General features: G+C 60.7%; 51 protein-coding genes and 6 pseudogenes (1 of these 57 only partly in view). 36 read left to right on the plus strand and 21 right to left on the minus strand.

From position 1 onward, the window contains the following. Positions 1 to 392: 392 nt before the first annotated feature. Positions 393 to 1370, plus strand: a pseudogene (locus tag ACFZPT_RS20305) (cache domain-containing protein); the annotation flags it as partial. A gap of 117 nt (positions 1371 to 1487) precedes the next feature. After that, positions 1488 to 2273, plus strand: a complete 786-nt coding sequence (locus tag ACFZPT_RS20310; RefSeq protein ID WP_371264011.1) for a methyl-accepting chemotaxis protein — start codon at positions 1488 to 1490, stop codon at positions 2271 to 2273. Between the two features lie 38 nt (positions 2274 to 2311). Here ACFZPT_RS20310 and ACFZPT_RS20315 read toward each other — a convergent pair whose 3' ends face one another. The 5 genes from ACFZPT_RS20315 to ACFZPT_RS20335 all read right to left on the minus strand — a co-directional run bounded on the left by ACFZPT_RS20315 (position 2312) and on the right by ACFZPT_RS20335 (position 8970). After that, positions 2312 to 2776 carry an SRPBCC family protein gene (locus ACFZPT_RS20315; RefSeq protein WP_034095234.1) on the minus strand — a complete coding sequence of 155 codons (465 nt, stop codon included), beginning with the start codon at positions 2774 to 2776 and terminating at the stop codon, positions 2312 to 2314. Between the two features lie 19 nt (positions 2777 to 2795). Continuing rightward, complete coding sequence (locus tag ACFZPT_RS20320) at positions 2796 to 6173, minus strand: amino acid adenylation domain-containing protein (RefSeq protein WP_099312381.1); 3378 nt, start codon at positions 6171 to 6173, stop codon at positions 2796 to 2798. Continuing rightward, the gene (locus tag ACFZPT_RS20325) at positions 6170 to 7117 is read right to left on the minus strand and encodes a diiron oxygenase (RefSeq protein ID WP_099312383.1); all 948 of its coding nucleotides are present in this window, start codon (positions 7115 to 7117) and stop codon (positions 6170 to 6172) included. Before ACFZPT_RS20325 ends, ACFZPT_RS20320 begins: the two co-directional genes overlap by 4 nt. After that, positions 7114 to 7872: a DUF3050 domain-containing protein gene (locus ACFZPT_RS20330; protein ID WP_034111189.1), complete on the minus strand. Its 759-nt coding sequence runs from the start codon at positions 7870 to 7872 to the stop codon at positions 7114 to 7116. The genes ACFZPT_RS20325 and ACFZPT_RS20330 overlap by 4 nt, the downstream gene beginning before the upstream one ends. Before the next feature lie 387 nt (positions 7873 to 8259). After that, positions 8260 to 8970 carry a GntR family transcriptional regulator gene (locus ACFZPT_RS20335; protein ID WP_034095238.1) on the minus strand — a complete coding sequence of 237 codons (711 nt, stop codon included), beginning with the start codon at positions 8968 to 8970 and terminating at the stop codon, positions 8260 to 8262. A 311-nt stretch (positions 8971 to 9281) separates the two neighbouring features. Here ACFZPT_RS20335 and ACFZPT_RS20340 point away from each other — a divergent pair, with 311 nt between their 5' ends. From ACFZPT_RS20340 to ACFZPT_RS20400, 13 genes and pseudogenes are all read left to right on the plus strand, one after another. Beyond that, positions 9282 to 10175, plus strand: a complete 894-nt coding sequence (locus ACFZPT_RS20340; RefSeq protein ID WP_034111192.1) for a TauD/TfdA family dioxygenase — start codon at positions 9282 to 9284, stop codon at positions 10173 to 10175. Between the two features lie 14 nt (positions 10176 to 10189). Next, the gene (locus tag ACFZPT_RS20345; protein ID WP_099312385.1) at positions 10190 to 11215 is read left to right on the plus strand and encodes an ABC transporter substrate-binding protein; all 1026 of its coding nucleotides are present in this window, start codon (positions 10190 to 10192) and stop codon (positions 11213 to 11215) included. Position 11216: 1 nt separating this feature from the next. Then, entirely contained in the window at positions 11217 to 12068 is an 852-nt protein-coding gene (locus tag ACFZPT_RS20350) for an ABC transporter ATP-binding protein (RefSeq protein ID WP_099312387.1), read from the plus strand. A gap of 10 nt (positions 12069 to 12078) precedes the next feature. Next, the gene (locus ACFZPT_RS20355; protein ID WP_099312389.1) at positions 12079 to 12927 is read left to right on the plus strand and encodes an ABC transporter permease; all 849 of its coding nucleotides are present in this window, start codon (positions 12079 to 12081) and stop codon (positions 12925 to 12927) included. A gap of 59 nt (positions 12928 to 12986) precedes the next feature. Then, complete coding sequence (locus ACFZPT_RS20360) at positions 12987 to 13907, plus strand: LysR family transcriptional regulator (protein WP_047882982.1); 921 nt, start codon at positions 12987 to 12989, stop codon at positions 13905 to 13907. A 235-nt stretch (positions 13908 to 14142) separates the two neighbouring features. After that, a pseudogene (locus ACFZPT_RS20365) lies at positions 14143 to 14925 on the plus strand (MFS transporter); the annotation flags it as partial. A 164-nt stretch (positions 14926 to 15089) separates the two neighbouring features. Then, positions 15090 to 15770 (plus strand): cupin domain-containing protein, encoded by a 681-nt coding sequence (locus tag ACFZPT_RS20370; protein WP_004574802.1) that lies wholly within the window; start codon positions 15090 to 15092, stop codon positions 15768 to 15770. Next, on the plus strand, positions 15767 to 16351 hold the full coding sequence (locus tag ACFZPT_RS20375; protein WP_004574803.1) for a TetR/AcrR family transcriptional regulator: 585 nt from the start codon (positions 15767 to 15769) through the stop codon (positions 16349 to 16351). Before ACFZPT_RS20370 ends, ACFZPT_RS20375 begins: the two co-directional genes overlap by 4 nt. Before the next feature lie 59 nt (positions 16352 to 16410). Then, the gene (locus tag ACFZPT_RS20380) at positions 16411 to 17187 is read left to right on the plus strand and encodes an SDR family NAD(P)-dependent oxidoreductase (RefSeq protein WP_004574804.1); all 777 of its coding nucleotides are present in this window, start codon (positions 16411 to 16413) and stop codon (positions 17185 to 17187) included. A gap of 14 nt (positions 17188 to 17201) precedes the next feature. Then, positions 17202 to 17768 (plus strand): OsmC family protein, encoded by a 567-nt coding sequence (locus tag ACFZPT_RS20385; protein ID WP_004574805.1) that lies wholly within the window; start codon positions 17202 to 17204, stop codon positions 17766 to 17768. A gap of 241 nt (positions 17769 to 18009) precedes the next feature. Next, entirely contained in the window at positions 18010 to 18570 is a 561-nt protein-coding gene (locus ACFZPT_RS20390; protein WP_003124096.1) for a recombinase family protein, read from the plus strand. A 2-nt stretch (positions 18571 to 18572) separates the two neighbouring features. After that, positions 18573 to 21539, plus strand: coding sequence for a Tn3 family transposase (locus tag ACFZPT_RS20395; RefSeq protein WP_001138070.1), 2967 nt, complete (start codon positions 18573 to 18575; stop codon positions 21537 to 21539). Positions 21540 to 21726: 187 nt separating this feature from the next. Then, complete coding sequence (locus ACFZPT_RS20400; RefSeq protein WP_003464991.1) at positions 21727 to 22245, plus strand: YkgB family protein; 519 nt, start codon at positions 21727 to 21729, stop codon at positions 22243 to 22245. Between the two features lie 29 nt (positions 22246 to 22274). On the opposite strand, the gene ACFZPT_RS20405 is transcribed toward ACFZPT_RS20400, so the two are convergent. Then, positions 22275 to 23120, minus strand: a complete 846-nt coding sequence (locus ACFZPT_RS20405; RefSeq protein ID WP_003464995.1) for an AraC family transcriptional regulator — start codon at positions 23118 to 23120, stop codon at positions 22275 to 22277. Between the two features lie 567 nt (positions 23121 to 23687). On the opposite strand from ACFZPT_RS20405, the gene istA reads away from it, so the two are divergent. The 3 genes and pseudogenes from istA to ACFZPT_RS20420 form a co-directional block, all read left to right on the plus strand. Then, on the plus strand, positions 23688 to 25187 hold the full coding sequence (istA, locus tag ACFZPT_RS20410) for an IS21 family transposase (RefSeq protein WP_101509640.1): 1500 nt from the start codon (positions 23688 to 23690) through the stop codon (positions 25185 to 25187). After that, positions 25180 to 25983 (plus strand): IS21-like element ISPst3 family helper ATPase IstB, encoded by an 804-nt coding sequence (gene istB / locus ACFZPT_RS20415; RefSeq protein ID WP_054882055.1) that lies wholly within the window; start codon positions 25180 to 25182, stop codon positions 25981 to 25983. Before istA ends, istB begins: the two co-directional genes overlap by 8 nt. Before the next feature lie 189 nt (positions 25984 to 26172). Next, positions 26173 to 26421, plus strand: a pseudogene (locus ACFZPT_RS20420) (Tn3 family transposase); the annotation flags it as partial. On the opposite strand, the gene ACFZPT_RS20425 reads toward ACFZPT_RS20420, so the two are convergent. The 7 genes and pseudogenes from ACFZPT_RS20425 to merR form a co-directional block, all read right to left on the minus strand. Next, a complete protein-coding gene (locus tag ACFZPT_RS20425) occupies positions 26418 to 27167 on the minus strand; it encodes an ABC transporter substrate-binding protein (protein WP_134612791.1) in 750 nt (249 codons plus the stop codon). The pseudogene ACFZPT_RS20420 and the gene ACFZPT_RS20425 sit on opposite strands and share 4 nt — an antisense overlap. Positions 27168 to 27447: 280 nt before the next feature. Then, complete coding sequence (locus tag ACFZPT_RS20430) at positions 27448 to 27672, minus strand: DUF2798 domain-containing protein (RefSeq protein ID WP_003465037.1); 225 nt, start codon at positions 27670 to 27672, stop codon at positions 27448 to 27450. A 54-nt stretch (positions 27673 to 27726) separates the two neighbouring features. Then, entirely contained in the window at positions 27727 to 28428 is a 702-nt protein-coding gene (locus ACFZPT_RS20435) for a cysteine hydrolase family protein (RefSeq protein ID WP_003465039.1), read from the minus strand. Positions 28429 to 28518: 90 nt separating this feature from the next. Beyond that, entirely contained in the window at positions 28519 to 29109 is a 591-nt protein-coding gene (locus tag ACFZPT_RS20440; RefSeq protein ID WP_003465041.1) for a TetR/AcrR family transcriptional regulator, read from the minus strand. Positions 29110 to 29190: 81 nt separating this feature from the next. Beyond that, the gene (locus tag ACFZPT_RS20445; RefSeq protein ID WP_016487046.1) at positions 29191 to 29868 is read right to left on the minus strand and encodes a GntR family transcriptional regulator; all 678 of its coding nucleotides are present in this window, start codon (positions 29866 to 29868) and stop codon (positions 29191 to 29193) included. Between the two features lie 69 nt (positions 29869 to 29937). Next, positions 29938 to 30135 (minus strand): annotated as a pseudogene (locus ACFZPT_RS20450) (SDR family oxidoreductase); the annotation flags it as partial. Between the two features lie 91 nt (positions 30136 to 30226). Further along, a complete protein-coding gene (gene merR / locus ACFZPT_RS20455) occupies positions 30227 to 30625 on the minus strand; it encodes an Hg(II)-responsive transcriptional regulator (RefSeq protein WP_003089120.1) in 399 nt (132 codons plus the stop codon). A 74-nt stretch (positions 30626 to 30699) separates the two neighbouring features. On the opposite strand from merR, the gene ACFZPT_RS20460 reads away from it, so the two are divergent. Genes ACFZPT_RS20460 through ACFZPT_RS20470 form a run of 3 tightly spaced genes read left to right on the plus strand, consistent with a single transcriptional unit; the run spans position 30700 to position 31558 of the window. After that, positions 30700 to 31050 carry a mercuric transporter MerT family protein gene (locus tag ACFZPT_RS20460; protein ID WP_003089115.1) on the plus strand — a complete coding sequence of 117 codons (351 nt, stop codon included), beginning with the start codon at positions 30700 to 30702 and terminating at the stop codon, positions 31048 to 31050. Between the two features lie 12 nt (positions 31051 to 31062). Next, entirely contained in the window at positions 31063 to 31338 is a 276-nt protein-coding gene (gene merP, locus ACFZPT_RS20465; protein ID WP_379555610.1) for a mercury resistance system periplasmic binding protein MerP, read from the plus strand. 7 nt (positions 31339 to 31345) lie between these two features. Further along, positions 31346 to 31558, plus strand: coding sequence for a GDCCVxC domain-containing (seleno)protein (locus ACFZPT_RS20470; RefSeq protein ID WP_003089113.1), 213 nt, complete (start codon positions 31346 to 31348; stop codon positions 31556 to 31558). A 12-nt stretch (positions 31559 to 31570) separates the two neighbouring features. Here the strand turns inward: ACFZPT_RS20470 and ACFZPT_RS20475 are convergent, their stop codons facing one another. Genes ACFZPT_RS20475 through ACFZPT_RS20485 form a run of 3 tightly spaced genes read right to left on the minus strand, consistent with a single transcriptional unit; the run spans position 31571 to position 35217 of the window. After that, the gene (locus tag ACFZPT_RS20475; RefSeq protein ID WP_003299771.1) at positions 31571 to 34564 is read right to left on the minus strand and encodes a Tn3 family transposase; all 2994 of its coding nucleotides are present in this window, start codon (positions 34562 to 34564) and stop codon (positions 31571 to 31573) included. A gap of 3 nt (positions 34565 to 34567) precedes the next feature. Then, on the minus strand, positions 34568 to 34978 hold the full coding sequence (locus tag ACFZPT_RS20480) for a putative toxin-antitoxin system toxin component, PIN family (protein ID WP_003150546.1): 411 nt from the start codon (positions 34976 to 34978) through the stop codon (positions 34568 to 34570). Beyond that, positions 34978 to 35217 (minus strand): ribbon-helix-helix domain-containing protein, encoded by a 240-nt coding sequence (locus tag ACFZPT_RS20485; protein WP_003089107.1) that lies wholly within the window; start codon positions 35215 to 35217, stop codon positions 34978 to 34980. Before ACFZPT_RS20485 ends, ACFZPT_RS20480 begins: the two co-directional genes overlap by 1 nt. A 198-nt stretch (positions 35218 to 35415) precedes the next feature. Between ACFZPT_RS20485 and ACFZPT_RS20490 the strand changes: the two genes are divergently transcribed. After that, a complete protein-coding gene (locus ACFZPT_RS20490) occupies positions 35416 to 36333 on the plus strand; it encodes a recombinase family protein (RefSeq protein ID WP_047306926.1) in 918 nt (305 codons plus the stop codon). A 153-nt stretch (positions 36334 to 36486) separates the two neighbouring features. After that, complete coding sequence (locus ACFZPT_RS20495) at positions 36487 to 37770, plus strand: HD-GYP domain-containing protein (RefSeq protein WP_198818518.1); 1284 nt, start codon at positions 36487 to 36489, stop codon at positions 37768 to 37770. 314 nt (positions 37771 to 38084) lie between these two features. Here ACFZPT_RS20495 and ACFZPT_RS20500 read toward each other — a convergent pair whose 3' ends face one another. Together ACFZPT_RS20500 and ACFZPT_RS20505 are read right to left on the minus strand one after the other, a co-directional pair. Further along, positions 38085 to 39587, minus strand: a complete 1503-nt coding sequence (locus ACFZPT_RS20500; protein ID WP_125855395.1) for a methyl-accepting chemotaxis protein — start codon at positions 39585 to 39587, stop codon at positions 38085 to 38087. A gap of 179 nt (positions 39588 to 39766) precedes the next feature. Beyond that, on the minus strand, positions 39767 to 40339 hold the full coding sequence (locus tag ACFZPT_RS20505) for a DUF6436 domain-containing protein (RefSeq protein WP_125855394.1): 573 nt from the start codon (positions 40337 to 40339) through the stop codon (positions 39767 to 39769). A gap of 243 nt (positions 40340 to 40582) precedes the next feature. Here ACFZPT_RS20505 and ACFZPT_RS20510 point away from each other — a divergent pair, with 243 nt between their 5' ends. The 4 genes from ACFZPT_RS20510 (at position 40583) to ACFZPT_RS20525 (ending at position 45066) form a co-directional block, all read left to right on the plus strand. After that, entirely contained in the window at positions 40583 to 42265 is a 1683-nt protein-coding gene (locus ACFZPT_RS20510) for a Mu transposase C-terminal domain-containing protein (RefSeq protein ID WP_011494284.1), read from the plus strand. Between the two features lie 2 nt (positions 42266 to 42267). After that, positions 42268 to 43176 carry a TniB family NTP-binding protein gene (locus ACFZPT_RS20515; RefSeq protein ID WP_013741668.1) on the plus strand — a complete coding sequence of 303 codons (909 nt, stop codon included), beginning with the start codon at positions 42268 to 42270 and terminating at the stop codon, positions 43174 to 43176. Further along, complete coding sequence (locus ACFZPT_RS20520; RefSeq protein ID WP_009288528.1) at positions 43173 to 44390, plus strand: TniQ family protein; 1218 nt, start codon at positions 43173 to 43175, stop codon at positions 44388 to 44390. Before ACFZPT_RS20515 ends, ACFZPT_RS20520 begins: the two co-directional genes overlap by 4 nt. 61 nt (positions 44391 to 44451) lie before the next feature. Continuing rightward, entirely contained in the window at positions 44452 to 45066 is a 615-nt protein-coding gene (locus ACFZPT_RS20525; RefSeq protein WP_047306878.1) for a recombinase family protein, read from the plus strand. A 37-nt stretch (positions 45067 to 45103) separates the two neighbouring features. On the opposite strand, the gene ACFZPT_RS20530 is transcribed toward ACFZPT_RS20525, so the two are convergent. From ACFZPT_RS20530 to ACFZPT_RS20540, 3 genes are all read right to left on the minus strand, one after another. Continuing rightward, positions 45104 to 45912 (minus strand): IS5 family transposase gene (locus ACFZPT_RS20530; protein ID WP_099421609.1). Its coding sequence is split into 2 segments (ribosomal slippage): positions 45104 to 45582 and positions 45582 to 45912, totalling 810 coding nucleotides; the frame shifts between segments, so codons are not numbered across the junction. Between the two features lie 58 nt (positions 45913 to 45970). Next, positions 45971 to 46093 (minus strand): hypothetical protein, encoded by a 123-nt coding sequence (locus tag ACFZPT_RS20535; protein ID WP_256213827.1) that lies wholly within the window; start codon positions 46091 to 46093, stop codon positions 45971 to 45973. 27 nt (positions 46094 to 46120) lie between these two features. Further along, a complete protein-coding gene (locus tag ACFZPT_RS20540) occupies positions 46121 to 46654 on the minus strand; it encodes a carboxymuconolactone decarboxylase family protein (protein WP_020309197.1) in 534 nt (177 codons plus the stop codon). A 117-nt stretch (positions 46655 to 46771) separates the two neighbouring features. Here ACFZPT_RS20540 and ACFZPT_RS20545 point away from each other — a divergent pair, with 117 nt between their 5' ends. From ACFZPT_RS20545 to ACFZPT_RS20585, 9 genes and pseudogenes are all read left to right on the plus strand, one after another. Further along, on the plus strand, positions 46772 to 47614 hold the full coding sequence (locus ACFZPT_RS20545) for an AraC family transcriptional regulator (protein ID WP_047306875.1): 843 nt from the start codon (positions 46772 to 46774) through the stop codon (positions 47612 to 47614). Positions 47615 to 48063: 449 nt separating this feature from the next. Next, complete coding sequence (locus tag ACFZPT_RS20550; protein ID WP_003150544.1) at positions 48064 to 48993, plus strand: recombinase family protein; 930 nt, start codon at positions 48064 to 48066, stop codon at positions 48991 to 48993. A gap of 39 nt (positions 48994 to 49032) precedes the next feature. Continuing rightward, positions 49033 to 49332 (plus strand): annotated as a pseudogene (locus tag ACFZPT_RS20555) (helix-turn-helix domain-containing protein); the annotation flags it as partial. Between the two features lie 3 nt (positions 49333 to 49335). Continuing rightward, positions 49336 to 52302 (plus strand): Tn3 family transposase, encoded by a 2967-nt coding sequence (locus ACFZPT_RS20560; protein WP_011005944.1) that lies wholly within the window; start codon positions 49336 to 49338, stop codon positions 52300 to 52302. Between the two features lie 24 nt (positions 52303 to 52326). Further along, positions 52327 to 53094, plus strand: a pseudogene (locus tag ACFZPT_RS20565) (EmrB/QacA family drug resistance transporter); the annotation flags it as partial. A gap of 15 nt (positions 53095 to 53109) precedes the next feature. Then, positions 53110 to 54168 (plus strand): HlyD family secretion protein, encoded by a 1059-nt coding sequence (locus tag ACFZPT_RS20570; protein WP_099312393.1) that lies wholly within the window; start codon positions 53110 to 53112, stop codon positions 54166 to 54168. After that, the gene (locus ACFZPT_RS20575; RefSeq protein WP_379555608.1) at positions 54165 to 55610 is read left to right on the plus strand and encodes an efflux transporter outer membrane subunit; all 1446 of its coding nucleotides are present in this window, start codon (positions 54165 to 54167) and stop codon (positions 55608 to 55610) included. Before ACFZPT_RS20570 ends, ACFZPT_RS20575 begins: the two co-directional genes overlap by 4 nt. A 73-nt stretch (positions 55611 to 55683) precedes the next feature. Next, positions 55684 to 56193 carry a sigma-70 family RNA polymerase sigma factor gene (locus ACFZPT_RS20580; protein ID WP_034095247.1) on the plus strand — a complete coding sequence of 170 codons (510 nt, stop codon included), beginning with the start codon at positions 55684 to 55686 and terminating at the stop codon, positions 56191 to 56193. Next, positions 56190 to 56454, plus strand: partial view of a FecR domain-containing protein gene (locus tag ACFZPT_RS20585; RefSeq protein WP_034095248.1) — the start only. 686 nt of this gene lie beyond the right edge of the window; the window shows 265 of its 951 coding nt (coding positions 1–265); it begins with the start codon at positions 56190 to 56192; its stop codon lies beyond the right edge, outside the window. The genes ACFZPT_RS20580 and ACFZPT_RS20585 overlap by 4 nt, the downstream gene beginning before the upstream one ends.

Here is a 56454-nt window from a genome sequence, read left to right on the forward strand (position 1 = left end):
GCAGTGAAACGATGCATCGCCGATGGTAGTGTGGGGTTTCCCCATGTGAGAGTAGGTCATCGTCAAGATTAAATTCCAAAACCCCTGTCTGCTAACGCAGGCAGGGGTTTTGTCGTTTATAGGGAATTAATAGGCGTCAAATCAAAGATTCGCCATTGAAGGGTGTCGTAGGCTGCTTTAATGATTTTAGGTAGTTCGGATTTACCGCCTGTCGGTTTAACACTCAAAAAGAGGATGTTTCCCACAAAACCTTAAGATTTCACTCCGTTTGGCCGAAAGCCTGATGAGCCATGCGTGCACCGAAATAGAGCGGCCCGAGAAGCCGGCTATACCGTTACATGGAATGTTCCGTTCGGCACGCTCATCCCCCTTTGGCAAAAGAAGTCGACGAAATGAATCTCAAGTTCAGCCACAAAATTCTGCTAGCTGCGTCAGGCGTCGTAGTCCTAGCCTTCGCATTATTCACGCTTTACAACGATTATTTGCAACGGAGCACGATCAAGCAGAACCTGGACTCGTCTATCCAGCAATCCGGTGAGCTGACCGCCAGCAGCGTGCAGAACTGGCTCAGTGGCCGAATACTGGTGCTTGAAAGTCTCACGCAGAACATTGCCCATCAAGGCGATGCCGCGGATCTGCCAGGTTTGGTGGATCAACCCGCATTGACCTCAAATTTCCAGTTCACCTATGTCGGTCAAACCAACGGCGTTTTCACCCAGCGTCCTGACGCCAAAATGCCTGACGGCTACGATCCGCGTCAGCGCCCTTGGTACAAGCAAGCCGTGGCCGCCGATAAACCCATGCTTACGCCGCCCTATATGGCCGCAGTGGGCGGGCAGATTGTCACTATTGCCATGCCGGTTAAAAAGAACGGTGAATTGCTCGGCGTGGTCGGTGGTGACCTGAGCCTGCAAACCTTGGTAAAAATCATCAACTCGGTGGACTTCGGCGGTATTGGCCATGCGTTCCTGGTCAGCGGTGACGGCCAGGTTATCGTTAGCCCTGACGAAGACCAAGTGATGAAGAACCTAAAGGACATCTACCCAGGCACCAGCGTCCGTATCGAGAAGATTAATCAGGACGTTGTACTCAATGGCCAGGATCGCATTCTTTCATTCACCCCCATCACTGGGCTGCCAGGCGCGGATTGGTACATCGGTCTGTCGATCGATAAAGACAAGGCCTACGCCCCGCTAGGTAAATTCCGCACATCTGCGTTAATCGCCATGCTAATCGCGGTAGTTGCGATTGCCGTGCTGTTGAGTCTGTTGATTCAAGTATTGCTGCGCCCCCTGACCACCATGGGCGTTGCCATGCAGGATATCGCTCAAGGTGAAGGCGATCTAACACGTCGCTTGGCTGTCACCAGCAAGGATGAGTTCGGTGAAGTTGGCAGCGCGTTCAACCGGTTCGTGGAACGTATTCATGCGTCGATTTCCGAAGTGTCTTCGGCCACACGTCAGGTGCATGACCTTTCCCAGCGCGTGATGGCGTCTTCCAATGCCTCGATCATCGGCTCCGACGAGCAGAGTGCACGCACCAACAGCGTCGCTGCGGCGATTAATGAATTGGGGGCAGCGACTCAGGAAATCGCACGGAACGCTGCTGATGCGTCCCAGCATGCCAGTGGTGCCAGCGAGCAGGCCGACGATGGGCGCAAAGTGGTCGAACAGACCATCCTGGCCATGTCGGAGTTGTCTCAGAAGATCAGCCTATCGTGCACGCAGATCGAAACCCTGAATGCCAGCACCGACAACATTGGTCACATTCTTGATGTGATCAAAGGCATTTCCCAGCAAACCAACTTGCTTGCCCTTAACGCTGCGATCGAAGCTGCGCGGGCCGGTGAGGCTGGCCGTGGGTTTGCTGTGGTGGCCGATGAGGTTCGCAACCTGGCTCACCGAACCCAGGAGTCCGCCGAAGAGATCCATAAAATGATCACTTCGCTTCAAGTGGGCTCGCGTGAAGCGGTGACGACTATGAATGCCAGTCAGGTTTCCAGTGAGGAAAGTGTTGAGGTCGCTAACCAGGCCGGCGAGCGCCTGGTCAGTGTGACGCAGCGTATTGTTGAAATCGACGGCATGAACCAGTCCGTCGCGGCGGCCACCGAAGAGCAGACCGCCGTGGTGGAGACGCTCAACGTGGACATCAACCAGATCAATCTGCTGAACCAGCAAGGTGTGGAAAACCTCAACGAAACCCTGAGGGATTGCGATGCACTGTCACAGCAGGCCAATCGTCTGAAGCAATTGGTAGACAGCTTCAAGATCTGACTCGCCGGGGCACGCCGTAGGAGCGTGCCAACTCGCTCCTACGGCTTGTCGAGTAATTTGCGTACGTTGTTCAGGGCGCTGTCGGCAAAGTCCTGCACGAACGCTTCGAACCCCTTGCGCGTTGTGTCTTCGGGTTCCGCGATGATCGTCCAGGTGACCTTGGCGCTCTGGGCGCCAAGTGCCTGCACATTAATCGCTGCCCACAGTCTGGCCACGCCCAAGGTGTTGTAGATCGTGGTCCATGTCATGTGCATGGCGTCGTCATCTCGACTGTTGAGTTGTTCGACCGCACAGTTGCCGTCCTGGAAAATTTTTGTACGCAAAGCGCCCACGCCCGCGCCAATCATTTCAATGCGCGACAGTGCAGGGATAAAGGCATCAAAGTTGGAAAATCGCCCCACCAGATCCCATACACGAGCGGCTTCGCAGTTGACTATGACACCGGCCACGATCGGCACGCCGTTTGGGTTGCGAATTAACGTATCGGGTTGCAGCGCTTTCATGAAGTTGTCCTGAAACGGTTCAAAGGAAGCCTATGGTTTTGAGGTAGTAACAGCCCTTGTCCAAGAGTGCCTGGTCTTTTTCGGGATACTGCTCGCCCATGTCTTGAACACCTCTGCGTGCGTTGCCATGCAGGATCCTCGTGGTATCGCCGATGTCTTTGTCCAGACGATCGAGATAGAACCCCAATACCCCAAACAATGCGTTGTCCGGGCTCACTGCCCGCAGCGCCTGCTGCCATTGCGTCACGCTGACTCGCTCAAAGCAGTAACCCGCGCGACTGAACGCGTCCAGGTATTGCTCCCAACTCAACGGCTGTGGGTTATGCAGATTGAACACGCAGCTATCGGCATTAAAACCGGCACTGTGAAAGGCGATAAACCGCGCCAGGAAGTCCACAGGCATCAGATCGAAATTCAAATGCAACTGCGGTAGCAGGCCTAATTGCAGCGACCCTTTGAGCATCAACATCAGGCGATTCTTGTGCGGTTGGCAAACACCATTGCGGCTGTTGAAACTGATGTTGCCGGGGCGATGAATATTCACCCAGGCGCCTTGCTCCACCGCTCGTCCCAACATTCGCTCAGCCACCCACTTGGACAGGTTGTAGCCGTTTCTGATGAACAGCGGCAGCGACGCGCAGGCCGGGGCCTCTAGCACATGCCCTTGGGTGTCGACGCTGCTGGAAGCCGACAGCGTCGAGACAAAGTTGAGAATTTTCTTACTGTGGGTCTCACAGAGACGCAGGCATTCGAAGACGGGGTCGACGTTGTCCCTGGCCAGTGACGCATAGTCCATCACATGGTTGACCTGTGCGGCGTTGTGCACCAGCACACCGAAGCCATGGGCGAGTGCGTCATACGCGTTCTCGGCCAACCCCAGGCGTGGTTGGCTGATATCCGCAGCGAATACCTGCACACGACTCAGGTCCAGATGCTCCAACTGGTAGTCGCGTAACGCATGGGTAAACCGTGCCGTCGCGCATTGCCCGGGCCGTTCGCGCACCAGGCATGCCACTTGAGTCGCACCGCCGGCCAACAGCGCCTGAACAATATGGACGCCGACGAAACTGTTGGCCCCGGTCACAATCACTTTGTGCGGATCGCCTGCGCACGCGGCGGGTAGCGTCTTGATGCTCCATTCGCGTTGCGCATCTCGTACGGCTTGGCTAGAGGACGCGTCGGGCAGCTCACCGTCCTCCATCAGCGTGGCGAGGGTACGAAGGGTGGGTGCTTCGATGAAATGGCTCAAGGCGAAACTGCGGCCAAACTGTTCGCGTACACGCAGTAACAGGGTCGACAGTAAGATCGAGTGGCCACCCAAATCGAAGAAGCTGTCATCAACGGATAACTCGGCGCCATCCAGCCCTAGAAGCACTCCCCACAGGCTGGCCAGGCGCGCTTGAAGCGGTGTGTGTGCCACACGGCGTCGATCTGCAATAGTGAGCCGCAACGGCTGTGCAAGCAGGGCTTGCCGATCGACTTTGCCATTGTCGGAGCAAGGTAGAGCAGGCAGCTCGGCCCATGCGTTCGGTTGCATGTAATCCGGAAGCCACTGGCGTGCATGCTGTTTCAGCGCTTCGAGGGTCGAGCCGTGATCGGGCTGGGCAACAAAGGCGCAGATCCGGTCATCGCGGTCGATCGCCACGGCCACCTGACGATAGAGCCGGCTGTTGCGCAAACACTCCTCAACCTCCCGAGGCTCGACCCGAAAGCCACGGATTTTTACCTGATCGTCCCGGCGTCCGCCCAGCAGGATGCCATCGGCGCTCCACTGTGCCAGGTCGCCGCTGCGGTAGGCCCGCAACGACTGGCCGCCCGGCAGCGGTAAGTCGACAAACGCGCTCGCCGTTTGCACCTGTGCATTCAGGTAACCCAGGCTGACGCCAGGGCCGACGAGGTACAACTCGCCCATCACCTGTTCATCCACAGGTTGCAGATGCTCGTCGAGAATCAGTACCTGGCTGTTAGCAATGGGGCGGCCGATATTGCGGTTGCTGTCACCCGGGGTGAATGTGCGGTGGGTTACCAGCACAGTCGCTTCGGAAGGACCATACAGGTTGTGGAACTGACACTGTCCAGCCAGGCGCTCGATGACATGGGGCTCGCACACATCGCCACCGGTGAGCAGTTGCGTTAGGCCCAGCGGTTGATCCAGCGGCAAGATGCTGAGCAGCGCAGGTGGCAGGAACGCGTGAGTGACGCATTGCCGTCGCAGCAGCGTCAGCAGTTGCTCCGGATCGCGCCGTTGCGCTTCATTCGGAATGATCAGCTCGGCGCCGGCAATCAAGGCGGGGACGATATCGATCAGCGACGAGTCGAAACTCAGTGGCGAAAATTGCAGGACCCGGGCTTGTTCATTCAATTTCATGCACGCCCCACACCAGGCGGTGAAATGTGCCAGGTTGCCTTGGCTCAGCAACACCCCCTTGGGCTGACCCGTGGTGCCCGAGGTGTAGAGCACCATGCACGGTGCATCCAGGCACGGACGCTGTCGCATCGGCAGGGGCGGGTTGCCGGCGTTGCAGGGCTCGATACTGCTGACATCCAGTGCGGTAAAGCGCTCCCGCAGAGGGTGTTCGCCCGCATCCAGCAAGAGCCGGGCTCCGGCAGTCTCCAGCATGAGCTGATGACGTTGTGCAGGCTGGTCCAGACCCAACGGCAGGTAGACCGCGCCGCTGCCCAGGACAGCCAGCATGCTCGCATACAGCTCAATGGATTTATCCAGACAAACACCGACCACCGCGGGGGCTTCTAGCGCCTCCAGCAAACGGATCAAACGTTGTTGAATCGCTGCGGCCCGGCGGTGCAAGTCGCGGTAGCTCACGGCATAGCCATCGATGTTCAGCGCCGGGCGCTCGGCGAAGGCGTGCAGGCTGGCTTGCACCCGTTCCATCACCGGCACTTGCGCCTCCTGCATCAATGCGGGGTTTGCCGTGCAATTGAATCGATGCATGAACGCCAACGCGTCGAGCCCCAGCAGGCTCTGTTCGGGCCAGTCATTGGCCGTGGTGCTGATCGGCACGTACGCAGGGTCCCGTGAGAATTCACTGACCTGCAACGCGACCCAGTCCACCAGTGCGTTCGTCACCTGCTTACGCTGTCGCTCGCCATTGCCCGTAGGCTCGTCGGCGATCTCCAGCACCCCGTGCAAATGCCTCTGGCGGTCATAGGCGCGCAGTTGCAATGCGGGCAGCCCGTACTCGGTGGCGGCGCCCACCCCCAGGCGCAGGCGGATACAGGGCGCTTCGTCGATATCGCTTGGCAGCGGCAGGCTACCGTCTTCAATCCACAGATCGACGGCTTCGTCCCCCGTCGCGTGGCCGTATTGCTCCAGCATCTGCCTGATAGCCTGCAAGGCAGCACTGGTGCCGTTCCAGCCGATGGTCAGGCGCTTCATGCCAATCTCCTATTAACCGGCATGTAGTCGTTCAGCGCACGCGCCACGCTTGGCGTTTGCAGCAGGCCGCTGTTATGCACAAAGCTCAGGATGTTGCCCATCAAGGGGTGCTGGCGATGGATGGGGAATGCCAGTGCGTTGATGTCATCGCGCAATGCACGGCGCACGTCCGCGCTGACGTCTAGATGCTCGATCAGGTGCAGGTCGAAATTCTTTTGCAGTTGGTTGGTCAGGTAATGCGAGAGGAACGTCGGCAGTGCCTGAGCGATGGCATCGCGGTCGTTCGGGCTTGCGCTTTGCCAGTAGCTGCGCACCAGGCAGGTCCAGAACTGCGCGTGGCGCCCTTCATCGAACAGGTGGTCGGCCATCAGGCCCCGGATCGAGTCTTTGACCCTGCTGTCTTTGGAGAACGCGGCCACTTCGTGGGTGACGGTGTTTTCGGCAATAGCCACGCCAATCAGCTCCATGGCGTCGTGCAAGTGAGCCGGCACCTGCGCTTGCGCCGCTGGCAGGGCCAGGCTCAGTTCAATGTGTGTCGGCAGCTCAAGCGGCTCGATGCCTGTCATGGTTACGGTCTGTTGCAGGAAATCCAGAGCAACCAGCGCGTGGTAGTCCTCGTCCACCACGACGGTCATCGCGTCGACGCGACAGGCGAGGGGAAAGGGCAGCGAGAAGCGATTCTTGGCGATGGCGCGCGCAGTCTTGTCGACGATTTCCGTTTCGAAAATCACAACGTCATTGATGAACTTGTAAAAACTTTGCACCAGCACAAAGTCGCGCCACTGCGGGCAGTGCTCGGTAAAGGTGGCACTGAGTACCAAAGGCTGGCGGCACAAGGGGAAGATCAATTTATCGTCGTTTTCCAGCAAGCGGCGTGGACGTGTGCGAATGGTTGCGCGGCGCTCCCAATCGTCGGCAAAGGCTGGGTAACCGGCCATATTCATGGCTGCACCTCCAGCAGCGAGGCTCGAACCTCATCCCAAAGCATGATCCGGCTTTGCATGGCCGCGAGAGCGGCGTCGTGGGCTTGTTGCGGGTAAGTCGGATGGGCATCGGTCAAACGCTCAAGTAAACGCTGCGCTGCCGGCCCGTGATCCTGAGCGTCCAGCTCGATATGACGGTTGAGGTAGGCACATAAGGTTGGCGCGTGCTCTCGAATCAACGTGCCGGCCTGCAGCAACTGCTCGAACATGCCTGGGATCACGCGTTCTCGACTATGAAGAAACACCGCTGCTACGCAGTGGGTGGGGGCGTTCAATGCGATCTGCAACGTATCGCTGACGAAGCGGGCCGCGCCGCGCGGTGCTTGAGCCCTAAGCAACGCCGTATTGGCAGCCAGGCCTTGGCGTTGCAGCGCAATGAAGTGTTCGATTGAAGCGGTGCTGGCACCGACTTCATCCATGGCTTCCAGATACAGCTGGAAATGGCTGCACTGGCCCTCTTGGGGGTGTTGGTCGGATTCTTCCTCCAGCACGATCTCGTTGATCAGGCGAGCAGCCGTCGGGTCGGCAGGCGGTAGCCAGGGCAAGCGTGTACAGGTCAGGTCTTGTTGGAGGCGTTTGAGGAGCGTCATGAAGTCCCAAACCGCGAATACATGACTTTCCATGAATTTTTTTAATGTGTGAATAGAAGTTATTTCTTTGAATAACGGGTGGGCGCAAAGGCGCTCTGCTCTTTGTGCAAGTAAGGATTGATACATGCTTGATGCCTATAAGTTATTGCGTCAACTGTGACTACAGCGATGGGCTTTTTTGAACGGCAAGTAGATAAGGGGATATAAGCCAGGCGTGGCGCAATCCCTTTGTCTAAGGGCTGCGCGCCCTGAATAAGGAGCCGGGTTAATGCCGAAGATAATAGTCAGGCTAACTAATTTGGCGAGCATATAAATGTGTTAGATGTTTTTCTAAATAATATCTTTTGTCAGTAAGTCGCTTTATATAGGTGGGAAAGTTCTTTGCCGCGCGCCCTCGCCTTGAACCCGGCACTGATGCTGGCGTTTTTAGGAGGGCAGTGGCTATTGAATAACGCAAGTTACGCGCTGAAGCAGCAACCCTGCCGCGCTCAGGTGCAGGGCGAATGTTAAAGGTTATTGCGGGCCTTTCTGACTGGCGACGTCCGGGCCATTGAGGTAAGTCCTGATCACTTCCATCCCGCGCATCAAGTGATTGCGCAGGGTCAGGACGCTTTCCTGGACTTTCTTGCGTGCGACCAGATTCAGTAGTTCCCGGTGGTCTTCCTGGGACGTCTCGCCCAGCCCCATGGCTTCCAGATTGAAGCGCAGGAAACGCTCCTCTTCGTTCAACCCGTGCTCCACCAGTTTGAGCAGCCGCTGGTTAGGGGCTTTGCTGTAAAGGGTCATATGGAACAAGCGATTCAGGCGGCCTATCTCGGTGTAGTCTTTTTCTTGCTCCAGCGCACAAATCAACGCGTCAGCCTCGGCGATATCGGTGTCGGTGAGCAAAGGAATCGACAAGCGCAGCGCTTCGGATTCCAGCAACATCCGCAGTTCATAGGTTTCGGCCGAGTTGTCTTCGATCAACGGAGCGACCACGGCGCCCTTGTGAGTCACCACATGCAGCAGTGACTGGGCTTCGAGTTGGCGCAAGGCTTCGCGCACCGGCATGCGGCTTACCCCGAACAGGCTGGCCAACTCCTGCTGACGCATGGCGGTCCCGCAGGGCAGGCGCCCATCGAGGATGGCGTTGCGCAAGGTTTCTTCTATGACGGAGCGAGCAAGGTGGGCGGGAATCGGACCGCTGATCTTGATGCTGTTCAAAGGTGTAGGCTTCTGCGTCACGGTTACGCTGCCCTCCTTATTGGAATGGCTGATGGCTAATTGGATCCAAAGCACACTAGTGACTGCCCATAAGCTTGTCAAACACGCACGGTTTCGGCTTGTAAGTAGTTCAACACCACGCTCCGCGCACTCACAGCATGCCTTTATGGCGTCTTACAAACGGGATGGAAGCGCCCTCAGTCCAAGCAGCTTCGCTGCGAGCGCTACATCGTTTTGCCGCGCCGTTCACGCATATCGTTATGCGTAAACGGTATTTAAATTGAATTTCTTATACCTATAAAGTTTGTCTCCTGACTGCCAGGAGTGAACCCATGTCTGCCGCCTCTACCGCTTCACCCGCGTCGCTCGATGCACAAGTATTTGAGGTTCTTCCACTGCCCGGCAGCGTCGGTGCCGAGGTGGTTGGCCTGGACTTGTCCCGCCCGATCAACGACACGGATTTCGCGCGAATTCACCGCGCGCACCTCGATCACCATGTGCTGGTCTTTCGCGACCAGCGCATCACACCCGAGCAGCACATCGCGTTCAGCCGTCGCTTTGGCGTGCTGCAGATCCATGTGCTCAAGCAGTTCCTGCTGCTCAATCATCCGGAAATCCTGATCGTCTCCAACATCATCGAAAACGGCCAGGCTATTGGCTTGGGCGACGCCGGCAAGTTCTGGCATTCGGACCTGTCCTATAAAGCACTGCCCAGCCTGGGGTCGATGTTGCACGCACAGGAACTCCCCTGCGAGGGCGGCGACACGTTGTTTGCGGATATGCACAAAGCCTGGGACCAGTTGCCCGCGCATCTGCGCAACGCTGTTGAAGGCCGAAGCGCTGCGCACTCCTACACCGCGCGTTACAGCGAGACCAAATTCGAAGGCAACTGGCGCCCTACGCTCACGCCCGAGCAATTGGCCCAAGTCGCCGAAGTGGTGCACCCCATCGTGCGTACCCACCCTGAAAACGGCCGAAAAGCGCTGTTCGTCAGTGAGGGTTTCACCACTCGCATTATCGGTTTGCCTGAAGACGAAAGCCGCGACCTGCTGGCTCAGCTCTACGCCCACAGCGTGCTGCCGCACAACCTTTACCGCCATCAATGGCAGCCTCACGATCTGGTGTTCTGGGACAACCGTTCGCTGATCCACCTGGCCGCCGGTTGCCCAAGCCATCTGCGCCGCAAGCTGTTCCGCACCACCATCCAGGGCGACGCGCCTTTCTGATTCGGAGCATGACCATGTCCAGACACCTTCCATTTGCACGACTGGCCGCCACTGTCGGCCTGGGTATCAGCCTGCTGGCCGGCAGCCTGGCAGCGCCGGCGGTGGCCCACGCTGAGGGCGAGATTCGCATTGCCGAACAGTTCGGCATCGTCTACTTGCTGCTCAATGTGGTGCGCGACCAGCACCTGATTGAAAAATACGGCAAGCAGGAAGGCATCGACATCAAGGTCGACTGGACTCAACTGTCCGGCGGCGCGGCGGTCAACGACGCATTGCTCTCTGGCTCCATCGACATTGCCGGAGCCGGCGTCGGGCCGTTGTTGACCATCTGGGATCGCACCTACGGCAAGCAGAACGTTAAGGCCGTGGCGTCCTTGGGTAACTTCCCCTACTACTTGGTCAGCAATAACCCCAAGATCAAGACCATTGCCGACTTCACTGACAAGGACCGTATCGCGGTGCCGGCAGTGGGGGTGTCAGTGCAGTCGCGCTTTCTGCAATACGCCGCCGCCAAACAATGGGGCGACCAGGATTTCAACCGCCTCGACAAGTACACCATCGCCGTTCCGCACCCCGACGCCACCGCGGCGTTGATCGCCGGCGGCACGGAGTTGACCGGGCATTTTTCCAACCCGCCGTTCCAGGACCAGGCCCTGGCCAATCCCAATGTCCATGTGGTGCTCAATACCTACGACCTGTTTGGCCCGAACTCGCCGACGGTGCTGTTCGCCACCGAAAAATTCCGCAACGACAACCCCAAGACCTACAAAGCATTTGTCGACGCTTTGACCGAAGCCGCACAGTTCGCTCAGAACGACAAAGGAGCGGCGGCCGATACCTACCTGCGCGTGACCAAGGCCAAGATCGACCGTGCCGAGCTGCTCAAAATCATCGACAACCCGCAATTCGAATTCAGCGTCACGCCGAAAAACACCTACCCGCTGGCGGAATTCCTTTATCGCGTCGGCGCCATTAAGCACAAGCCGCAATCGTGGCAGGACTACTTTTTCCAAGACGCCAAACCCCTGCAAGGAAGCTGAGATGAACGCATCGTTATCAGCCCACGCGACCAGCAATCTGCACCCTGTCGCGCCGTTACTGGCGGTGGATAACGTCAGCCTGGAATATCGCACGGCCGAGCGCGTGGTGCGCGCGACGCATCAGGTCAGTTTCGAGATCGACCCGGCCGACCGCTACGTGCTGCTCGGCCCTTCGGGCTGCGGCAAATCCACGTTGCTCAAGTCCGTTGCCGGGTTTATCAAACCCAGTGAAGGCGAGATTCGCCTGCTAGGGCAAAAGGTCGAACAACCGGGCCCGGACCGTATCGTGGTGTTTCAGGAATTCGATCAGTTGCCGCCCTGGAAAACCGTCAAGCAAAACGTGATGTTCCCGCTGCTGGCGTCGAAAACCTTGAAGCGCGCCGACGCCGAAGACCGCGCACGGCATTACCTCGATAAGGTCGGCCTTAGTGCGTTTGCCGATGCCTACCCACACACCCTGTCCGGTGGCATGAAGGCGCGCGTGGCAATTGCCCGTGCGCTGGCGATGCAACCGAAAATCCTGCTGATGGACGAACCCTTCGCCGCCCTCGATGCCCTGACTCGGCGCAAGATGCAGGAAGAGCTGCTGCTGCTCTGGGAGGAAGTGCGCTTCACCTTGTTGTTCGTCACCCACTCCATTGAGGAGGCGCTGGTGGTGGGCAATCGCATTCTGTTGCTGTCACCGCACCCAGGGCGCGTGCGTGCGGAAATCCACAGTCATCAATACGACCTGCATAGCCTTGGCGGTGTCGACTTCCAGGCATCGGCGCGGCGGATCCACCGGCTGTTGTTCGATGAAGCCACTGAGGCCGAACCCGAGTTGGATTTTGCCGATATCCGCATCGCGTACTAAGGGGACATTTATGCGCCAGGAATACGAAATCACCCTCGGACCGCTGCGCAGCGTGCCGGTGGAACGCGAACTGCCGCTGCGCCAGCGCCTATGGCAACAGGGCTGGTTGCGTAAGGGCCTGATCCTGATCGTGCTCGCTGTCCTCTGGGAAGCCGTTGCGCGCTATCAAGACAACGACCTGCTGCTGCCGAGTTTTCTGCAGACCTTTCACGCGTTCTACGACGGTTTGCTCAGCGGCGAACTGCTCGGCAAAGTCAGCATCTCGCTGGTGGTGCTGATCAAGGGCTACCTGATCGGTATCGTACTGGCGTTCGCCCTGACCACACTCGCGGTGTCGACGCAGGTGGGTCGCGACCTGCTCAGCACACTGACCTCCATGTTCAACCCGTTGCCGGCCATTGCGCTGTTGCCGCTGGCGCTGCTGTGGTTTGGCCTGGGTCAGAACAGCCTGATCTTTGTGCTGGTGCATTCGGTGCTGTGGGCGCTGGCGCTCAATACCTATTCAGGGTTCCTGGGCGTGTCCGAAACCCTGCGCATGGCCGGACGCAACTATGGCCTCAAAGGTATCCGCTTTGTGCTGTTTATTCTGATCCCGGCGGCGCTGCCATCGATTCTGGCGGGCCTGAAAATCGGCTGGGCTTTTGCCTGGCGCACGCTGATCGCTGCCGAATTGGTGTTCGGCGCCACCAGCGGCAAGGGCGGGCTAGGCTGGTACATCTTTCAGAATCGCAACGAGCTGTACACCGACAAAGTATTCGCCGGGTTGGCGGTGGTGATCCTCATCGGCCTGCTGGTGGAGAACCTGGTGTTCGATACCGTCGAACGGCTGACGGTCAAGCGCTGGGGCATGCAGCGCTGATAGATCCACCCTGATACGATTGCGCCCAGTTCACTCCTTACCGCATACGAGTGCTTGGCATGCAACTACCGGATATGAACCTACTGGTCGCCCTCGACGCTTTGCTCGACGAGGGCAGTGTGGTCGGCGCCGCGCGCCGCATGAACCTCAGCCCGGCGGCCATGAGCCGTACTCTCACGCGCATACGTGAAGCGGTGGGCGACCCGATCCTGGTGCGCGCCGGGCGTGGCCTGGTGCCGACCCCCAAGGCCCTGCAGTTGCAAGAGCAGGTGCGCAATGTGGTCGAGCAGGCAGCGCTGTTGTTTCGCTCGGCCGACCAAGTGGACCTGAGTACCTTGCGCCGGCGCTTCAGCGTACGAGCCAATGACTTCTTTATCGGTGTGTACGGCGGGCGGCTGTTCGACACCATGGAGCGCGTCGCACCGCTGTGCGAGCTGTGTTTCGTGCCCGAAGGCGACACCGACGACGAAGCGCTGCGCGAAGGTCGACTGGACCTGCGTGTGAGCAACACCATGCCCGCCAGCCCTGAAGTGAAAGTACAAAATCTGTTCTCCACCACCTTTGTCGGCCTGGCGCGGCAAGATCATCCCTTGTTCGATAAAGAAATCACCGCCGCCCGCTTCGCCAGCTATTCCCACATCAGCATCTCGCGGCGCGGCATCGCCCGTGGGCCGATCGATACGGCCCTCAATGCCCAGGGCTTGGAGCGCCGCGTGGCGATGATCGCACCGGGGTTTCACGGCGCAATGTTTATGCTGCCCGACTCCGACCTGCTTCTGCCGGTGCCCAAGGAAGCGCTCTACAGCGCCAACCGGCTGAAGCTGCCCCTGCGCGCGTTCCCGCTGCCCATCTCCTTGCCGACACTGGTGTTGGCCCAGTCCTGGCACCCGCGCTTCGACAACGACCCGGCGCACAAATGGCTGCGCGAGACCCTGCGTGAAAGTTGCCACGCCACCTGGCTGGAAGCTCAACCCTCCTGACCTCTAAATCATGCAGGGTCAAAATGTGGGAGGGGGCTTGCCCCCGATAGCGGTGTGAAGATGGAAAAAACTGTGGCTGTCAGAAAGCATCAGGGGCAAGCCCCCTCCCACCTGGGGTTTTTGGCCGGGTTCGAGATTGCGTTTGGCGCACTTATAAGCTGCCGATAAGTAACTTTTTGTCATGTGTTAGCCTGATTAAACTGCTCGGGTATTCCCTACGCCGAGTTACCTGTTCATGACGTCCCTCGCTGCTCCCACCCTTGCGGCCGCAGCCCAACCCACCGCCATCGCCCCGCCCGTATTCGGTCCGCGCATCATCATCGGCCTGGTCGGCGTGTTGCTGGCGGTGCTGGTGTCCGGTCTCAACGAGATGGTCACCAAGATTGCCCTCGCCGACATCCGTGGCGCGCTCGCCATCGGGTTTGATGAAGGCACCTGGCTGGTCGCCGCGTATACCGCCACCTCCGTGTCGGCCATGGCCTTTGCACCCTGGTGCTCGGTGACCTTTTCCCTGCGGCGCTTCACCTTGTGGGCCATCGGGTTGTTCACTTTGCTTGGAGTGCTGTGCCCGCTCGCGCCGAACTACCAAAGCCTGCTGGCGCTGCGCACCCTGCAAGGCCTGGCCGGTGGAGCGCTGCCGCCGATGCTGATGACCGTGGCGCTGCGTTTTCTGCCGGCCAACGTCAAGCTGTACGGCCTGGCCGGTTACGCACTTACCGCCACCTTCGGCCCGAGCCTGGGCACGCCGCTGGCGGCGCTGTGGACTGAATACGTCGGCTGGCAGTGGGCGTTCTGGCAAATCGTCGCGCCGTGCCTGTTGGCGATGGCCGCCGTGGCCTACGGGTTACCGCAGGACCCGCTGCGCCTGGAGCGCTTCAAGCAATTCAACTGGCGCGGCCTGCTGCTGGGCTTCCCGGCGATCTGCATGCTGGTCATCGGTGTGCTGCAAGGCAATCGTCTGGACTGGTTCGAGTCCGGCCTGATCACCTTCCTGCTCAGTGGCGGTAGCCTGTTGCTGGGGACGATAGAGAATTCGGAAAAAATCGTACGCTAAGCTTCGCGAGTTCTTGTAACCAATTCATTGTTTTTTCAATGGATGAAAGAAAATGGCGAAAGCTATTTGACAAACAAATCGGGATCTTATAACTTACCTACCAATTAGTCGGTAGATGAAATAAAGCCATGAAACTCAATTCAGATCTTTCGCAGCGTGTTGTCGTCGAGCCTTCAAGCTTACAGTGGGTCGATTCGCCAGCGACCGGGATTCAACGCCAGTTACTGGAGCGTGATGGCGACGAAGTGGCGCGTGCCACCTCGATCGTGCGATACGCGCCGGGCTCCGCTTTTGAAAATCATAAGCACGACTTGGGCGAGGAGATTCTGGTCCTGGACGGCGAATTCAGCGACGAATCCGGGACCTTCGGGCCTGGGACTTACATCAAGAATCCACCAGGTTCTTCGCATGCACCGAGCTCCGCGACGGGTTGCACGTTGTTCGTCAAGCTGCGCCATCTTGATCTAGCCGACAGCCAACGCACCGTGGTCGACACCCGTAACGGCCCCTGGTTTCCAGGCCTCGTGCCGGGTCTGTCGGTGATGCCACTTTCTGAGTTCGACACACAACATACGGCTTTGGTGCGCTGGGCCCCGGGGACACGATTCAATTCGCATCGTCACTACGGCGGTGAAGAAATCTATGTGTTGGAAGGCGTCTTTGAGGATGAGTTCGGAAGCTACCCTACCGGCACATGGATGCGCAGTCCGCATTTGAGTGCTCACCGTCCCTTCAGCAATACAGGCTGCACCATCCTGGTCAAGACAGGCCACCTGCCAGTCGCCGAATCAAATGAGGCGCTTGCATGAAGCATTTCTCCGAAATCTCGCCGACCGCCGAGCGGGTGGTCGATGCCGCTGAAGGGTTGGTACAGCAGCACGGCTACAACGGCTTCTCATACGACGACGTGGCCCAGTTGGTAGGCATCAAAAAACCAAGTATCCACCACCACTTTCCCAAGAAGGGTGAACTCGTGGCCGTGGTCGCACAGCGCTACACGCACCGGTTTCGTGAGGAGTTGCTGAGCATCGAAGGGCAGCATGCGAAAGCGCCTGACAGGCTAACTGCGTATGCGGCACTTTTCGAACGCACCTTCGCCAAGGACCGGCGCCTTTGTGTCTGCGGCATGTTGGGTGCCGAGTCGGACTCGCTGCCGGACGCCGTTGTGAGCGAGGTCGAGCGATTCTTTAAAGTCAATCTCGACTGGTTGACTCTTGTCGTTGCCGATGGTCAGCGTGCCGCGCTGATCACCTCGAATTCCACCCCAGAGGCTCTCGCAGAGGCATTCTTGTGCGCGTTGGAAGGCTCGATGATGGTGGGCCGTGGCATGCGGTCGTCACGCGGACCGGCCGAAGTTGGAAACACTTTTCTTTCCACCGTGTTGACCTGAGGTCGGCACTTTTTTTGCAACACAACCCTACCATTTAGTTGGTAGTTAAGGAGATTATTATGAGTACTGAATTTAATGGCAAGAAGTTGTTGGTCATCGGCGGCACTAGCGGGATGGGACTGCAAACTGCCCGCATGGTTCTTGAGCAAGGCGGAAGCGTCGTCATCGTCGGTCACCGTGAAGACAAGGCCGAAGAGGCCCGCAAGGCGCTGTCGTCGTTGGGCACCGTGACCGCCCTGACTGCCGATCTCTCGCGAGCCGAAGATGTGAAGCGACTCCTGCATACCATCGATGAACACCACAAGGACATCAATCTTCTGGTCAACGCGGCTGGGGTGTTCTTCCCGAAGGCGTTTCTTGAGCACACGGAAAGTGATTACGAACAATATTTGACGTTGAATAAAGCGTTCTTCTTCATCACACAAAAAGTCGTGGCCAATCTCGTGGCCAGCGAGCGTCCCGGCGCCATTGTGAACATCGGCTCGATGTGGGGCAAGCAGGCGATTGCGGCTACGCCGTCGTCCGCGTATTCGATGGCAAAAGCAGGTTTGCATTCGCTGACCCAGCACCTTGCGATGGAGCTGGCATCCAAACAAATCAGGGTCAATGCCGTTTCTCCGGCGGTTGTCGAAACGCCGATTTACGAGGGATTCATACCCAAGGCCGAGGTTCATGGCGCCTTACAGGGATTCAACAGCTTCCACCCAATCGGCAGGGTTGGGACGCCACAAGACGTCGCCGAGGTCATCCTCTTCCTGTTGTCGGACAAGGCAGCATGGGTGACGGGCGCAATCTGGGACGTTGACGGCGGCGTGATGGCCGGGCGTAACACATAATGGGGGAACGAGAAATGAACACAAACATTAAAGGAACTCCCGGCAACGGGATCAACGTCGGCGCATTGCGTGAGTTTGCAGATCAGGTCGCAGCAAAGCCCGCCGCAGGCATCGCGACGTTCGGCGTCGTGACAACCTGGGAGGGTGGCACCCGGACGCGTGCGCGAACCATGCCGCTCGTACTAGGTGACACGGCCTTGGCGCGCGGCTTTGTCATCGACGCGGACGAACCGGCAGAATTGCTCGGTACCGACACGGCCGCTAATCCACAAGAATTGATCCTGGCTGCGTTGAACGCATGCATGACTGCAACCTACGCGGCAAATGCGGCGGCAATGAACATCGAGTTGCAATCGCTGACTATCCGCACGAAGGGAAGCCTCGATCTGAGAGGTTTTCTTGGAATCGATCCTGGGATCAATCCAGGGTACGACCAGGTCGAGTATGAGGTCGAAATGGAGTCGTCGGCGGATTCGGCGGCGCTGAAAGCATTGCACGCGCAGGTGCAGCGAACATCGCCGAATTACCACAACTTCGCGAGAGCCATTGATCTCAAGGCCAAGCTGACCATTCTCCAATGATCGAGTCAGTGTTTCCCGTGGTTGGCTGACGGGAGGCCAAACCAGATGCGCTATGACGGAAGGTTCAACCTTCCGTCATCACGTTCTCTGGAATACGCAGTGTCAATTTGAGGTATACCCTAACTTGGCGTCAGACCATCCGGCGCTAAATCGTCAGAATAGAGTTGCCTTCCGAATTGATTGACATACGCCGTCAAGGGTCATAGATTTCTTCCTGACACATTTCCCTCAGGAGGATACCTTGCACGGTCAGCGCATCGGTTACGTCCGCGTCAGCAGCTTCGACCAGAACCCAGAACGGCAGCTCGAACAGATCCAGGTGGATAAAGTGTTCACCGACAAGGCGTCGGGCAAGGACACACGGCGGCCCGAACTGGAACGGCTGCTCGCCTTCGTGCGCGAAGGCGACACGGTCGTGGTGCACAGCATGGATCGTCTGGCGCGCAACCTCGACGACCTGCGCCGCCTGGTGCAGGGCCTCACCCAGCGCGGCGTACGCATCGAGTTCCTTAAGGAGCATTTGACCTTCACCGGCGAGGACTCGCCGATGGCGAACCTGATGCTGTCGGTAATGGGCGCGTTCGCCGAGTTCGAACGCGCCTTGATCCGCGAGCGGCAGCGCGAGGGCATCGCGCTCGCCAAGCAGCGCGGGGCCTACCGTGGCAGGAAGAAATCCCTGTCGTCTGAGCGTATTGCCGAACTGCGCCAACGTGTCGAGGCTGGCGAGCAAAAGACCAAGCTGGCTCGTGAATTCGGAATCAGTCGCGAAACCCTGTATCAATACTTGAGAACGGATCAGTAAATATGCCACGTCGTTCAATCCTGTCCGCCGCCGAGCGCGAAAGCCTGCTGGCGTTGCCGGACACCAAGGATGAGTTGATCCGTCACTACACGTTCAGCGAAACCGACCTCTCCATCATCCGGCAGCGGCGCGGCCCGGCCAACCGGCTGGGCTTCGCCGTGCAGCTCTGTTACCTGCGCTTTCCTGGTGTCATCCTGGGCGTCGATGAGCCGCCGTTTCCGCCCTTGTTGAAACTGGTCGCCGACCAGCTCAAGGTCAGCGTCGAAAGCTGGGACGAATACGGGCAGCGGGAGCAGACCCGGCGCGAGCACCTGGTCGAACTGCAAACGGTGTTCGGCTTCCAGCCCTTTACCATGGGCCACTACCGGCAGGCCGTCCAGTTGCTGACCGAGATGGCCTTGCAGACCGACAAGGGCATCGTGCTGGCCAGCACCTTGATCGAGCACCTGCGGCAGCAGTCGGTCATTCTGCCTGCCCTCAACGCCGTCGAGCGGGCGAGCGCCGAAGCAATCACCCGCGCCAACCGGCGCATCTACGATGCCTTGGCCGAACCGCTGTCGGACGCGCATCGCCGCCGCCTCGACGATCTGCTCAAGCGTCGGGACAACGGCAAAACGACCTGGCTGGCCTGGCTGCGCCAATCGCCCGTCAAACCGAATTCGCGGCACATGCTGGAACACATCGAACGCCTCAAAGCGTGGCAGGCGCTCGACCTGCCTTCTGGCATCGAGCGGTCGGTGCACCAGAACCGCCTGCTCAAGATCGCCCGTGAGGGTGGCCAGATGACGCCCGCCGACCTGGCCAAGTTCGAGGCGCAGCGACGCTATGCCACCCTGGTGGCGCTTGCCATCGAGGGCATGGCCACCGTCACCGACGAAATCATCGACCTGCACGACCGCATCCTGGGCAAGCTGTTCAACGCCGCCAAGAACAAGCATCAGCAGCAATTCCAGGCGTCCGGCAAGGCGATCAACGCCAAGGTGCGGTTGTTCGGCCGCATCGGCCAGGCGCTGATCGAGGCCAAGCAGGCGGGCCGCGATCCGTTCGCCGCCATCGAGGCCGTCATGTCCTGGGATGCCTTCGCCGAGAGCGTCACCGAAGCGCAGAAGCTTGCGCAGCCCGAGGACTTCGATTTCCTGCACCGCATCGGCGAAAGCTACGCCACGCTGCGCCGCTACGCGCCGGAATTCCTTGCCGTGCTCAAGCTGCGGGCCGCTCCCGCCGCGAAGGACGTGCTCGACGCCATCGAGGTGCTGCGCGGCATGAACAGCGACAACGCCCGCAAGGTGCCCGCCGACGCGCCGACCGAGTTCATCAAGCCGCGCTGGCAGAAGCTGGTCATGACCGACACCGGCATCGACCGGCGCTACTACGAACTATGCGCGCTGTCGGAGATGAAGAACGCGTTGCGTTCCGGCGACATCTGGGTGCAGGGGTCGCGCCAGTTCAAGGACTTCGAGGACTACCTGGTGCCGCCCGCGAAATTCGCCAGCCTCAAGCAGGCCAGCGAATTGCCGCTGGCCGTGGCCACCGACTGCAACCGGTACCTGAACGACCGGCTGACGCTGCTGGAAACACAGCTTGCCACCGTCAACCGTATGGCGACGGCCAACGAGCTGCCGGACGCCATCATCACCGAGTCAGGCTTGAAGATCACGCCGCTCGACGCGGCGGTACCCGACACCGCCCAAGCGCTGATCGACCAGACGGCAATGATCCTGCCGCACGTCAAGATCACCGAACTGCTGCTGGAGGTGGACGAATGGACGGGCTTCACTCGGCATTTCGCGCATCTGAAATCGGGCGACCCGGCCAAAGACAAGAACCTGTTGCTGACCACGATCCTCGCCGACGCGATCAACCTGGGCCTGACCAAGATGGCGGAGTCTTGCCCCGGCACGACCTACGCCAAGCTGGCTTGGCTGCAAGCCTGGCACATCCGCGACGAAACCTACGGGGCGGCGCTGGCCGATCTGGTCAACGCACAGTTCCGCCATCCCTTCGCCGAGCACTGGGGCGACGGCACCACCTCATCGTCGGACGGCCAGAACTTCCGCACCGGCAGCAAGGCCGAGAGCACCGGCCACATCAACCCGAAATACGGGAGCAGCCCAGGGCGGACGTTCTACACCCACATTTCTGACCAGTACGCGCCATTTCACACCAAGGTCGTGAACGTCGGCGTGCGCGATTCGACCTACGTGCTCGACGGCCTGCTGTACCACGAGTCCGACTTGCGGATCGAGGAGCATTACACCGACACGGCGGGCTTCACCGATCACGTCTTCGCCCTGATGCACCTCCTGGGCTTCCGCTTCGCGCCGCGCATCCGCGACCTGGGCGACACCAAGCTCTACATCCCGAAGGGCGACGCCGCCTATGACGCGCTGAAACCCATGATCGGCGGCACGCTCAACATCAAGCACGTCCGCGCCCATTGGGACGAAATCCTGCGGCTGGCCACCTCGATCAAGCAGGGCACGGTGACGGCCTCCCTGATGCTCCGAAAGCTCGGCAGCTACCCACGCCAGAACGGCCTGGCCGTGGCGCTCCGCGAGCTGGGCCGCATCGAGCGCACGCTGTTCATCCTGGACTGGCTGCAAAGCGTGGAACTGCGCCGCCGCGTGCATGCCGGCCTGAACAAGGGCGAGGCGCGCAATGCGCTGGCCAGGGCAGTGTTTTTCAACCGCCTGGGTGAAATCCGCGACCGCAGTTTCGAGCAGCAGCGCTACCGGGCTAGCGGCCTCAATCTGGTAACGGCTGCCGTCGTGTTGTGGAACACGGTCTATCTGGAACGGGCTGCGCACGCGCTGCGTGGCAACGGCCATGCCGTTGATGACGCGCTGTTGCAGTACCTGTCGCCGCTCGGTTGGGAGCACATCAACCTCACCGGCGATTACCTCTGGCGCAGCAGCGCCAAGATCGGCGCGGGCAAGTTCAGGCCGCTACGACCGCTGCAACCGGCTTAGCGTGCTTTATTTTCCGTTTTCTGAGGCGACCCCCTTCATCGCGAATTGCACCGCCCAAGACGATCTGCACTGAAATCAATACTTTCTGATGCCTCTTGATTAGAGATGCCAGCCATAATCATCTCATCGCCAACGCATACGGCGTTCGGCAGCCAACACACTCTCACTCACTACTGGAAGCTCAGACATGAAAACCATAGGCATTGAAAACTCGAAGTCCAGCGTACAGGCCCACTTAACGCTTGGAACCAAAACTATGGGGCTAGGTATCTATGGCGCGTACTTGGCTCTCGCTATTATTTACTTCTGGTTCGGCGGCATGAAATTTACCCACTACGAGGCCGAGGGCCTGGTTCCACTGGTGAGCAACAGCCCGCTTTTGGGATGGGTGTATAGCATTTTTTCGGTCGACATGTTCTCCAGCCTGCTCGGCATACTAGAGATTTCGATCGGCACTCTGATCGCAGGCCGCATGCTGTCGCCCAAACTATCCGTGGTAGGAGGCGCTCTGTCTGCAGGCCTGTTCTTCACAACCCTTAGCTTTATGTTTTCCACTCCGGGCGTCATTGAGCCTAGTTTAGGGTTTCCGGCGATTTCCGTTGCGCCAGGTCAGTTTCTGCTTAAAGACTTAGGGTTGCTTGCTGTTTCGATATTTGTGGCAGGCCATTCGCTGGTTGAACTGGAAAAACGTAAAATTAATGCATAATTTTTTCAATGGCTTAAGGCAGTAATGCCTTAGGCCTTTTTGCCATCATTTTCCCCCGCCAGATCTTTCAACCAGTCACGAGGGCTCAACCCCGTCTTGCGTCTAAATGCGCGAGACAGCGCCGAAGGACTTTCGTAGCCGACTTGAGCTGCAATCAGCGTAATCGAGCGCCCTTCTCGCATCAGCTTCTGAGCCAGGCTAACTCGCCAACTCAACAAATAATCAGCAGGCGTCTGTCCGATGACACTCTTGAAATGCACGGCATACGCAGCGCGTGACATATTTGACTCACTGGCCAGCTCTGCTATTGACCAGGCATGTTCCGGGGAGTTGTGCATCTGTAAAAGCGATCGGGCAAGCCGCATGTCGGCCAGTCCAGCCATCATTCCGGTGCGCAACTGGTGATGATCGAGCAGGTAACGGAGCAACAGAATGATTAGGAGCTCAAATAAGCGCTCAAGCGCGGCTTCCCTTCCACAATGCACATTTGCCGCCTCGGCAAACATCCACTCCAACGTGTCTGCCAGCATGGGCAGATCATCGAGTGCGAGCACCAAACAGTCCGGTAATGAAGCCGACAAAGGATTATCAATTCCGCCCTCAAACTCCATGGAAGCACACAACAACTTTGCGCCATCGGACTCACCCGCAAACAATTGATGCTTGGCGGGGCGTGGCATAAAAATCAAGCTAGGGCGAGTGAGCTGCAAATCCTTGCGATCGGGACCAAGCAACGTCACGCTGCCGGCCTGAAGCAGATGGATATAACCTCGCCGCTCGGCGCCATCGTAAGATGCAGAGCCGCATAGGTCGCCGTCATAGAACAGATTGGCCCGCACGCCGAACCGCGAGAGCAAATTAGACAAACGATCCATTGGCCGATCCTTGACGAGTCAGAACGCACAGACCATACCATCTGCGTTGTCGTTCAGTGCCTGTAGCGAACACAATGTCATCAACCTAAGCTGCAGCCCTGCCCAAGGCAAGCCCCCCGAAGCAGCCAGCCGCCATGGCCGTCGGGCGATGACCAGGCCTCTGCCGCTCAATCAGGCGGTCTAACTGGGCTGGCGGTGATGTGATCATCGTCTGTTCCGGCTGTCTAGGCGAGATTTCTCGTTCTCCGGACGAGCCTATGCCGACCGCTTGTGGCCAGCTTTTTTTTGCACGGAGGTTGGGCGGTGGTGTTTCTTCAGCGCGTCGGTTTGTAGCCCTCACAACCTCGGCTGGCTGCGCGTTTGCGTTGGCGCGCAAAGCTACGGCCTGAGCGTACGGCACTGAGGCTTTTAGCCATCAAGGCCAGCACATTGCTCAGCCCCTGAGCACAGTGTGTTGCCGCTGACCGAAAACTGACCCAGTAGAGGCTGTTCTGCCGACTGAAAACTGACCCAGGTGTTCAACTGCTTCTGCTCAATTTTTGAGCAGGAGAACACAGGGTGATCAGTATGGAAATGATGGGCAAAATTCGCCGGATGTATTTCCGCGACAAGCTGTCGCTGCATGAGATAGCCAAGCGCACCGGGTTGGCGCGCAACACGATTCGCAAGTGGGTCAGAGCACCTGAGGCCAAGCCGCCGGTCTACCAACGCCGCGCGATCTTCAACAAACTCAGCCCTTTTCACGCCACGCTGGAGCAGGCGCTAAAAGCCGATTCGCTGCGGCCCAAGCAACAGCGGCGCAGTGCCAAGGCGCTGTTGGCGCAAATCAAAGCCGAAGGTTATGACGGTGGCTACAGCCAGCTCACCGCGTTTATCCGTGCCTGGCGAGGGGGACAGGGCAAGGCGTCGCAGGCCTTTGTGCCGCTGACCTTTGCTTTTGGCGAGGCGTTTCAGTTTGACTGGAGCGAGGAAGGCTTGCTGGTCGGCGGCATTTACCGGCGTATGCAGGTGGCACATCTGAAGCTGTGTGCCAGCCGTGCGTTCTGGCTGGTGGCGTATCCGAGCCAGGGCCATGAGATGTTATTCGACGCCCATACACGCTCGTTCGGCGCCTTTGGCGGCGTGCCGCGCCGAGGCATCTACGACAACATGAAGACCGCCGTCGACAGGGTCAATAAGGGCAAAGGCCGCACGGTGAATGCGCGTTTTGCGGTGATGTGCGCGCACTACCTGTTCGATCCAGACTTCTGCAACGTCGCCGCTGGTTGGGAAAAGGGCATCGTTGAAAAGAACGTGCAAGACAGCCGCAGGCGCATCTGGCTAGACGCCCAGGACTGCCATTTTCACTCCTTCGAGGAACTCAATGCCTGGCTGGGCCAGCGCTGCCGCGCGCTTTGGAACGAGCTGACGCACCCGCAATACAGCGGGCTCAGTGTGGCCGAGGTGCTGGAGTTGGAGCGCGCCGAACTGATGCCTATGCCCGCGGCCTTCGACGGTTACGTCGAACGGCCTGCGCGGGTTTCCAGTACCTGCCTGGTCAGCGTCGGGCGTAACCGCTACTCGGTGCCTTGTGAGTACGCCGGTAAGTGGGTCAGCAGCCGTTTGTATCCGACCCGCATCGAGGTGGTGGCCGATGATGCGCTGATTGCCAGCCATGCGCGTTTGCTGGATCGCGACCAGGTCAGCTACGACTGGCAGCACTACATCCCGCTGATTGAGCGCAAGCCCGGCGCGCTGCGCAACGGAGCGCCCTTTGCTGATCTGCCAGCGCCGCTGCGTCAGCTCAAGCACGGACTGAAACGTCATGCCGGCGGTGATCGGATCATGGTGCAAGTCTTGGCTGCCGCACCAGTGGCTGGGCTCGATGCCGTGCTGGTAGCCGTTGAGCTGGTACTGGAGAGCGGCAGCCTGAGCGCCGAACACATCCTCAATGTCGTGGCACGGCTGACAGCATCCGAACCGCCGCCCAGCGTCGAAACCCACTTGTCGCTCAAGGAAGCCCCCGTCGCCAACACGGCGCGCTACGACCGCCTGCGTGGCCAGACCGAGGAGATCGGTCATGCGTGATTTGATGGCGGAACTCAAGGAACTGCGCCTGCACGGCATGGCCACTGCCTGGGCGGAGTTAACTGTGCAGGGTGAGTCGAACACAGCCTCGTCCAAGTGGTTGCTTGAACACCTGCTGGAACAGGAGCACACGGATCGTGCCATGCGCTCGGTGAGCCACCAGATGAACATGGCCAAGCTGCCGATGCACCGCGATCTGGCCGGCTTCGACTTCAGCGCCTCCAGCGCCGACGCTCGCTTGATCAGCGAGCTGGCCAATCTGAGCTTTACCGACACCGCGCAGAACGTGGTGCTGATCGGCGGCCCAGGCACCGGCAAAACCCACCTGGCCACCGCACTGGCCGTGTCCGGCATCACCCGGCATGGCAAGCGCGTGCGCTTCTACTCCACGGTCGATCTGGTCAATCTGCTGGAGCGCGAAAAACACGACGGCAAAGCCGGGCGGATCGCTCAGGCACTGCTGCGCATGGATCTGGTCATCCTCGACGAGCTGGGGTATCTGCCCTTCAGTCAGGCCGGTGGCGCGCTGTTATTTCACCTGCTGTCCAAACTGTACGAGCACACCAGCGTGGTGATCACCACCAACCTGAGCTTCGCCGAATGGTCGAGCGTGTTCGGCGACGCCAAGATGACCACCGCCCTGCTGGATCGGCTGACCCACCACTGCCACATCGTCGAAACCGGTAACGAGTCCTATCGCCTGCAACACAGCAGCTTGGCGGCCCAGGCCAAGATCAAATCACGGGAGCGAAAGCGTAAGGGCGGCCAGGAACCGGAGGACGATGAGCCGTTCTGATTTCATGGCGACGACGGCCTGCTACATGGCTGCGTGTGGCAGGTCTTAAACAACTGAACTGGGCTAGCGAAGGAGTGGGGGCAACAGCAGCTGCGCTGGTAGACTTATCCACAGTTGCTGGTAACAAAATCAGCAATCCGCCCTGGGTCAAATTTCAATCGGCAGGGTGGGTCAATTTTCCATCAGCGCCAACAGCGCTACCGGGCTAGCGGCCTCAATCTGGTAACGGCTGCCGTCGTGTTGTGGAACACGGTCTATCTGGAACGGGCTGCGCACGCGCTGCGTGGCAACGGCCATGCCGTTGATGACGCGCTGTTGCAGTACCTGTCGCCGCTCGGTTGGGAGCACATCAACCTCACCGGCGATTACCTCTGGCGCAGCAGCGCCAAGATCGGCGCGGGCAAGTTCAGGCCGCTACGACCGCTGCAACCGGCTTAGCGTGCTTTATTTTCCGTTTTCTGAGGCGACCCCTGTACGGCGGTGATACGGCCGTTCCAGGCCTGGATCATGTCCACTTCGCCGTCGCTGATCAGCTGCGCCGACTGCCCGCCGGACGTCCACCAGGTGGCGATGTCGGGCTTGATCTGCTCAAGCTTGCGGAAGGCGCGATCGACGTCCAGCGGATAGAGCTTGTCCATCGGCACGCCATCGGCCAGCAGCGCGATTTCCAGGGTTGGACGTGGCAGGTTACGTAGGGAGCGCTGGCCCGGGTATTTTTTGGTGTCCCAGAAGTCGGCCCAGGTCTTGGGTACGTCCGCGCCTTTGAACGCGTCCGTGCGATACGCCAGCACCGTGGAGTAGCTGATGTAGCCGACGCTGTATTCGTCCTTGAGGCTGTCGGGTATTTGCGCGGCATTGGGAATCAGCGCAAGGTCGAGCTTCTCGAACAGCCCTTCGGCTTCGCCACGGATGCAGTCGCCAGTGGGCAGGTCCACCACGTCCCAGGTGACCTTGCCGCTCTCGACCTGGGTCTTGATGATCGGGTAGGCCTTGGGCGAGCTGTCCTGTTTGAGCGTCAGACCGAGCTTTTTCGCCGCAGGCTCCAGGATCGCCTTGCTCTGGGCTTCCTGATAAGCACCGCCCTGGGATACGAACGTGATGTCCTCGGCCATGGCCTGGGTGGCGCTACCGATGAACAGGGCCAGACTCGCGAGTTGGAAAGCTGTAGTGCGCAATGTGCTCATGGAAAGACTCCGAATGGTTGGCAGATTTTCTTGGGCGAGCTGTAGGTTTTGTTGTCGGTCGCTCTGCGGGACCATGGAGGTCTAATGTACCGGCTTGTCCGTGAACGAAGCGGCTACAAATGCGCGGATGAAAAGTGGTTTATTGCGAAAATGCGAACGGGCACAGTATTTCGTGCGTCGGGTGCGGGCTTGCGCGCCTGTCGCGAGCAGCCCCGAAGCCCCCGGTAGGAGCGAGCATGCTCGCGATGGCGGTGTGTTGGGTGAGTCATAGCCAAGTCATTCAGCCCACCGTCATCCGCCTCACCACGCGCCGAATCATCGGCGCCGCCAGCACCACCACCGGCAACATCGATACCCACGACAGCGCCCACGCGTTCAACCAGCGGCCGGCAAAGGCCAGGTCGAGCGCATGGGGTGTGGTGGCGATGGCGGCCGCGACCGCGCAGGTCAGGCCGGATTGAACGACGCCGAAAACGAAATGCTCATAACGGGCGGGGATTTTCATCGGGGGTTCTCGAGAAAGAGCGGGGGGGCGCGATGCCCGGCCGCTCGGGCACGATCAAGCCGGTTGCAGTTGCGCGATAGTCTCTTCGGTGGTCCACAGCCCGTGGGCGAGGAAGCGGTAATTGATGATGGCCGCCAGGTAGCCGTCGCCATCCGGCAGGCGCGGGCCGGCGGTGGCGTCGCGTACCACGACTATTTCAAAGCCCTGTTCGAGCAGTTCGCGCAGGTGTGATTCCACGCAAAGGTTGGCCGCCATGCCGGCGAGGATGATCTGCGACACGCCTTTCTTGCGCAATTGCAGCGCCAGGTCGTTGGTTTCCGGGCCGTAGACCTTGTGCGGCGAGGCGATGATGGTCTCGCCGTCGAGAATGTACGGCTTGTAGATCTCGAGGAAATCGGCGCCGGAGCCTTCGAAGTTTTCCAGGGTGTTCGGTCCCTTGCGATCGAACATGCAGATGCTGTGCATGACCTTTTCCAGCGGACCGCCAAAATGCCAGTCGTGGTCGTGCGGGTAGTAATAGTGTGGCGACACGGCCACGGGCAGGTCGTGAGCCTTGAAGGCCTTGAACAGTTTTTCCAGGTTTTCGACGGTGTTGTTCTCGACGATGCTCTCACCGAACACCGCCCAACTGGCGCCGGCAGGGCTGAGGAAGTCGTTCTGTGGGTCGATGACCACCAGGGCGGCTTTGCTCAGGTCGAGCTTGAAACCAGTGGCAGGCAGTGCGGGTTCGGCGGGGTCGGCGTACAGATGGCTCATGACGATTTACCTCTTGGGTGCTTGCGTGGATGAGACGTGAATGTTGCTTTATATAAATGACCAGTCGTCTTATTAATGAGGAAAAAAAACTCACTCCAATAGCCGAGGCAAGACCATCGATACGAAACGCTGCAGAGGTGCACCGTCGCGCAGGACCTTGCCGCGCATGACCGCACCTTCCCAGCCTTCGACGATGACACTGGCCAGCGCTTCGGCGTCGTGAGTTTCAGAGAGTTCGCGGCGCTGCTGCGCTTCACGCAGGCAGCTCGCGAGCAAACCTTCCCAGCGCGCCAGCACATCGGCCAGACGCTTGCGGGTTTGTTCGCTGCCATTGGACATTTCCAGGGACAGGTTGCCAATCAGGCAACCCAGGCTGTATTCATGCTCGCCGTGCTCGAGCACCAGGGCCTGGAAGAACTGGCCGATGCGCTCCAGCGGCTTGACCCGGGCGTCGTAGAAGATCGGCCCGTGGCGGGTTTCGATCGAGGTCCAGTATTCCTCGAGGATCTCTGCCGCGAAGTCTTCCTTGCTGGCGAAGTAGTTGTAGAAAGAGCCCTTGGGAATCTCGGCAGCGGCGGTGATGTCCTGGACGCCGCAGCCGTTGAAGCCACGGTTGTGAACCACCTGGCGGCCAATCGACAGCAAACGGGATCTGACTTCGAGGTTGACCGGGCGAGCCATGACAGAGACATCCAGTGATGAGAAAGTTTTAATAAACTAACTGGTCATCTATGTTTCGTCAACAGTCGAATTGACTGCCAATCAGTCCGCCTGCGCCATCTCGATGTACTCGAGCATCTTCTCGTTGCCATCGAGAATGTCACGGCAGATGGCCGCCCGTGCCGCCGCGCCATCGCGGCGCTTGAGTGCGTCGAGCACTTCCCAGTGATGGTCGATGGCCATGCGCTCGTTGAAGTTGCCATAGGCACGGGCGATCAGTGGGCCGGTGCGCATCCACAGGCTATCGAGCAAACCCGCCAGCACCGGCATGCGCGCGATGGTGGTCAGCGCGTAGTGAAATTGCTGATTGCACTTGAGAGCGGCTTGCAAGTCCTGGGCGTTGATCGCGGCGATGTTGTTTTCGATGCAGGCTTGCAGGTCTGCGAGTTCGCTGTCGGTCACCAGCGCGGCGGCCGTCTCCGCAGCCAGGCCTTCAAGCGCCAGGCGGATGCTGCGGATCTCGCCGTATTGCGCGGCGGTGAGGATGGGTACGCGGATGTCACGCGGGGTCTTGAGGATCAGCGCCTGTTCCTTGGCCAGTTGCAGGATCGCGTCGCGCACCGGTGTGACGCTGGTGCCCAGTTGTTCGGCCAGGTCGCGGATGCGCAGGCGGTCATCGGGCTGGAAACGCCCGGTGATCAGTGCCTCGCGCAGCAACTCGTAGATGCCACTGCCCAGGTAAGAGTGATTGAGGGTTTGAATAGGGTAGGGGTTGCTCATTGATCGCTCATCTGCGGCGGATGCCCGGCCCGAATGATGGAAGTTTCCGGCCGGGATTTCCAGATTATTTCAGACGTGCTGACCACCGTTGACATGAATCTCCGAACCGTTGATGTACGACGCGCCTCGGGTGCAGAGGAAATGCACCAGGGATGCGACTTCTTCCGGCTTGCCCAAGCGGTGCATGGGGATCTGCTGATCGACGATCAGTTCGGTCCCGGCAGACAGGATCGACGTCTCGATCTCACCCGGTGCAATCGCATTGACGGGGTTTGGGGAGCAATGGAACCAAAAACCAACGTAAGCTCTGAATCCCACCGTAAAGGGGCTTTCCGATCTCCAGCTCACCCGCCAGGCATTACTCTCTGATCAGTGCCTCGATGATCGGGCAGATCGTTCCGCCGTCTCCCGCATCACATTGCTGCACCAGTTCGCCTAACAGTTGCTGCATGACGACCAAGTCGGCCATCTTCTGCTCGATCAACGCGAGCTTGCGTGCAGCCCGTGCTCGCGTTTCGGCACAGGCGCACGACTCATCCAGCGTCAGCAGTCCACCGACTTCCGAGAGCGTGAAACCCAGCGCCTGAGCCCGCTTGATGAAACGCAGTCGCTTCACCATGTCCACCGGATAGCGCCGATGGCCACCCAAGGGTTTGGCTGGTTCATCCAGCAGCCCGCGTCGCTGGTAGTAGCGGATCGTCTCGACGTTCACCCCGGCGGCGTCTGCCAGCTTGCCAATGGTCAGCTCTGTGGCCATCACTTTCTCCTTGATTCCGTACTTTGGTACGGAGTTTAGAATAGCACCTAGGCAATCAGGCTCAGGAGATGGGAATGGGGATGCAACTCACCGGGAAAGGCTCGCTGGTCGCGAGTTCGCTGACCGCCATCGGTGCGTCGGTGTGCTGTGTCGGGCCACTGGTGCTGTTGGCACTCGGTGTCGGCGGTACGTGGGTGGGCGCTCTGACCATGATGGAGCCACTACGCCCCCTCTTCATCGGGTTGACTCTACTGTTCCTGGGATTGGCATTCCGCAAGCTCTACCTGGTGCCACAGGTTTGTACGCCAGGTACACCCTGCGCCGATCCGCGCACGCTCGTGCGACAGCGACTCGTGTTCTGGATCGTCAGCGTGCTGCTGCTCGGCCTATTGGCCGTGCCGTGGCTCGCCCCGCTGTTCTACTGAAGGAGATTAACCATGCGCAAACTGCTGATCGCCGTGCTTTTCGCCTTGCCCTTCGTGGCGCTGGCGGCTCCCCCGAAAACCGTCACGCTCGACGTGCAGAACATGACGTGCGGACTCTGTTCGATCACGGTCAAGAAGTCGCTGGAGAAGGTGTCCGGCGTGAGTGACGTCCAGGTCAATTTCGACCAGAAGACGGCGACCGTCACCTACGATCCCGATAAGGCCCAGCCCGAGGCACTGACTGAGGCGACCGCGAACGCGGGATACCCCTCCACAGTGCAGAAGTGAGGTCACGATGAGCGCCATTGTCCTTGAGTCCGTGCTGACTTGCCCGCGCTGCGGCTTCGCCAAGCCGGAAACCATGCCCACGGACGCCTGCCAGTTCTATTACGAGTGCAGCAACTGCAAGGCGCTGCTGCGCCCCAACCCAGGGGATTGCTGCGTTTTCTGTTCGTTCGGCTCGGTGAAGTGCCCGCCGATCCAGCAGCAGCTTGGGTGTTGCTCATAGCGTTTAGGGGGATCACAGGTCGTCGTCTGGATTACGCAGTGGCCGCAGCTCGCCGCGCGCAACTTCTTCCGGTACCGCAAAGGAATACCGCCCGAGCATGTTGATGTGCTCGTAGATCAGCGGCGATAGCCGGGCCAAATCCTCTTCCAGCACTGGATAGCCGTGCTGCTTGAGCCGTTCCACGGCCGCCGTCATGTAGAGGGTGTTCCACAGCACGATGATGTTCACCACCAGGCCCAGAGCACCGAGCTGGTCTTCCTGGCCTTCGCGGTAGCGCTGGCGGAGCTCGCCGCGTTTGCCGTGGAACACGGCGCGGGCCAGGCTGTGCCGGCCTTCGCCTCGGTTCAACTGGGTCAGGGTGGCGCGGCGCTTGGACTCGTCGTCGATATAGGTCAACGTGTGCAGAGTCTTTTCGATCCGCCCGAATTCGGCCAGCGCCTGGGCCAGCCGGGTGGGTCTATCTCCCGTTTGCAGCGTGCGCATGATGCCAGTCGCCGGCACCCGGCCGAGTTTGAGCGAGCCGGCCAGGCGCAGCAGGTCGTCCCAGTGCTCGGCGATCAGGTCGAGTTTGACCGACTGGCGGGCCAGCCCGTTGAGCTTGCCGTAGTCCGCGTCCGGGCGCGTGCGCCAGAAGCGGGTACCGCCGACATCGGCCAGCCGCGGACTGAAGTGGTAGCCAAGTAGGCGGAAGAGCCCGAACACCACATCGCTGTAGGCCCCGGTGTCGGTCATGATTTGCGTCGGCTGCAACTCGGTCTGCTGTTCCAGCACGACCGCCAGCAACACCAGGCTGTCGCGCAGCGTGCCGGGCACGGTGATGGCGTTCAGGCCGGAGAATTGGTCGGAAATCAGGTTGTACCAGGTGACACCCCGGCCGGTGCCGAAATACTTCGGATTGGGGCCGGCATGCACGGTGCGCACCGGTACGACGAAGCGCATGCCATCGGCGGAGGCGACCTCGCCGCCACCCCAGACTTGGGCCAGTTCCAGTTGGCTTTGCGCTCCGACCAGGATGGCGTTAGCCGCTGACAGGGTGTCGTCGCGGATATAATTCTGGCTGACCCAGGACAGCCGGTCACGGCGCAGCGCCGGGTTGTCGGTGCGGATCAAGGGCTCCAGGCCGGTGTTGCAGGCCCCGCCCAACAGCACCGCGCAGAGGCTGGTGACCAGGTTGTCGGCGCGTGCATTGCGTTCGGAGACATGGGTGAAGGCCTCGGAAAAGCCAGTGCGGGCGGCGATTTCCAAGAGGATTTCCGGCAGATCGACACGCGGCATCAGGTCAGACACGGCCGCCCGCAGTTGCAGCAACGAGCAGGGCTCGTCCAGCTTGTCCAGCGCCCCGAGCGACAGTTCGGTCTTGCCCTCGGTGTTCTCGCTCAGTTGAATCGCCGGGTTGTCGGGCAGGCGCGCGGCTACTGCCAGCCAGGTTGCATCCAGCTCGACGGACAAGGCGTCCAGGGTGGTTTTGGCGTCGATGGTCAGGCCCAGTGACCGGCAGATGATCGGTCGCGCCGCCAGCCATTCGGCACCGTCGAGCAGGCCAAGACGCGGGTCGGCATAGCGCCAACTGGGCGAGACGAAGACATCGCGGCGGCGCAGGGCCGTGCGCAGCGCATCGAGCGTGCAGAACACATAGGCACCCATGTCGAGGGAGCCATCTTCGCGGGTGATGTGCTTCTGCCAAGCCTTGGCCACGATCTCCTGCGGCGCGTCATCCTCTGGCTTCCGGCGCGGCAGGTTCAGTTGCAGCCACTCCAGACTAGCCGCCACGCCCTTGCCGGCCGGGCTGAAGCCGAAGCGGATGTGCTTGAGCAGGTCGGGCAGGAAGCGGCGCACGCTGCGGTAGCGCGCTTCCAATGCAAGAAAATAGACGTCATCTACCGGGCGGATCAGCGCGTTGACCTCTTCCAGGGCCTTTTCCAGGGTGGTCCTCGGCAGGTCGTTGAACAGCCGGGCGCGCACGTTGTCATCGCTGATCGAGCTGTCCAGCACGACCTTGCACGCGGCGGCGAGCGTCGCGGCCGACCGATCCAGGTCTTTCAGGCTGCGCATGCGGGCTTTCTTGTCGGCCTTCTCCGCGTTGCTGAACAGGTCGCGCAGCAAGGCCTCCAGGACTTCCAGTGCGTCGTCGTGCGCAGTCGCCTCCAGGCAGAGTGCGAAGGCCACCAGTGTCGCCATCCGCCGCGACGCCGGCAGCCGATTAATCGCGGTGACCTTGGCCGTGTTGGCGAAGCGGGCCAGGGCGGCGATACGGCTGGGAGGGATGTGCGCCGCCGCCGGCAAGGTGATGCCGATGCCGCGCACGTCATCGAGCCGGCGCAGTGCCCGAATCAACGCGGGGCCACTGACCATGACCGGGCCGGAGCGCAATTGATCCAGCCGGGAGCTGCGGTTGCCTTCGGCCACCGTCAGCAAGTCTTGCAGTTGCAATCGCTGTTCCTCAGTCACGCTGCGGCCCAGCGTAAACCAGAGGCGTTCTTCGACCCGACTGCGCAACTGGGCGATAAAGCGCTCTAGTTGAGACACACCAGGCAGGAGGACTTTCTGTGTGAACAGCCACGAGGTGGCTCGCTCAAACAGCACTCCCGGCCGGTCGGTGCCCGTCCAGCAGAGGGCATACAGCCAGCGGCTCAAGCGAAAGCCGATGCCCGGATCGGTGAAATGACGATAGCCAAAGCGGTTCTGAATATCGGTGGCATGTATCCAGCGGCGATGATCGCTATAGCGCTGGAGGCAGTCGGGGTCTGGAATCGCCAGTTGTCGGCAAAGCACCTGCAGGACTTCCACCGGCACGGCGGCGGGCTTGTCCGGCAGAACGCCAACGAAGCGGACGGTGGTCAGCAGAACGGCATAACCCAGACGGTTATGGTTACCCCGCAGCACCTGGATGGCTTCACGGTCTTCATCGCTCAGGTGGAAGTAACGTTCCAGCTCTTCACGGCTGGGCGAATCAACATAGCGGCCAAAACCGTCGCGTTGCTCTTGAGTCAGAAAACCGACCGGCATGGATCACAGCACCTCGACGCAGAACACGGCGGGCGTGACGATCCGCGTGCGTTCGATGTGCCCGCGTTGCAGCAGGCCGGCGCGGCGATCACCGGTTACCAGGTAGTCCGCATCGCCCGCCAAGGCCATGGCCAGCAAAAACGAGTCATCCGGATCATCGGCTTCGACCTCGATGGTCAGGCGCTCCAGTACCACAGCCCGTTGCAGGTTATTGATCATGGCGCCCACCTTGGCGGGCTGTAGGATGGCCTGAAGCTTGGGATAGCGGCTGGCTCGACGAATTTCATCGAGTTGCATCCGCGAGGTCACCACCTCGAAACGCGCCGCCCGCCAGGCACGGTAGATCGCATCGGGCGCGCCATGTGGCGAGATCAGGGCGCTGAACAGGATGTTGGTATCCAACACGACCCGCATCAGCGCTTACGTGCCCAGTCGAGCGCTTCGTCAACCGCGTTGGTCAATTCTGCCTCACTCAGATGGGCGTTAGCGGCCTTGGCCTGCTCAGCGCTCAGCTCCAGGATGTGTGCCCGTACCGCTTCTTCGATGAAGCGCGACAGGTCGCCCTTACGGCCGCCGCCCTGGCTGGCCAGAAACATCCGAAGCGACTGGTCGGTGTCGGCCGAGACGGCGACATTCCAGCGAATGGTATTCATAGCGTTCTCCGCTAATAGGTGTTTGTGTGTTTATACGCCAATCACAAAGGGCGATGCAATGGTTCGACAAAACGAAGGTTTTGCCGAACTCTATCGAGGAATGGCTGCTCTGAGTTAAGCCTCATTATGGTTTTAAATACTGGTATCGTTAATCAAGGTTCTATTTTCAATTTATCTGTTGAGTAAACGGTACTTCTGATGAAAATTGGCTATGCGCGGGTGAGTACTCGGGATCAGAACGCAGACCTCCAGATCGATGCTCTGAAAAAGGCAGGCTGCGAGCGGATCTATCAAGACGTTGCCAGCGGCTCAAAAAGCGCACGTCCGGAACTGGATAAATTATTGGTTCATGTGCGAGCCGGTGATGCCGTGGTGATTTGGAAGCTGGATCGTCTGGGACGCTCACTCAAGCACCTGGTCGAACTGGTCGGTGAATTGGCCGCTCGTAACGTTGGCCTGCAAAGTCTGAATGACCCCATCGATACCACTCACGCGCAAGGGCGCTTTGTGTTCAACCTGTTCGCTTCATTGGCAGAGTTCGAACGCGAGTTGATTCGTGAGCGCACACAGGCCGGCTTGTCCGCTGCACGGTCACGTGGTCGAGTCGGTGGCCGTCCGAAGGGGTTGCCAGCTCAAGCCGAAGCGACAGCTATGGCCGCAGAAACGCTGTACCGCGAGGGACGGTTAAGTGTGAGCGCCATTGGCAAGAAACTGCACATCTCCAAAAGTACGCTTTACCGCTACCTCCGGCATCGCGGCATAACGATCGGCGTACCCACAAAAATCTCCCTGCATCTCGACATTACAGTCCCACCGGCAGTGGACGATGCCGAACGGATCGCGACGGTCATATTGCGCCTGGCCGTCGAGAACAACAGCAAGTTCGTGCGTGGCAAAAAGCGGGCAAAAGAGAACATCGAGCGTTACTGCCTGGAACCCTATGGCATGAAGCCACTGGAGTCGGGCAACTACGCACTGAGCATTCCATATCGCAATGATGAGGCATTGGATAAGACGGTACATGATCTGCTGACCGAGATCAGCCAGGAAGCCGAGATGCGCAATTGTTTTATCGAGGCGGATGCCTGGGAAGAGGGCTCTGAGCGGAGGTGGTAAGGCTTACGTTGGTTTTTGGTTCCATTGCTCCCCAAACCCCAATTTCGGCGGTTCCGGCTGATCCAAGAATCTTGGCGTGACCTTACCTCCGCTCTACCGCTGGGTGCCAGCCTCGGCGCACGCCTAACCACCCAACTCAGAAAGGAAAATAAGTTGGTAAAACGCATTCCCGTATCCGAGCTTCGTCTCGGCATGTACATCCACAAGCTCGCCGGCTCTTGGGTTCGACACCCATTCTGGCGCGGCAGCTTCCTGCTGACCGAGCCTCAGGATCTCTCTGCCATTCGAGAATGTGGCGTCGGGGAGGTCTGGGTCGACTTGGCCAAAAGCCAAGTCGACCCAGAGAGCCCAGAGAGCCCAGAGAGCCCAGAGAGCCCAGAGAGCCCAGAGAGCCCAGAGAGCCCAGAGAGCCCAGAGCCCAGAGCCCAGAGCCCAGAGCCCAGAGAATTGTCGGAGGAGCAATCTCTGCCGTCTAGTCCACTAAGCAAGAAAAGTGACGGCGCAACCTCAATGGAGAGCGAAATGTGTTATGCACGGAAACTCTGTCTTGCGGCCAAGTCCCAAGTCATGGACATGTTCCAGGAAGCCCGGCTTGGCAAGGCCGTCGACCCAAGCACGACGTTGCCGCTGGTCGGAGAAATCGCTGCCTCGGTGCTGCGCCAACCTCATGCCCTCATCAGCGTCGCACGCATCAAAACGCACGACGATTACACCTACCTGCACTCGGTTGCCGTCTGCGCCCTGATGCTATCGCTGGCCCGGCATCTCGATCTAGACGAGGAGCAAACGCGCCTGGCTGGCATCGGCGGACTGATGCACGACCTAGGCAAGGCCGCGATGCCGCTGGAAGTGCTTAACAAACCAGGCAAGCTCACCGATGCCGAGTTCGCCATCATGAAGCGCCACCCTGTGGAGGGCGCAAAGATGCTGCGCGCAGGCGGGGCCGAGCCCGGGGTGGTGGACATTGCCCTGCACCATCACGAGAAGATCGACGGAACCGGCTACCCGGATCGCTTGGCCGGTGACGCCATTTCACTCCTGGCCCGCATGGGCGCAATCTGCGACGTCTATGATGCCGTGACGTCGGAGCGAGCCTACAAAAAGCCGTGGGACCCGTCCGCGGCGATGCGGCAGATGGCCAAGTGGGAGGGCCATTTCGACAAACGCATCTTCCACGCCTTCGTCAAGGCCGTGGGCATCTACCCCGTCGGCTCCTTGGTTCGCCTGTCCTCTCAGCGTCTGGCCGTTGTCGTTGAGCCGGGAATGGAATCACTGCTGACTCCCAAGGTTCGCGTGTTCTTCTCGCTACGCTCGAGAGAGCCGATCCCGATGCAGACCATCGACCTGGCGGCCACGAGTTGCAAGGACAGTATCACTGGCCCCGAAGACCCGACGCTCTGGAACTTCAAGAACCTCGACGACTTGTGGATGGAATAGCCCCCACAAAACGACGGCCCCGTGAGGGAGCCGTTGAACATCGTCGAGCGATGCCCGTCCAGGGAGGGATGGCCGAGCTCGATTCTCCAGAAGGTAGCTGGTGACACGAGTGTTGAGCCCACCCAACTAGGGTGACGGAAATTTCTGGGGTTCCGGCTTACATCCCCTTTATGTAAATCGGGTCAAGATCATACCGCGTGCCAGTGCAGGGCTCGCGCTGGCACGCGTCCGACCGTTAATGTCGGACTCGACACACAAACATCAGCCAAAAGTAGTCCGTAAGATTTGCCTACCAAGTCGGGGCTATTCAGCGCTTAGCGGCTAACGCGGAAGCGACCACTCAAACGGCTCAAACGATCGGCTAACTGGCTGAGTTGCTGGCCATCGTTATTAAGCTTGTTCGCATCGCCGAACGTTTGCTCAGCCACTTTTTGCACACTGTGCAGATGCTGACTGACTTCTGCACTGGTGGCAGCTTGCTCGTGGGTGGCAGCGGCAATCAGCTCGTTCATTTGAGTAATGGCGCTGATGTCTTGCGCTACGGCGCCGAGCAGTTCGGCAGTTGCCTGACTGTCTCGTAGGCAGCTGCGCGCACTGTCTCGGCTTTCCTGCATGGCAGTCGCTGCTTGACGGCTGCCTTGTTGCAGGCCGCTGATGATTTCTTGGATCTCAGCGGTGGACAACGCTGTTTTCTGCGCAAGATTACGCACCTCGTCAGCCACGACGGCAAAACCACGACCATGCTCGCCAGCACGTGCGGCTTCAATCGCAGCGTTTAGGGCCAGCAGGTTGGTTTGATCCGCAATCGAACGGATCACTTCCAGAACCTTGCCGATTTTCTCGGACTGTTCTGCCAGCGCCTGAACCTCGGTTTCAGTAACATCGATTTGCGTGGCTAGTTTGCCAATCTCGCTACGCACATGGTTGACCGAGCGGCTACCCTCGGCAGCCTGTTGATTGGCGGTTTGAGCTGCCGTTGCGGCGCCATCTGCATGTCCAGCTACTTCGTCAATAGCGGTGCTCATCTGCAGCATGGCTGAGCTCATGTAGATGATTTCGCCTTGCTGCTGCTCCGCGCCGGAGCTTAGGTGGCCGGTGGTTTGCAGCAGACTGTCACCCATTTTTTGCAGGCTTTGGGTGTCTTTAATCACTTCACCGACCAACTCATCTAAGGTGCCGAGAAAGTGGTTAAAGCCTCGGCTAACTTTGCCCTGGGCACTGCTGCGGTAAACGAGGTTTATTTCGTCATCTTTCTCAGTGAGCTTTTCGGCCGCTTGTATCAGCGCCGCGCTTTCAACGGCTTCCGCGTGGGTCTGCATCGCCAAGTAAATCAGGATTGCGCTTTCGGCTACGACGTACATTGCATGCAGGAAAATGATCGGCCAACTGCCGCTCGGCAGTACAACCACGTCAACACCTTGTGCCTGCAATGCAAAGAAACTCAGGTGGTGCACTGCAATCACCAACGCTGCGACCACGATCGGCAGCCAGTCGCGGTAATAGACTAAGAAGGCCAGTAACACAAAGATGCTGAAGTGCATTTCCATCATGCCGCCGGCCTGGTTGATGTGCAGGGCCGCCATCACCATATACGCCGCGCCCATCACGCAACGCAACAGGCGTTGGCCGCTGATGAGCTGGTTAAGTACGCTCATTACTACAGCCGTACCACCACCGACCAGGAGCGCTTGACCCCAAGTGCCATTCCAGAACGCGAGGCCGAGCGAGTACACAAACATCAGCCACAGCACCCCCAGCATGATTCGGTCTGCTTTTTGGTAGTGCTGTTGAAGGGTGGGGGAGAGGTTAGCTGACATGGTGAGAGGCTCGATAGGTTGTGCAGTCGTGGTGAGTGCGGCAATCAATATACTTCTAAATAGCGTTAGCTTGATTTAGGCGAGCGGCAACTGCTCACAATTGCTGTATCGGCAAGTTGAGTCTAGGGATGAGCGTGAATTTGCGCATAATGCCGTAGCGCGCTGCCGGTTTGTGATCGTCAATTGCTCGGCCAGTCGCAGAAGCAGCCTACGGCCATTGTGTTGTTTGCGTGTACGGGTCTGCCAGCATTTAGGGCGTCTAAAATGGGCTCGATAATGCTGTTACTAGAGGTGCAGGTTGCGCCTTCGCTGTAGGGGCCGAAGTATGCCAGTTGGCCTGTCCGGTCCCAGATTGCCACAGCCGGGCTGGCGGGGATTTTGTAGCTGCCGCTCAAGGCCGGTAAGGTTTTCAGGGCGTTCAGGACATCAGGTAATTGGCCGTGGCTACCTGGCGTTTGTACCGCGTAGAAACTTACACCCTGTGGGCCGAAGCGCTTGATCAGCTCGGTCAGGTGTTGCTGGTTGCCGATATTGCACGGGCAGGACGGATCCCAGAAATGTATCAGGCGGATCGGGCCTGGACCAGCAAGCTCATCAGGCAGGCGCAGCTGTTTACCGTAGAATAACGCGGTCTGCTCACCGAAGCTGCGCAGGTAGCGCGCTTCGTACCACCAGTAGGCGACTAGCATGGAGAGGCCCCAGAGCATAATCAGCAGGCTTGCTATAAGGGTTTTGCGATTCGGGCGGGTCATGGGCAGTCTTTAATTTTCAGATGCGCAACTTACCATAGCTAGGGCTTACCAGCCCAAGCCACAGCCGTCGCTTTACCCCTAAGTTATGCGACATGCTCACAGTGTCATTTTCAGAAGACGACTGCACCAATCAACGAGACATGAAGCCTGCTGTGCATACGGCTCCTGACAGCCCGATATCAGGACTCCTCTGCACGAAACTCGTCTATGCTCAATACTCGTGTGCACCAAAGCGAGGCGAGCATGGCGACCGATACCGTACCGATTGCCGAGCGCGGCGTAGCCACCCTGTCAGAACAGGCATGGGAGCGTGCTCGCTGCCGCGCGGAGATCATTGGGCCGTTGGCGCAGTCGGAGACGGTCGGGCATGAAGCGGCCGACGCAGCAGCCCAGGCGCTGGGTCTGTCCCGGCGGCAGGTCTACGTCCTGATCCGCCGTGCCCGGCAAGGTTCGGGGCTGGTCACTGATTTGGCTCTTGGACAGTCGAGCGGTGGCAAAGGTAAAGGCCGCTTGCCGGAGTCGGTCGAACGAATCATCCGCGAGCTACTGCAAAAGCGCTTCCTGACCAAGCAGAAGCGCAGCTTGGCGGCGTTCCACCGTGAAGTTGCGCGGGTGTGCAAGCTGCAAAAGCTGCGGATGCCGGCGCGCAACACGGTCGCGTTGCGGATCGCCAGCCTTGATCCACTCAAGACCACTCGACTTCGGGAAGGCCAGGATGCGTCCCGCATCCTGCAAGGTGTTGGCGGTGTTCCTCCGCCAGTCTCCGCACCGCTGGAGCAGGTACAGATCGACCACACAGTCATCGACCTGATCGTGGTGGACGAGCGCGACCGGCAACCGATTGGCCGTCCGTACCTGACCCTCGCCATCGACGTGTTCACCCGCTGCGTGGTTGGCATGGTGGTCACGTTAGAAGCGCCATCTGCCGTCTCGGTCGGCCTGTGCCTCGCACACGCCGGTTGCGACAAGCGCCCTTGGTTGGAAAGGTTGGACGTGGAAATGGACTGGCCGATGAGCGGCAAGCCCGCGCTGCTCTACCTGGACAACGCGGCCGAATTCAAGAGCGAGGCGCTACGCCGTGGCTGCGAGCAGCATGGCATCCGGTTGGACTATCGGCCTCTCGGGCAGCCGCACTATGGCGGCATCGTGGAACGGATCATCGGCACGGCGATGCAAATGATCCACGACGAATTGCCGGGGACGACCTTCTCCAACCCTGACCAGCGCGGGGAATACGCCTCCGAGAAGATGGCCGCCCTGACACTGCGCGAGCTGGAACGCTGGCTCGCATTGGCGGTTGGCACCTATCACGGCTCCGTGCACAACGGCCTGCTCCAACCGCCGGCCGCACGCTGGGCCGAAGCTGTCGCGCGTACCGGCGTTCCAACCGTCATCACTCGCACCACGGCTTTTCTGGTCGATTTCCTGCCCGTCCTCCGCCGCACCCTGACCCGCACTGGCTTCGTCATCGACCACATCCACTACTACGCCGATGCGCTCAAGCCGTGGATAGCTCGGCGCGACCGCCTGCCTGCGTTCCTGATCCGGCGCGACCCACGCGACATCAGCCGCATTTGGGTGCTGGAGCCGGAGGGGCAGCACTATCTGGAAATTCCATACCGTACCTTGTCGCACCCGGCTGTCACCCTCTGGGAACAACGGCAGGCGCTGGCGAAATTGCGGCAGCAAGGGCGCGAACAGGTGGATGAGTCGGCGCTGTTCCGCATGATCGGGCAGATGCGCGAAATCGTGACCACTGCGCAGAAAGCCACGCGCAAGGCGCGGCGCGACGCGGATCGACGCCAGCATCTCAAGTCAACGGAACAACCTGTCAAAACCACGCCACCAGCGGACACGGACATGGCAGACCCGCAGGCGGACAACCAGCCACCTGCCAAACCGTTCGACCAGATTGAGGAGTGGTAGCCGTGGACGAATATCCCATCATCGACCTGTCCCACCTGCTGCCGGCGGCCCAGGGCTTGGCCCGTCTCCCGGCGGACGAGCGCATCCATCGCCTTCGCGCCGACCGCTGGATCGGCTATCCGCGAGCAGTCGAGGCGTTGAACCGGCTGGAAGCCCTGTATACGTGGCCAAACAAACAACGCATGCCCAACCTGCTGTTGGTCGGTCCAACCAACAACGGCAAGTCGATGATCGTCGAGAAGTTCCGCCGCGCCCACCCGGCCAGCTCCGACGCCGACCAGGAGCACATCCCGGTATTGGTCGTGCAGATGCCGTCCGAGCCATCGGTGATCCGCTTCTACGTCGCGCTGCTCGCGGCGATGGGAGCACCATTGCGACCGCGCCCACGGCTGCCGGAAATAGAGCAACTGGCGCTGACACTGCTGCGCAAGCTCGGTGTGCGTTTGCTGGTGATCGACGAGCTGCACAACGTCCTGGCCGGCAACAGCGTCAACCGCCGGGAATTCCTCAACCTGCTGCGCTTCCTCGGCAACGAATTGCGCATCCCGCTGGTCGGTGTGGGCACACGCGACGCCTACCTGGCCATCCGCTCGGATGACCAGTTGGAAAATCGCTTCGAGCCGATGATGCTGCCGGTGTGGGAGGCCAACGACGATTGCTGTTCACTGCTGGCCAGCTTCGCGGCTTCGCTCCCGCTGCGGCGACCTTCGTCGATTGCCACGCTGGACATGGCTCGCTACCTGCTCACGCGCAGCGAGGGCACTATTGGCGAGCTGGCGCACCTATTGATGGCGGCGGCCGTGGCCGCCGTGGAGAGTGGTGAGGAAGCGATCAACCACCGCACGCTCAGCATGGCCGATTACACCGGTCCCAGCGAGCGGCGGCGGCAATTCGAGCGGGAACTGATGTGAAGCCAGCGCCACGCTGGCCACTGCATCCGGCACCCAGGGAAGCCGAAGCCCTGTCTTCGTGGCTCAACCGCGTGGCCCTTTGCTATCACATGGAAGTGTCCGAGCTGCTGGAGCACGATCTTGGTCACGGCCAGGTTGATGACCTGGACACCGCGCCACCACTGGCGCTGCTGGCGATGCTCTCCCAGCGGAGCGGTATCGAGCTGGATCGGCTGCGCTGCATGAGTTTCGCCGGCTGGGTGCCTTGGCTACTGGACAGCCTTGATGATCAGATTCCAGCCGCATTGGAAACCTATGCGTTCCAGCTCTCGGTACTGCTGCCGAGACTCCGCCGTAAGACGCGATCCATCACGAGCTGGCGTGCCTGGCTGCCCACCCAACCGATACACCGCGCCTGTCCGCTCTGCCTGAACGATCCGGAGAACCAAGCCGTACTGCTCGCGTGGAAGCTGCCCCTGATGCTGAGCTGCCCACTGCATGGCTGCTGGCTGGAATCCTATTGGGGCGTGCCAGGGCGGTTTCTCGGCTGGGAGAACGCCGACGCCGAACCGCGCACTGCCAGCGACGCGATTGCGGCGATGGACCAGCGTACCTGGCAGGCACTGACGACCGGCCACGTGGAGTTGCCGCGCCGACGCATCCACGCCGGATTGTGGTTTAGGCTGCTACGCACGCTGCTCGATGAGCTGAACACCCCGCTTTCGACGTGCGGCACCTACGCGGGGTATCTCCGCCAAATCTGGGAATGCTGCGGGCATCCGCTGCGTGCTGGGCAAAGTCTGTGGCGACCGTATGAAACCCTGAACCCGGCAGTACGGTTGCAGATGCTGGAGGCGGCGGCAACGGCAATCAGCTTGATTGAGGTGAGGGATATAAGCCCGCCAGGCGAGCACGCAAAGCTATTCTGGTCCGAGCCCCAAACCGGGTTCACCAGTGGCCTGCCGGCGAAAGCGCCGAAGCCCGAACCCGTCGATCACTGGCAGCGTGCAATCCAGGCCATTGATGAGGCCATCATTGAAGCACGACACAACCCCGAGACGGCACGCTCGCTGTTCGCGTTGGCTTCCTATGGTCGGCGCGACCCCGCTTCCTTGGAACAGTTGCGCGCCACCTTCGCGAAGGAAGGCATCCCCCCGGAATTTCTGTCACATTATGAGCCTAGCCTACCCTTTGCATGCCTTAGACAGAATGACGGGTTAAGTGACAAATTTTGACGTGCAGAGCTTCCCGATGCAAACTGTCACATAATCGAACGTATATGTGACAGGACAAAATATGCAAATTGGCTACATGCGGGTATCCAAGGCTGACGGCACCCAGGGGACGGACTTGCAGCGCGATGCGCTGGTTGCTGCCGGCGTCGATCCGGCCCACCTCTATGATGATCAGGTGTCCGGCAAGCGCGAGGACCGCCCCGGTCTGGTCGCATGCCTCAAAGCGCTACGGCCAGGTGACACGCTGGTGGTCTGGAAGCTCGACCGGCTGGGTCGGGACCTGCGTCACCTCATCAACACCGTGCACGATATGACCGGGCGCGGTGTCGGGCTAAAAGTGCTGACCGGACATGGCGCTGCCATCGACACCACGACGGCAGCTGGCAAGCTGGTCTTTGGCATCTTTGCGGCACTAGCCGAGTTCGAGCGCGAACTGATTGCCGAGCGCACCATTGCCGGCCTGGCGTCGGCGCGGGCGCGCGGTCGAAAGGGCGGGCGTCCGTTCAAGATGACCGCAGCCAAGCTGCGGCTGGCCATGGCCGCGATGGGCCAGCCAGAAACCAAGGTGGGTGACCTGTGTCTGGAGCTTGGAATCACACGGCAGACCCTGTACCGGCACATTTCGCCCAAGGGCGAGTTGCGCCCCGATGGCGAGAAGCTGCTTGCCCGCACGTGACACGATGAGTGCCACCTACGCCATCGGCTTAGAGCCGCTAACACCACCTATCCACGAAGCGTGCGCAGATGATCGCGGCTGCCAACTTCAAAAGCGCTTCGTGGATGTCAAGGCGCCTTTCAAAGCGGATTCGCAGTTTGCCAAAGCCAGCAAACCATCCGTGCGTCCTCTCCACTACCCAGCGATGTTTGCCCAGCCTTTCGCTGCTTTCAATGCCGCGCCTGGCAATGCGGCTGGATATGCCTCGCTGCCTCAGATGGGCACGGCAGCGTTTGTAGTCATAGCCTTTGTCAGCATGCAGCTTCGCTGGTCGCTTGCGAGGTCGACCCTGCAGGCCTGCAACGCCAGGGATCGCATCCAAGCACCGCTCGAACATCATGGAGTCATGTCTGTTCGCCCCGCTGACAAGAACCACCAGCGGGATGCCTCTGGCGTCTACGACGATGTGCCGCTTGGAGCCGAGTTTTCCTCTGTCGGTGGGGTTCGGGCCTGTTTCCTGGCCCCCCGGGGGCTTGGTACCGAAGAGCCATCAATACTGGCCCGGCTCCAATCGATCTGGTCGTGTTCACGCAAACGCATCAGCATGGCCTGGTGCAACCTCTGCCAAACCCCTGCTGCGCTCCAATTCCGAAGTCGCCGCCAGCAAGTCATGCCGCTGCCATAGCCAAGGGATTGTGGGAGGTCTTCCCATGGAATGCCGGTATGCAACACGAACAAGATGCCGTTGAGGGCGGCCTCATCGCTCACTGCGAGCTTGCGTGCGCCACCTTTGGCGGAGGGAGTGAAGGTGGGGATCAGGGGCTGCAACTGCAGCCACAGTTCTTTGCTAACGGGTTGTCTTGCCATGAGGGCATGAAGCATAACTGCTTCATGCGGGTCTCTTGGGCAGTGGTGTTAGCGACTCTTAGAGTGCTTTATTTTCCGTTTTCTGAGACGACCCCACATAGGGCGAAAAGTCGCCGGCCGTGACGGCCAGTGGCAGGACGAGGGCGCTGGCGAGCAGAGCGCCGGTGAGTGCGATTTTCATCGTGTTCTCCTTATATGCCTATGGAGATCAGACGGCGACCACGGGGAAATCCACCGTGGTGTCGGCGATGTGGTTGGTGTAGTTGGTGAGCGTGTTCAGCGCGACGTTGGCGATCACTTCCAGTATCAGGCCGTCGTCGAGCCCCGCGCGGCGGTAGTTGGCCATGGCGTCGGCCGACACCACGCCGCGTTGCTCGACCAGCGCGCGGGCAAAGCCGGCGATTGCATCGTCAAGTGCGTTGGCCGCCTGGCCGGTGCGGGCCGCGGCGATGGCCTCTGCCGACAGTCCGGCACCTTTGCCGATCAGGGTGTGTGCGCTCAGGCAATACTGGCAGCGATTGGCTTGACCGGCAGCGAGCGCAACGATCTCGCGCTGGGAGGCATTCAGGCGGCCGGTGCCCAGCGTTTCGGACAAGCCGAGGTAGCCATTGAGCGCCGCCGGCGCGTGGGCCAGCGTGGCGAACAGGTTCGGCACCATGCCAAGCTTGGCTTTGACGGCCTTGAGTGTGGCAGCGGTAGCGGCGTCAGCGGTGTCGATGGTCAGGGGGGCGATTTGGGTCATGTCTATCTCCGTAGTGGGTGAGGTGCAAGAGCACGTGGGCATGATCGCCCTTTGTTTGGTACGATATGGCACGTAAAGTATCAAATACGTAACCTATCGTCTTATATGGAGAGTGGAATGGCGGATCGACTGGCCGGCTTGCTCCGGCACTACTCGCTTTCGGCGCGCGTTTTTCACAGCGGCGCCTTCTGTGGGCAGCATCATTACGCGGCGCCGCATGGCTATATCCATCTGGTGCGGCGCGGCCCGATTACGGCGCGTTCGCCCGTGCATGAAGATCTGCTGGTTACCGAGCCGAGCCTGCTGTTTTATCCGCGCGTGGCGTCGCATCGTTTTGTCGCCGCCCCCGGCGATACCGCTGAGCTGTTGTGTGCGGAGGTCGACCTGGGCGCTTCGACGGGCAATCCGTTGGCCATGGCCTTGCCGTCGATGCTGCTGATTCCGTTGGCGGACTTGCCCGGCCTCGGGCCGACGCTAGAGTTGCTGTTTGCCGAAGCCGAGCGCGACCAGTGCGGTCGGCAGGCCGCCATCGACCGCTTGTACGAGTTGCTACTGATCCAGTTGCTGCGTTATCTGATGGATGGGCGGCTTGGCGCCACCGGACTGCTGGCGGGCCTGGCCGACCCGAAACTCGCGCGCGCCATAACCGCCATGCACGATGCGCCGCAGACCGCGTGGTCGCTCGAGGCGCTGGCGGCGAAGGCGGGCATGTCACGCGCGCGCTTCGCCGCCGCGTTCAAGGACGCGGTGGGCGTCACGCCGGGCGACTATCTGGCCGACTGGCGGATGAACGTCAGTTGCACCCTGCTCAAGCAGGGGCGGCCGGTGGCGGTGGTGGCCGACCGCGTCGGCTACGGCAGCCCGAACGCTCTGGCGCGCGCCTTCCGCGTGCGCATGGGCTGCGCCCCGCGCGACTGGCTGGCGCAGCAGCGCGGTGACGCGGCGCTCAGCGGTTCGTGAGTTTGAGTTCGATTCGCCGGTTCTTGGCGTAGGCGGCGCCGGTGTTGCGCTCGTCGAGCGGGTGAAATTCGCATCACGCCGGAACAACTGGCGGAACTCCAGGTGGCGATCCGTCAACGGCTGGTCAGTCTGTTCGTGCGGCGCGGCCGGCTGGACAAGGCTGAGTCAGTGGCGCAGGTAGCTGGATGACGCTGTCCCGCCCTGAGCCGACGCTCACAGGCGGGGATTTCCAGTGTCGTCATTGTCGGCTATTGGCCGGCAGCAGCCCGTCGTTGCCTGATGGATCCAACCCCTCCGCTGCTATAGTGCAGTCGGCTTCTGACGTTCAGTGCAGCCGTCTTCTGAACGACAGCTCGGTTCGTTAAGCTCCCCGCGCTACGGTTCAAATAACTGGTACGCTTAATCAAAGTTCAACTATTACTAACGTAGTCGAGTAAACAGTACTTTTGATGAAGATCGGTTATGCGCGAGTGAGCACTCGGGATCAGAAAGCCGACCTACAAGTCGATGCCCTGAAACAGGCCGGGTGCGAACGCATCTACCAAGACATCGCCAGCGGCGCGAAAAGCGCCCGGCCGGAGTTGGACAAACTGCTGGCCAACGTGCGGCCGGGTGATGCCGTGGTGATCTGGAAGCTGGATCGCCTTGGGCGTTCCCTCAAGCACCTGGTCGAGTTGGTCGGCGAGCTGGCAGAGCGCAAGGTCGGCTTACAGAGCCTGAATGACCCCATCGACACCACCCACGCCCAAGGCCGCCTGGTGTTCAACCTGTTCGCCTCGCTGGCGGAGTTCGAGCGCGAGCTGATCCGCGAGCGGACTCAGGCGGGTCTGTCGGCCGCACGGGCGCGTGGCCGGATCGGTGGCCGTCCCAAGGGCCTGCCAGCCAAGGCTGAGGCCACCGCCATGGCGGCCGAAACCCTCTACCGCGAAGGTCGCCTGAGCGTCAGCGCGATCGGCGAGAAGCTGCACATCTCCAAGAGCACGCTGTACAGCTACCTGCGCCACCGTGGTGTCGAGATCGGCGCGTACCAGAAGAGCGCCAGGTCACGCGACCAGCAGCCTTCGGCCGCGTCGCCGGCAGAGCCGCCCGCCGCCGAGCGGGTGGCCACCGTCACCCTGCGCCTCGCGGTGGTGAATAACAGCAAGTTCGTGCGCGGCCGGAAGCGGGCCACGGAGAACATTGAGCGCTACTGCCTGGAGCCCTATGGCATGAAGCGGCTGGATGCCGGCCACTATGAGTTGACCATTCCGTATCGGAGCGACGATGAGCTGGACAAGAGCGTGCATGACCTGCTGACCGAGATCAGCCAGGAGGCCGACATGCGCAACTGTTTTGTCGAGATGGGCGCCTGGGAAGAAGACACCGAAAAGCGTTGGTAGGGCTTACGTTGGTTTTTGGTTCCATTGCTCCCCAAACCCCAATTCCTGAAAGAGGGCCTAGTCTTCACCGGCGAGGACTCGCCGATGGCCAACCTCATGCTGTCGGTGATGGGTGCCTTCGCCGAGTTCGAGCGCGCCCTGATCCGCGAGCGGCAGCGTGAGGGTATCGCCTTGGCCAAGCAGCGTGGCGCGTACCGAGGCCGCAAGAAAGCCCTGTCCGATGAGCAGGCTGCTACCCTGCGGCAGCGAGCGACGGCCGGCGAGCCCAAGGCGCAGCTTGCCCGCGAGTTCAACATCAGCCGGGAAACCCTCTACCAGTACCTCCGCACGGACGACTGATACATGCCGCGTCGCTTGATCCTCTCGGCCACGGAGCGGGACACCCTGCTTGCGTTGCCAGAAAGCCAGGATGACATGATCCGCTACTACACCTTCAACGACTCCGACCTGTCGCTGATCCGCCAGCGGCGCGGCGACGCCAACCGCCTAGGCTTCGCGGTGCAGCTCAGCCTGCTGCGCTACCCCGGCTATGCGTTGGGCACCGACAGCGAGCCGCCCGAGCCGGTCATCCTGTGGGTGGCCAAGCAGGTTCAGGCCGACCCGGCGAGTTGGGCGAAGTACGGCGAACGCGACGTGACCCGCCGCGAGCACGCCCATGAACTGCGCACCTACCTGCAACTGGCCCCGTTTGGCCTGTCCGACTTCCGCAACCTCGTGCGCGAGCTGACCGAGTTGGCCCAGCAGACCGACAAGGGCTTGCTGCTGGCCAGCCAGGCTCTGGAGAGCCTGCGGCAGAAGCGGCGCATCCTGCCGGCGCTGAGCGTAATTGATCGGGCCTGCTCGGAGGCCATTGCGCGGGCTAATCGGCGGGTCTACCGCGCCCTGGTCGAACCACTCACGGACTCGCACCGTGCCAAGCTGGACGAACTGCTGAAGCTCAAGGCCGGCAGCAGCATCACCTGGTTGACCTGGCTGCGCCAGGCACCGCTGAAACCCAACTCTCGGCACATGCTTAAGCACATCGAGCGGCTGAAGACATTTCAGCTGGTGGACTTGCCCGAAGGGCTGGGCCGGCACATCCACCAGAACCGCCTGCTCAAGCTGGCCCGCGAAGGGGGGCAGATGACGCCCAAAGACCTTGGCAAGTTCGAGCCGCAGCGGCGCTACGCGACCCTGGCCGCCGTAGTGCTGGAGAGCACCGCGACTGTGATTGATGAGTTGGTCGATCTGCACGACCGCATCCTGGTCAAGCTGTTCAGCGGCGCGAAGCACAAGCATCAGCAGCAGTTCCAGAAGCAGGGCAAGGCGATCAATGACAAGGTGCGCCTGTACTCGAAGATCGGCCAGGCTCTGCTGGAGGCAAAGGAAAACGGCAGCGATCCGTACGCCGCCATCGAGGCGGTGATTCCCTGGGACGAATTCACCGAGAGCGTCAGCGAGGCCGAGCTGCTGGCCCGGCCGGAGGGCTTCGACCACCTACACCTGGTCGGCGAGAACTTCGCCACCCTGCGCCGTTACACGCCGGCCCTGCTGGAGGTGCTGGAACTGCGCGCTGCACCGGCCGCGCAAGGCGTGCTGGCGGCCGTGCAGACCCTGCGCGAGATGAACGCCGACAACCTGCGCAAGGTGCCGGCGGATGCCCCTACCGCCTTCATCAAGCCGCGCTGGAAGCCGCTGGTGATCACCCCGGAAGGCCACGACCGACGCTTCTACGAAATCTGCGCGCTGTCCGAGCTGAAGAACGCCCTGCGCTCCGGTGACATCTGGGTCAAGGGTTCACGGCAGTTCCGCGACTTCGACGACTACCTGCTGCCGGCAGAGAAGTTCGCCGCGCTCAAGCGGGAACAGGCCCTGCCCCTGGCGATCAACCCGAACAGCGACCAGTACCTGGAAGAGCGCTTACAGCTGCTGGACGAGCAGTTGGCCACCGTAACCCGGCTGGCCAAGGACAACGAGCTGCCCGATGCCATCCTCACCGAGTCCGGGCTGAAGATCACCCCGCTGGATTCTGCGGTGCCCAATACCGCGCAGGCGCTGATCGACCAGACCAGTCAGCTGTTGCCGCGCATCAAGATCACCGAACTGCTGATGGATGTGGACGACTGGACGGGTTTCAGCCGCCACTTCACCCACCTGAAGGACGGTGCCGAGGCCAAAGACAGGACATTGCTGCTGTCAGCAATCCTGGGCGATGCGATTAACCTCGGGCTGACCAAGATGGCCGAGTCGAGCCCCGGCCTGACCTACGCCAAGCTGTCCTGGCTGCAAGCCTGGCACATCCGCGACGAAACCTATTCGGCGGCCCTGGCCGAGCTGGTCAACCACCAGTACCGCCATGCCTTCGCCGCCCACTGGGGCGACGGCACCACCTCATCCTCCGATGGCCAGCGCTTCCGGGCGGGCGGCCGGGGCGAAAGCACCGGGCACGTCAACCCGAAGTACGGCAGCGAGCCGGGGCGACTGTTCTACACCCATATCTCCGACCAGTACGCACCGTTCAGCACCCGCGTGGTGAATGTCGGCGTGCGTGACTCCACCTATGTGCTCGACGGCCTGCTGTACCACGAGTCCGACTTGCGGATCGAGGAGCACTACACCGACACGGCCGGTTTCACCGATCACGTCTTCGCCCTGATGCACCTGCTGGGCTTCCGCTTCGCACCGCGCATCCGCGACCTCGGCGAAACCAAGCTGTATGTGCCGAATAGCGTCCAGGACTACCCGACATTGCGCCCAATGGTTGGTGGCACCCTGAACATCAAGCACGTCCGCGCCCATTGGGACGACATCCTGCGCCTCGCCAGCTCGATCAAGCAGGGCACCGTCACTGCCTCGCTGATGCTGCGAAAGCTCGGCAGCTATCCACGCCAGAATGGCCTTGCCGTGGCCCTGCGCGAGCTGGGCCGGATCGAACGCACCCTGTTCATCCTCGACTGGCTGCAAAGCGTCGAACTGCGCCGCCGCGTGCATGCTGGACTGAACAAGGGTGAAGCGCGCAACTCCCTGGCCAGGGCGGTGTTCTTTAACCGCCTCGGCGAGATCAGGGATCGGAGCTTCGAGCAGCAGCGCTACCGGGCCAGCGGCCTGAACCTGGTGACGGCCGCCATTGTGTTGTGGAACACGGTGTACCTGGAGCGCGCCACTCAGGGGTTGGTCGAGGTCGGCAAGCCGGTGAACGGTGAGTTGCTGCAATACCTGTCGCCGCTGGGCTGGGAACACATCAACCTGACCGGCGATTACGTCTGGCGGCAGAGCCGCAGGCTGGAGGACGGGAAGTTCAGGCCGCTACGGTTGCCCGGAAAACCTTAGCGTACGATTTTTTCCGAATTCTGCGGGCTCCCCTTGCTGGTGCTGTTCCTGTTCAACGAATGGTCGCAGCCGCTGCCGTTTTTCAAGCTGCAGATGCTGGGCCTGCGCAACCTCGCGTTTGCCTTGATCGTGCTGGCGGGCGTGCTGATGGTGCTGACCTCGGTGATCCTCATCCCGTCGAGTTTTCTCGCTCAGGTGCAGGGATACCGGCCGCTGCAAACCGCACCGCTGATGCTGCTGATGGCGCTGCCGCAACTGATCGCGCTGCCGCTAGTGGCTGCCCTGTGCAACCTGCGCTGGGTCGATTGCCGCTGGGTGCTGGGGGCGGGGCTGGGCATGCTGGTGCTGTCCTGTGTGGGCAGCGCGCATCTGACCTCGGCGTGGATTCGCGACGATTTCTATGTGCTGTACCTGCTGCAAATCTTCGGACAGCCCATGGCCGTGTTGCCGTTGTTGATGCTTTCCACCGGCAGTATCCAACCGGTGGAAGGCCCATTCGCCTCGGCCTGGTTCAACACCGTCAAAGGCCTCGCCGCCGTGATCGCCACGGGTGTGCTGGATGTGCTGACGACCCGCCGGGTGCATTTTCATTCGAGCAGGCTGGTGGACGGCCTCGGTAATTCGCCCCTGGCCGACGCCGATGCCCCGGGCCTGGCGCACCGTCTGCATGAGCAGGCCGTGGTGCTCACTTCTTCGGATCTGTACTACGTCATGGCCGCGGTGGCGGCGGCGTTGATCCTGCTGATTTTCTGGATGCCCACGCGGATCTATCCGCCGCGCGCACCGACCTAGCACAAAGGAATTTCCATGAAACGCAAAGACAAAATTGCCGTGTCGGCCATCGCCGTATTCGCCGTCGGCGTGCTGGTGTACCTGGCTGCCCCTGGGCTGTTGGGCAGCCGACAGCAGACCACCAACGACGCCTTTGTCGCCGCTGACTTCACCCAGGTAGCGCCGCGCGTGGCCGGTTTCATCAAGGAGGTGCTGGTGGAAGACAACCAGCGCGTCAAAGCCGGGCAACTGCTGGCGTTGATCGACGACCGCGATTTTCGCGCTGCCGCTCAGGCCGCCGATGCCGACACACTGGTGGCCCAAGCCCAACTGAAAAACGCCACCGCGACACTGGAGCGGCAAACCTCGGTGATCGCCCAGGCTCAGGCCACGGTGGCGGCGGATCGCGCCGAAGTGGCCTTCGCCGAACACGAACTGAATCGCTACAACCACCTGGCCGGTGTTGGCGCCGGCACCGTGCAGAACGCCCAGCAAGCCAAGACCCGCATCGACCAGGCCACCGCTCGCCTGGCCAAGGCCACGGCCGTGCTGGCGGCCGAGCGCAAGCAGGTGGAAATCCTCACGGCTCTGCGTGATGCCGCCGAGGGTGGGCTTAAACGTGCCCAAGCGGCGCTGGAAATGGCCAGTTATCAGCTGTCTTACACACGCATTGTCGCGCCAGTGGATGGCATGGTCGGTGAGCGCGCGGTACGGGTCGGTGCCTACGTAACACCGGGAAGCAAGTTGCTGGCGGTGGTGCCGTTGGCCGAGGCGTATGTGGTGGCCAATTTCCAGGAAACCCAGCTGTCCCACATGCATGCCGGTCAGGCCGTGCAGGTGCGCGTCGACAGCCTCGACGGTGAAGTGCTCAACGGCCACTTGGAAAGCCTGGCGCCCGCCACCGGAGTGACCTTCGCCTCGATCAAACCGGACAACGCCACCGGCAATTTCACCAAAGTCGTGCAGCGTATTCCGGTGAAGATCGTGCTTGAGCCCAATCAGCCGCTGACCGAGCGTCTGCGGGTCGGTATGTCGGTGGAAGCCAGCGTCGATACTCAAGCCGTAGCGCCACAGCGCGAGGTAGCCCAGCAATGAGACACCTCGCCTGGCTCACCCTCGGCCTGATCAGCCTGAGCGCCTGCACCGTCGGCCCGGACTTCCAGCGCCCCCACAGCGCGCAGCCCGCGCAGTGGGCCGAACCCCAAGGCCGTCAGGCTGCCAGCCATGCCGTCAGCGACCCCTTGCAGGAGCGCTGGTGGGACGTGTTCCACGACGCGCAATTGTCGGCCCTGACCCGGCGCGCCCTCAGCGATAACCTCGACTTGAAACTGGCCAGCAGCCGTCTGCAACAAAGCCGTGCGGTGCGCCAGGTAACCACTGCCGAGCGCTACCCGAGCGTCAACGCTACCGGCGCCTATCAGCGCAAACGCAACAGTGGTGAGGGCCTCAACGACCCGTCCGGCGAGAATGGCCGCGCCGCGTTCAACCAGTGGGACGCCGGGTTTTCCGCCGCCTGGGAGTTGGACTTCTGGGGCCGGGTCAAACGCGAAACCGAGGCGGCCGACGCCACGCTGCAAGTCGCGGAGAATGACCGTCGCGCCGTGCTGCTGTCAGTGCTGGCTGAAACCGCCCAGGACTACATCCAACTGCGCGGAGTGCAGAACATCCGTGCCGTCACCGAGCAAAACCTCGACGTGGCGCGACACAGTCTCAAGCTCTCGCAATTGCGCCTGGCCGACGGCGTGGCGACTGACTTGGATGTGGCCGAAGCCGCCGCCCAGGTCGCCGCCATCGAAGCACGCCTGCCCGACCTGCAACAGCGTCAGGATCAGTTGATCAACGCTTTGAGCCTGCTGATGGGCGAGCCGCCGCAAGCCCTGCATGCACAGTTGTCCAAGGCTGCTGCCGTCCCGCAAACCCAGCGCCAGGTCGCCATTGGCCTGCCGTCTGAATTGGCCGAGCGTCGCCCCGATATCCGCCAGGCCGAGGCGCGACTGCACGCCGCCACCGCCAACATCGGCGTGGCCAAGGGCGACTTCTACCCGCGCATCACCTTGTCCGGCAGCCTCGGCTCCCAGGCCATGCAACTGTCGGATTTCGGTGCGTGGGGCTCACGCGCCTTTGCCTTCGGCCCACAGCTGAGCCTGCCGCTGTTCAATGGCGGACGCTTGCAAGGCATGGTCGAGCTGCGCGAAGCCCAACAGCAGGAAGCGGCGATTGCCTACCAGCAGACCGTCTTGCGCGCCTGGCATGAAATCGACGATCAACTGACCCGCTACAACGCCAGCCAACTGCGCCGCGACAGCCTGACCGAAGCCGTGCGCCAGAACCAGATCGCCCTCACCACCGCGCAACATCAATACGTCGAAGGCGTGGTGGACTTCGTCAACGTGCTCACGGTGCAAAGCGCGCTGCTGGCGACCCAGGAGCAATGGGTGGAGAGTTCCACCGGCGTGTCCCTGGCCATGGTCGGGTTGTACAAAGCCTTGGGGGGCGGGTGGGAATCGGTATATCCGTTGCAAACGGCAGGGGGCTGATCGACAAAGAGTTTTGTCAGTAACGAAATAAGGTGTAATGATAATTGCTCTCAATAGTGTATCTGAGCTTTTCATGGACACCGCGACTGACGGCCAGCAACAGCTTCATCTTCTGTACCGCGACCATCACGGCTGGCTGCAAGGCTGGTTGCGCAAGCGCCTGGGCGATCGAGAGCACGCCGCCGATGTAGCCCAGGACACGTTCCTGCGGCTGTTGGTGTCCGGACGTTTTCCAGGTGACAAGGAAAGCCGCAGCTATCTGGCGCAGATCGCGCGCAATCTGGTGATTGACCAGTGGCGGCGCCTGCGTATCGAACGCGCCTATCTGGAGAGCATCGCCCATCTGCCGGAGCCGGAGTCGCCGTCGCTGGAAACCCGCGCACTGATCCTTGAAACCCTGATGCAGATCGACGCCATGCTCGACCGCATGCCCGACAACGTGCGCCGGGCCTTCCTGCTATCGCAATTCGAGGGGTTGAGCTACGCGCAGATCGCCGAGCGCCTGGGTGTCACCATCAGCTCGGTGCAGAAATACATGACCCGCGCCATCGTCGCCTGTTACCAGGTGGTCTACGAAGAATGAAACATGACGCACCCATTGCCCCGGCCATTGTCGAGCAAGCCAGCGAGTGGTTGATGCTGCATTGGGGCGGCGAGCTGCACGGCGAGCAACGCCACGCTTTTGCCCAGTGGCAGGCCGCCGATGCGGAACACCGTCGCGCCTGGCAACGTTTGCAGCACTTGCAGCACACCCTCGGCGGCGTTCCTGCCGATAGTGCCCGCGCGGTGCTACGCGATACGCCGGACACCCAGCGCCGCGCCGCCCTCAAGCTGCTCGGCGCGC

Origin of the sequence: Pseudomonas sp. MD330_10, from assembly GCF_042610415.1 — a bacterium.
In the GTDB taxonomy this organism is placed as follows: domain Bacteria; phylum Pseudomonadota; class Gammaproteobacteria; order Pseudomonadales; family Pseudomonadaceae; genus Aquipseudomonas; species Aquipseudomonas rhodesiae.

Excerpts from the sequence above, each read along its gene's own strand:
- ACFZPT_RS20550 (WP_003150544.1), top strand. The coding sequence starts at position 48,064 with ATGAAGATCGGTTATGCGCGAGTGAGCACTCGGGATCAGAAAGCCGAC.
- ACFZPT_RS20385 (WP_004574805.1), top strand. The coding sequence starts at position 17,202 with ATGAACACAAACATTAAAGGAACTCCCGGCAACGGGATCAACGTCGGC.
- ACFZPT_RS20325 (WP_099312383.1), bottom strand. The coding sequence starts at position 7,117 with ATGAATATGGCCGGTTACCCAGCCTTTGCCGACGATTGGGAGCGCCGC.
- ACFZPT_RS20500 (WP_125855395.1), bottom strand. The coding sequence starts at position 39,587 with ATGTCAGCTAACCTCTCCCCCACCCTTCAACAGCACTACCAAAAAGCA.
- ACFZPT_RS20370 (WP_004574802.1), top strand. The coding sequence starts at position 15,090 with ATGAAACTCAATTCAGATCTTTCGCAGCGTGTTGTCGTCGAGCCTTCA.
- ACFZPT_RS20460 (WP_003089115.1), top strand. The coding sequence starts at position 30,700 with ATGGGGATGCAACTCACCGGGAAAGGCTCGCTGGTCGCGAGTTCGCTG.
- ACFZPT_RS20505 (WP_125855394.1), bottom strand. The coding sequence starts at position 40,339 with ATGACCCGCCCGAATCGCAAAACCCTTATAGCAAGCCTGCTGATTATG.
- ACFZPT_RS20490 (WP_047306926.1), top strand. The coding sequence starts at position 35,416 with ATGAAAATTGGCTATGCGCGGGTGAGTACTCGGGATCAGAACGCAGAC.
- ACFZPT_RS20425 (WP_134612791.1), bottom strand. The coding sequence starts at position 27,167 with ATGAGCACATTGCGCACTACAGCTTTCCAACTCGCGAGTCTGGCCCTG.
- ACFZPT_RS20345 (WP_099312385.1), top strand. The coding sequence starts at position 10,190 with ATGTCCAGACACCTTCCATTTGCACGACTGGCCGCCACTGTCGGCCTG.
- ACFZPT_RS20395 (WP_001138070.1), top strand. The coding sequence starts at position 18,573 with ATGCCACGTCGTTCAATCCTGTCCGCCGCCGAGCGCGAAAGCCTGCTG.
- ACFZPT_RS20485 (WP_003089107.1), bottom strand. The coding sequence starts at position 35,217 with ATGAATACCATTCGCTGGAATGTCGCCGTCTCGGCCGACACCGACCAG.
- ACFZPT_RS20355 (WP_099312389.1), top strand. The coding sequence starts at position 12,079 with ATGCGCCAGGAATACGAAATCACCCTCGGACCGCTGCGCAGCGTGCCG.
- istA (WP_101509640.1), top strand. The coding sequence starts at position 23,688 with ATGGAAATGATGGGCAAAATTCGCCGGATGTATTTCCGCGACAAGCTG.
- ACFZPT_RS20480 (WP_003150546.1), bottom strand. The coding sequence starts at position 34,978 with ATGCGGGTCGTGTTGGATACCAACATCCTGTTCAGCGCCCTGATCTCG.
- ACFZPT_RS20580 (WP_034095247.1), top strand. The coding sequence starts at position 55,684 with ATGGACACCGCGACTGACGGCCAGCAACAGCTTCATCTTCTGTACCGC.
- ACFZPT_RS20320 (WP_099312381.1), bottom strand. The coding sequence starts at position 6,173 with ATGAAGCGCCTGACCATCGGCTGGAACGGCACCAGTGCTGCCTTGCAG.
- ACFZPT_RS20435 (WP_003465039.1), bottom strand. The coding sequence starts at position 28,428 with ATGAGCCATCTGTACGCCGACCCCGCCGAACCCGCACTGCCTGCCACT.
- ACFZPT_RS20510 (WP_011494284.1), top strand. The coding sequence starts at position 40,583 with ATGGCGACCGATACCGTACCGATTGCCGAGCGCGGCGTAGCCACCCTG.
- ACFZPT_RS20475 (WP_003299771.1), bottom strand. The coding sequence starts at position 34,564 with ATGCCGGTCGGTTTTCTGACTCAAGAGCAACGCGACGGTTTTGGCCGC.
- ACFZPT_RS20310 (WP_371264011.1), top strand. The coding sequence starts at position 1,488 with ATGGCGTCTTCCAATGCCTCGATCATCGGCTCCGACGAGCAGAGTGCA.
- ACFZPT_RS20540 (WP_020309197.1), bottom strand. The coding sequence starts at position 46,654 with ATGACCCAAATCGCCCCCCTGACCATCGACACCGCTGACGCCGCTACC.
- ACFZPT_RS20440 (WP_003465041.1), bottom strand. The coding sequence starts at position 29,109 with ATGGCTCGCCCGGTCAACCTCGAAGTCAGATCCCGTTTGCTGTCGATT.
- ACFZPT_RS20570 (WP_099312393.1), top strand. The coding sequence starts at position 53,110 with ATGAAACGCAAAGACAAAATTGCCGTGTCGGCCATCGCCGTATTCGCC.
- ACFZPT_RS20315 (WP_034095234.1), bottom strand. The coding sequence starts at position 2,776 with ATGAAAGCGCTGCAACCCGATACGTTAATTCGCAACCCAAACGGCGTG.
- merR (WP_003089120.1), bottom strand. The coding sequence starts at position 30,625 with ATGGCCACAGAGCTGACCATTGGCAAGCTGGCAGACGCCGCCGGGGTG.
- ACFZPT_RS20375 (WP_004574803.1), top strand. The coding sequence starts at position 15,767 with ATGAAGCATTTCTCCGAAATCTCGCCGACCGCCGAGCGGGTGGTCGAT.
- ACFZPT_RS20575 (WP_379555608.1), top strand. The coding sequence starts at position 54,165 with ATGAGACACCTCGCCTGGCTCACCCTCGGCCTGATCAGCCTGAGCGCC.
- ACFZPT_RS20560 (WP_011005944.1), top strand. The coding sequence starts at position 49,336 with ATGCCGCGTCGCTTGATCCTCTCGGCCACGGAGCGGGACACCCTGCTT.
- ACFZPT_RS20330 (WP_034111189.1), bottom strand. The coding sequence starts at position 7,872 with ATGTATCAATCCTTACTTGCACAAAGAGCAGAGCGCCTTTGCGCCCAC.
- ACFZPT_RS20340 (WP_034111192.1), top strand. The coding sequence starts at position 9,282 with ATGTCTGCCGCCTCTACCGCTTCACCCGCGTCGCTCGATGCACAAGTA.
- ACFZPT_RS20405 (WP_003464995.1), bottom strand. The coding sequence starts at position 23,120 with ATGGATCGTTTGTCTAATTTGCTCTCGCGGTTCGGCGTGCGGGCCAAT.
- ACFZPT_RS20400 (WP_003464991.1), top strand. The coding sequence starts at position 21,727 with ATGAAAACCATAGGCATTGAAAACTCGAAGTCCAGCGTACAGGCCCAC.
- ACFZPT_RS20545 (WP_047306875.1), top strand. The coding sequence starts at position 46,772 with ATGGCGGATCGACTGGCCGGCTTGCTCCGGCACTACTCGCTTTCGGCG.
- ACFZPT_RS20350 (WP_099312387.1), top strand. The coding sequence starts at position 11,217 with ATGAACGCATCGTTATCAGCCCACGCGACCAGCAATCTGCACCCTGTC.
- ACFZPT_RS20470 (WP_003089113.1), top strand. The coding sequence starts at position 31,346 with ATGAGCGCCATTGTCCTTGAGTCCGTGCTGACTTGCCCGCGCTGCGGC.
- ACFZPT_RS20360 (WP_047882982.1), top strand. The coding sequence starts at position 12,987 with ATGCAACTACCGGATATGAACCTACTGGTCGCCCTCGACGCTTTGCTC.
- merP (WP_379555610.1), top strand. The coding sequence starts at position 31,063 with ATGCGCAAACTGCTGATCGCCGTGCTTTTCGCCTTGCCCTTCGTGGCG.
- ACFZPT_RS20445 (WP_016487046.1), bottom strand. The coding sequence starts at position 29,868 with ATGAGCAACCCCTACCCTATTCAAACCCTCAATCACTCTTACCTGGGC.
- ACFZPT_RS20535 (WP_256213827.1), bottom strand. The coding sequence starts at position 46,093 with ATGAAAATCGCACTCACCGGCGCTCTGCTCGCCAGCGCCCTCGTCCTG.
- ACFZPT_RS20430 (WP_003465037.1), bottom strand. The coding sequence starts at position 27,672 with ATGAAAATCCCCGCCCGTTATGAGCATTTCGTTTTCGGCGTCGTTCAA.
- ACFZPT_RS20380 (WP_004574804.1), top strand. The coding sequence starts at position 16,411 with ATGAGTACTGAATTTAATGGCAAGAAGTTGTTGGTCATCGGCGGCACT.
- ACFZPT_RS20525 (WP_047306878.1), top strand. The coding sequence starts at position 44,452 with ATGCAAATTGGCTACATGCGGGTATCCAAGGCTGACGGCACCCAGGGG.
- istB (WP_054882055.1), top strand. The coding sequence starts at position 25,180 with ATGCGTGATTTGATGGCGGAACTCAAGGAACTGCGCCTGCACGGCATG.